This window comes from Pelagimonas sp. (assembly GCF_058892305.1).
In genome coordinates this window covers 55,667-111,380 of the sequence record NZ_JBZXVN010000042.1, presented here as the reverse complement: position 1 = coordinate 111,380, position 55,714 = coordinate 55,667, and the positions used below count along the sequence as shown (strand labels likewise).

55 protein-coding genes and 1 tRNA gene (1 of these 56 only partly in view) are annotated in these 55,714 nt (G+C 57.9%); 25 read left to right on the top strand and 31 right to left on the bottom strand.

Features of this window, described 5'->3' with window-relative positions; all coding sequences use genetic code 11:
* Positions 1 to 134: 134 nt before the first annotated feature.
* From AC5EFR_RS17170 to AC5EFR_RS17120, 11 genes are all read right to left on the bottom strand, one after another.
* Positions 135 to 1,142, bottom strand: coding sequence for a BMP family lipoprotein (locus AC5EFR_RS17170; protein ID WP_493576988.1), 1,008 nt, complete (start codon positions 1,140 to 1,142; stop codon positions 135 to 137).
* Positions 1,143 to 1,267: 125 nt separating this feature from the next.
* Positions 1,268 to 1,678 (bottom strand): GNAT family N-acetyltransferase, encoded by a 411-nt coding sequence (locus tag AC5EFR_RS17165; protein ID WP_493576987.1) that lies wholly within the window; start codon positions 1,676 to 1,678, stop codon positions 1,268 to 1,270.
* 26 nt (positions 1,679 to 1,704) lie between these two features.
* Positions 1,705 to 2,376, bottom strand: coding sequence for a tRNA (adenosine(37)-N6)-threonylcarbamoyltransferase complex dimerization subunit type 1 TsaB (tsaB, locus tag AC5EFR_RS17160; RefSeq protein WP_493576986.1), 672 nt, complete (start codon positions 2,374 to 2,376; stop codon positions 1,705 to 1,707).
* Positions 2,373 to 2,831 (bottom strand): GFA family protein, encoded by a 459-nt coding sequence (locus tag AC5EFR_RS17155; RefSeq protein WP_493576985.1) that lies wholly within the window; start codon positions 2,829 to 2,831, stop codon positions 2,373 to 2,375. The genes tsaB and AC5EFR_RS17155 overlap by 4 nt, the downstream gene beginning before the upstream one ends.
* Positions 2,821 to 3,384, bottom strand: coding sequence for a NifU family protein (locus AC5EFR_RS17150; protein WP_493576984.1), 564 nt, complete (start codon positions 3,382 to 3,384; stop codon positions 2,821 to 2,823). The genes AC5EFR_RS17155 and AC5EFR_RS17150 overlap by 11 nt, the downstream gene beginning before the upstream one ends.
* 79 nt (positions 3,385 to 3,463) lie before the next feature.
* The gene (locus AC5EFR_RS17145) at positions 3,464 to 3,973 is read right to left on the bottom strand and encodes a ClbS/DfsB family four-helix bundle protein (protein ID WP_493576983.1); all 510 of its coding nucleotides are present in this window, start codon (positions 3,971 to 3,973) and stop codon (positions 3,464 to 3,466) included.
* Positions 3,974 to 4,031: 58 nt separating this feature from the next.
* Positions 4,032 to 4,487: a DUF2267 domain-containing protein gene (locus AC5EFR_RS17140; protein ID WP_493576982.1), complete on the bottom strand. Its 456-nt coding sequence runs from the start codon at positions 4,485 to 4,487 to the stop codon at positions 4,032 to 4,034.
* Position 4,488: 1 nt separating this feature from the next.
* Entirely contained in the window at positions 4,489 to 4,944 is a 456-nt protein-coding gene (locus AC5EFR_RS17135; RefSeq protein ID WP_493576981.1) for a universal stress protein, read from the bottom strand.
* A 54-nt stretch (positions 4,945 to 4,998) separates the two neighbouring features.
* Positions 4,999 to 5,454 carry a GNAT family N-acetyltransferase gene (locus AC5EFR_RS17130; protein WP_493576980.1) on the bottom strand — a complete coding sequence of 152 codons (456 nt, stop codon included), beginning with the start codon at positions 5,452 to 5,454 and terminating at the stop codon, positions 4,999 to 5,001.
* Positions 5,451 to 6,311, bottom strand: coding sequence for a branched-chain amino acid aminotransferase (locus tag AC5EFR_RS17125; RefSeq protein ID WP_493576979.1), 861 nt, complete (start codon positions 6,309 to 6,311; stop codon positions 5,451 to 5,453). Before AC5EFR_RS17125 ends, AC5EFR_RS17130 begins: the two co-directional genes overlap by 4 nt.
* Before the next feature lie 74 nt (positions 6,312 to 6,385).
* Positions 6,386 to 6,877, bottom strand: a complete 492-nt coding sequence (locus tag AC5EFR_RS17120; protein WP_493576978.1) for a VOC family protein — start codon at positions 6,875 to 6,877, stop codon at positions 6,386 to 6,388.
* Between the two features lie 234 nt (positions 6,878 to 7,111).
* Between AC5EFR_RS17120 and fdhF the strand changes: the two genes are divergently transcribed.
* Positions 7,112 to 9,886, top strand: a complete 2,775-nt coding sequence (gene fdhF, locus AC5EFR_RS17115; RefSeq protein ID WP_493576977.1) for a formate dehydrogenase subunit alpha — start codon at positions 7,112 to 7,114, stop codon at positions 9,884 to 9,886.
* 289 nt (positions 9,887 to 10,175) lie between these two features.
* Positions 10,176 to 10,364 carry a hypothetical protein gene (locus tag AC5EFR_RS17110; protein ID WP_493576976.1) on the top strand — a complete coding sequence of 63 codons (189 nt, stop codon included), beginning with the start codon at positions 10,176 to 10,178 and terminating at the stop codon, positions 10,362 to 10,364.
* On the opposite strand, the gene AC5EFR_RS17105 is transcribed toward AC5EFR_RS17110, so the two are convergent.
* Together AC5EFR_RS17105 and AC5EFR_RS17100 are read right to left on the bottom strand one after the other, a co-directional pair.
* Complete coding sequence (locus tag AC5EFR_RS17105) at positions 10,361 to 11,059, bottom strand: response regulator transcription factor (RefSeq protein ID WP_493576975.1); 699 nt, start codon at positions 11,057 to 11,059, stop codon at positions 10,361 to 10,363. The genes AC5EFR_RS17110 and AC5EFR_RS17105 overlap by 4 nt on opposite strands.
* Positions 11,056 to 12,942: a hybrid sensor histidine kinase/response regulator gene (locus AC5EFR_RS17100; RefSeq protein WP_493576974.1), complete on the bottom strand. Its 1,887-nt coding sequence runs from the start codon at positions 12,940 to 12,942 to the stop codon at positions 11,056 to 11,058. Before AC5EFR_RS17100 ends, AC5EFR_RS17105 begins: the two co-directional genes overlap by 4 nt.
* A gap of 323 nt (positions 12,943 to 13,265) precedes the next feature.
* Between AC5EFR_RS17100 and AC5EFR_RS17095 the strand changes: the two genes are divergently transcribed.
* The 8 genes from AC5EFR_RS17095 to AC5EFR_RS17060 all read left to right on the top strand — a co-directional run bounded on the left by AC5EFR_RS17095 (position 13,266) and on the right by AC5EFR_RS17060 (position 21,305).
* Positions 13,266 to 15,227 carry an AMP-binding protein gene (locus AC5EFR_RS17095; RefSeq protein WP_493577016.1) on the top strand — a complete coding sequence of 654 codons (1,962 nt, stop codon included), beginning with the start codon at positions 13,266 to 13,268 and terminating at the stop codon, positions 15,225 to 15,227.
* A 79-nt stretch (positions 15,228 to 15,306) separates the two neighbouring features.
* Positions 15,307 to 16,119, top strand: coding sequence for an ABC transporter ATP-binding protein (locus AC5EFR_RS17090; RefSeq protein WP_493576973.1), 813 nt, complete (start codon positions 15,307 to 15,309; stop codon positions 16,117 to 16,119).
* Complete coding sequence (locus tag AC5EFR_RS17085) at positions 16,119 to 16,658, top strand: hypothetical protein (protein WP_493576972.1); 540 nt, start codon at positions 16,119 to 16,121, stop codon at positions 16,656 to 16,658. Before AC5EFR_RS17090 ends, AC5EFR_RS17085 begins: the two co-directional genes overlap by 1 nt.
* Before the next feature lie 5 nt (positions 16,659 to 16,663).
* Positions 16,664 to 17,617: a branched-chain amino acid ABC transporter permease gene (locus AC5EFR_RS17080; protein ID WP_493576971.1), complete on the top strand. Its 954-nt coding sequence runs from the start codon at positions 16,664 to 16,666 to the stop codon at positions 17,615 to 17,617.
* Between the two features lie 109 nt (positions 17,618 to 17,726).
* Complete coding sequence (locus AC5EFR_RS17075; protein ID WP_493576970.1) at positions 17,727 to 17,966, top strand: hypothetical protein; 240 nt, start codon at positions 17,727 to 17,729, stop codon at positions 17,964 to 17,966.
* Positions 17,966 to 19,042 carry a branched-chain amino acid ABC transporter permease gene (locus AC5EFR_RS17070; protein ID WP_493576969.1) on the top strand — a complete coding sequence of 359 codons (1,077 nt, stop codon included), beginning with the start codon at positions 17,966 to 17,968 and terminating at the stop codon, positions 19,040 to 19,042. The genes AC5EFR_RS17075 and AC5EFR_RS17070 overlap by 1 nt, the downstream gene beginning before the upstream one ends.
* A gap of 72 nt (positions 19,043 to 19,114) precedes the next feature.
* Positions 19,115 to 20,407 (top strand): ABC transporter substrate-binding protein, encoded by a 1,293-nt coding sequence (locus AC5EFR_RS17065; RefSeq protein ID WP_493576968.1) that lies wholly within the window; start codon positions 19,115 to 19,117, stop codon positions 20,405 to 20,407.
* 73 nt (positions 20,408 to 20,480) lie between these two features.
* Positions 20,481 to 21,305 (top strand): ABC transporter ATP-binding protein, encoded by an 825-nt coding sequence (locus AC5EFR_RS17060; RefSeq protein WP_493576967.1) that lies wholly within the window; start codon positions 20,481 to 20,483, stop codon positions 21,303 to 21,305.
* Between the two features lie 47 nt (positions 21,306 to 21,352).
* Here AC5EFR_RS17060 and AC5EFR_RS17055 read toward each other — a convergent pair whose 3' ends face one another.
* Positions 21,353 to 22,171 carry a hypothetical protein gene (locus tag AC5EFR_RS17055; RefSeq protein WP_493576966.1) on the bottom strand — a complete coding sequence of 273 codons (819 nt, stop codon included), beginning with the start codon at positions 22,169 to 22,171 and terminating at the stop codon, positions 21,353 to 21,355.
* Between the two features lie 101 nt (positions 22,172 to 22,272).
* Here AC5EFR_RS17055 and AC5EFR_RS17050 point away from each other — a divergent pair, with 101 nt between their 5' ends.
* Positions 22,273 to 23,445 (top strand): phenylacetate--CoA ligase family protein, encoded by a 1,173-nt coding sequence (locus AC5EFR_RS17050; protein ID WP_493576965.1) that lies wholly within the window; start codon positions 22,273 to 22,275, stop codon positions 23,443 to 23,445.
* Between the two features lie 55 nt (positions 23,446 to 23,500).
* On the top strand, positions 23,501 to 25,165 hold the full coding sequence (locus tag AC5EFR_RS17045; protein ID WP_493576964.1) for a peptidoglycan-binding domain-containing protein: 1,665 nt from the start codon (positions 23,501 to 23,503) through the stop codon (positions 25,163 to 25,165).
* 1,513 nt (positions 25,166 to 26,678) lie between these two features.
* Here AC5EFR_RS17045 and ykgO read toward each other — a convergent pair.
* Together ykgO and AC5EFR_RS17035 are read right to left on the bottom strand one after the other, a co-directional pair.
* Positions 26,679 to 26,891 carry a type B 50S ribosomal protein L36 gene (gene ykgO, locus AC5EFR_RS17040; protein ID WP_366944220.1) on the bottom strand — a complete coding sequence of 71 codons (213 nt, stop codon included), beginning with the start codon at positions 26,889 to 26,891 and terminating at the stop codon, positions 26,679 to 26,681.
* Positions 26,891 to 26,965: transfer RNA gene (locus AC5EFR_RS17035), tRNA-Val, on the bottom strand. The genes ykgO and AC5EFR_RS17035 overlap by 1 nt, the downstream gene beginning before the upstream one ends.
* Before the next feature lie 149 nt (positions 26,966 to 27,114).
* Here AC5EFR_RS17035 and AC5EFR_RS17030 point away from each other — a divergent pair.
* Positions 27,115 to 27,969 (top strand): N-formylglutamate amidohydrolase, encoded by an 855-nt coding sequence (locus AC5EFR_RS17030; RefSeq protein WP_493576963.1) that lies wholly within the window; start codon positions 27,115 to 27,117, stop codon positions 27,967 to 27,969.
* A gap of 4 nt (positions 27,970 to 27,973) precedes the next feature.
* On the opposite strand, the gene lpxK is transcribed toward AC5EFR_RS17030, so the two are convergent.
* From lpxK to AC5EFR_RS17015, 3 genes are read right to left on the bottom strand one after another with little or no spacing between them, the layout of a single operon-like run.
* Positions 27,974 to 28,966 (bottom strand): tetraacyldisaccharide 4'-kinase, encoded by a 993-nt coding sequence (lpxK, locus tag AC5EFR_RS17025; protein ID WP_493576962.1) that lies wholly within the window; start codon positions 28,964 to 28,966, stop codon positions 27,974 to 27,976.
* The gene (locus tag AC5EFR_RS17020) at positions 28,966 to 30,168 is read right to left on the bottom strand and encodes a 3-deoxy-D-manno-octulosonic acid transferase (RefSeq protein ID WP_493576961.1); all 1,203 of its coding nucleotides are present in this window, start codon (positions 30,166 to 30,168) and stop codon (positions 28,966 to 28,968) included. The genes lpxK and AC5EFR_RS17020 overlap by 1 nt, the downstream gene beginning before the upstream one ends.
* A gap of 5 nt (positions 30,169 to 30,173) precedes the next feature.
* Positions 30,174 to 30,413 carry a DUF4170 domain-containing protein gene (locus AC5EFR_RS17015; protein WP_099243209.1) on the bottom strand — a complete coding sequence of 80 codons (240 nt, stop codon included), beginning with the start codon at positions 30,411 to 30,413 and terminating at the stop codon, positions 30,174 to 30,176.
* Between the two features lie 206 nt (positions 30,414 to 30,619).
* Between AC5EFR_RS17015 and AC5EFR_RS17010 the strand changes: the two genes are divergently transcribed.
* Positions 30,620 to 31,375, top strand: a complete 756-nt coding sequence (locus AC5EFR_RS17010; RefSeq protein WP_493576960.1) for a hypothetical protein — start codon at positions 30,620 to 30,622, stop codon at positions 31,373 to 31,375.
* A gap of 2 nt (positions 31,376 to 31,377) precedes the next feature.
* Here AC5EFR_RS17010 and nadC read toward each other — a convergent pair whose 3' ends face one another.
* From nadC to rbfA, 7 genes are all read right to left on the bottom strand, one after another.
* Positions 31,378 to 32,226 carry a carboxylating nicotinate-nucleotide diphosphorylase gene (gene nadC, locus AC5EFR_RS17005; protein ID WP_493576959.1) on the bottom strand — a complete coding sequence of 283 codons (849 nt, stop codon included), beginning with the start codon at positions 32,224 to 32,226 and terminating at the stop codon, positions 31,378 to 31,380.
* Positions 32,223 to 33,788, bottom strand: a complete 1,566-nt coding sequence (locus AC5EFR_RS17000; protein WP_493576958.1) for an L-aspartate oxidase — start codon at positions 33,786 to 33,788, stop codon at positions 32,223 to 32,225. The genes nadC and AC5EFR_RS17000 overlap by 4 nt, the downstream gene beginning before the upstream one ends.
* A gap of 7 nt (positions 33,789 to 33,795) precedes the next feature.
* On the bottom strand, positions 33,796 to 34,875 hold the full coding sequence (nadA, locus tag AC5EFR_RS16995; RefSeq protein ID WP_493576957.1) for a quinolinate synthase NadA: 1,080 nt from the start codon (positions 34,873 to 34,875) through the stop codon (positions 33,796 to 33,798).
* 96 nt (positions 34,876 to 34,971) lie between these two features.
* Positions 34,972 to 35,745, bottom strand: coding sequence for a 3'(2'),5'-bisphosphate nucleotidase CysQ (locus tag AC5EFR_RS16990; protein WP_493576956.1), 774 nt, complete (start codon positions 35,743 to 35,745; stop codon positions 34,972 to 34,974).
* Positions 35,732 to 37,078, bottom strand: a complete 1,347-nt coding sequence (locus AC5EFR_RS16985) for a TldD/PmbA family protein (RefSeq protein WP_493576955.1) — start codon at positions 37,076 to 37,078, stop codon at positions 35,732 to 35,734. The genes AC5EFR_RS16990 and AC5EFR_RS16985 overlap by 14 nt, the downstream gene beginning before the upstream one ends.
* A gap of 32 nt (positions 37,079 to 37,110) precedes the next feature.
* Positions 37,111 to 37,863: a phosphodiester glycosidase family protein gene (locus AC5EFR_RS16980; protein ID WP_493576954.1), complete on the bottom strand. Its 753-nt coding sequence runs from the start codon at positions 37,861 to 37,863 to the stop codon at positions 37,111 to 37,113.
* Position 37,864: 1 nt separating this feature from the next.
* A complete protein-coding gene (gene rbfA / locus AC5EFR_RS16975; protein WP_299921217.1) occupies positions 37,865 to 38,260 on the bottom strand; it encodes a 30S ribosome-binding factor RbfA in 396 nt (131 codons plus the stop codon).
* Positions 38,261 to 38,346: 86 nt separating this feature from the next.
* Between rbfA and dapB the strand changes: the two genes are divergently transcribed.
* On the top strand, positions 38,347 to 39,162 hold the full coding sequence (dapB, locus tag AC5EFR_RS16970; protein ID WP_493576953.1) for a 4-hydroxy-tetrahydrodipicolinate reductase: 816 nt from the start codon (positions 38,347 to 38,349) through the stop codon (positions 39,160 to 39,162).
* Between the two features lie 118 nt (positions 39,163 to 39,280).
* On the opposite strand, the gene AC5EFR_RS16965 is transcribed toward dapB, so the two are convergent.
* Positions 39,281 to 39,475 (bottom strand): DUF1674 domain-containing protein, encoded by a 195-nt coding sequence (locus tag AC5EFR_RS16965; protein ID WP_493576952.1) that lies wholly within the window; start codon positions 39,473 to 39,475, stop codon positions 39,281 to 39,283.
* An 88-nt stretch (positions 39,476 to 39,563) separates the two neighbouring features.
* Between AC5EFR_RS16965 and AC5EFR_RS16960 the strand changes: the two genes are divergently transcribed.
* From AC5EFR_RS16960 to AC5EFR_RS16925, 8 genes are all read left to right on the top strand, one after another.
* Positions 39,564 to 40,820, top strand: a complete 1,257-nt coding sequence (locus AC5EFR_RS16960; RefSeq protein ID WP_493576951.1) for an RsmB/NOP family class I SAM-dependent RNA methyltransferase — start codon at positions 39,564 to 39,566, stop codon at positions 40,818 to 40,820.
* A gap of 131 nt (positions 40,821 to 40,951) precedes the next feature.
* Positions 40,952 to 42,697, top strand: coding sequence for a heparinase II/III family protein (locus AC5EFR_RS16955; protein WP_493576950.1), 1,746 nt, complete (start codon positions 40,952 to 40,954; stop codon positions 42,695 to 42,697).
* A 20-nt stretch (positions 42,698 to 42,717) separates the two neighbouring features.
* On the top strand, positions 42,718 to 44,304 hold the full coding sequence (purH, locus tag AC5EFR_RS16950) for a bifunctional phosphoribosylaminoimidazolecarboxamide formyltransferase/IMP cyclohydrolase (protein WP_493576949.1): 1,587 nt from the start codon (positions 42,718 to 42,720) through the stop codon (positions 44,302 to 44,304).
* Between the two features lie 19 nt (positions 44,305 to 44,323).
* Positions 44,324 to 45,493, top strand: a complete 1,170-nt coding sequence (locus AC5EFR_RS16945; protein WP_493576948.1) for a serine hydrolase — start codon at positions 44,324 to 44,326, stop codon at positions 45,491 to 45,493.
* Positions 45,494 to 45,726: 233 nt separating this feature from the next.
* Positions 45,727 to 46,197, top strand: a complete 471-nt coding sequence (gene lspA / locus AC5EFR_RS16940; RefSeq protein WP_493577015.1) for a signal peptidase II — start codon at positions 45,727 to 45,729, stop codon at positions 46,195 to 46,197.
* A gap of 54 nt (positions 46,198 to 46,251) precedes the next feature.
* Complete coding sequence (locus AC5EFR_RS16935; RefSeq protein WP_493576947.1) at positions 46,252 to 46,779, top strand: DUF3035 domain-containing protein; 528 nt, start codon at positions 46,252 to 46,254, stop codon at positions 46,777 to 46,779.
* 95 nt (positions 46,780 to 46,874) lie between these two features.
* Positions 46,875 to 48,242 (top strand): M16 family metallopeptidase, encoded by a 1,368-nt coding sequence (locus AC5EFR_RS16930; RefSeq protein ID WP_493576946.1) that lies wholly within the window; start codon positions 46,875 to 46,877, stop codon positions 48,240 to 48,242.
* On the top strand, positions 48,239 to 49,537 hold the full coding sequence (locus tag AC5EFR_RS16925) for a M16 family metallopeptidase (RefSeq protein ID WP_493576945.1): 1,299 nt from the start codon (positions 48,239 to 48,241) through the stop codon (positions 49,535 to 49,537). The genes AC5EFR_RS16930 and AC5EFR_RS16925 overlap by 4 nt, the downstream gene beginning before the upstream one ends.
* 73 nt (positions 49,538 to 49,610) lie before the next feature.
* On the opposite strand, the gene dapA is transcribed toward AC5EFR_RS16925, so the two are convergent.
* A complete protein-coding gene (gene dapA / locus AC5EFR_RS16920; RefSeq protein ID WP_493576944.1) occupies positions 49,611 to 50,483 on the bottom strand; it encodes a 4-hydroxy-tetrahydrodipicolinate synthase in 873 nt (290 codons plus the stop codon).
* A gap of 140 nt (positions 50,484 to 50,623) precedes the next feature.
* Here dapA and AC5EFR_RS16915 point away from each other — a divergent pair, with 140 nt between their 5' ends.
* Positions 50,624 to 52,588: a lytic transglycosylase domain-containing protein gene (locus AC5EFR_RS16915; protein WP_493576943.1), complete on the top strand. Its 1,965-nt coding sequence runs from the start codon at positions 50,624 to 50,626 to the stop codon at positions 52,586 to 52,588.
* On the opposite strand, the gene AC5EFR_RS16910 is transcribed toward AC5EFR_RS16915, so the two are convergent.
* Positions 52,562 to 53,428 (bottom strand): DMT family transporter, encoded by an 867-nt coding sequence (locus AC5EFR_RS16910; protein ID WP_493576942.1) that lies wholly within the window; start codon positions 53,426 to 53,428, stop codon positions 52,562 to 52,564. The genes AC5EFR_RS16915 and AC5EFR_RS16910 overlap by 27 nt on opposite strands.
* 13 nt (positions 53,429 to 53,441) lie before the next feature.
* On the bottom strand, positions 53,442 to 54,104 hold the full coding sequence (gene mnmC2, locus AC5EFR_RS16905) for a tRNA (5-methylaminomethyl-2-thiouridine)(34)-methyltransferase MnmC2 (RefSeq protein WP_493576941.1): 663 nt from the start codon (positions 54,102 to 54,104) through the stop codon (positions 53,442 to 53,444).
* A gap of 50 nt (positions 54,105 to 54,154) precedes the next feature.
* Between mnmC2 and AC5EFR_RS16900 the strand changes: the two genes are divergently transcribed.
* Entirely contained in the window at positions 54,155 to 55,201 is a 1,047-nt protein-coding gene (locus tag AC5EFR_RS16900; protein WP_493576940.1) for an NAD(P)/FAD-dependent oxidoreductase, read from the top strand.
* Between the two features lie 122 nt (positions 55,202 to 55,323).
* Here AC5EFR_RS16900 and AC5EFR_RS16895 read toward each other — a convergent pair whose 3' ends face one another.
* Positions 55,324 to 55,714, bottom strand: partial view of a MaoC family dehydratase gene (locus AC5EFR_RS16895; RefSeq protein ID WP_493577014.1) — the 3' portion only. The gene runs 53 nt beyond the window's last position; 391 of the gene's 444 nt are visible here — the last part of the coding sequence; its start codon lies beyond the right edge, outside the window; the stop codon is at positions 55,324 to 55,326.

The window sequence follows — 55,714 nt, the reverse complement described above, 5'->3', positions numbered from 1 at the left end:
AAGGCTGGATTTCGTAACGAAATCTTCATGGCTCGCCAGACGGTTGCACAAGCAGGTCACAGAACGGGCCATTTGGAAACAAAAAGGCCGCGCCAAGTCAGGCGCGGCCTAAAGTAAAGCCTAATCCAGTTGGATTAGAATTTCAGAACGGGGCAGCTGTCGTCCGACGAATAGTCGTGCACTTTGAGCTCACCGGCGATGATTTGATCGCGGGCCGCGTCAACGGCGGCTTTCATTTCATCGGTCACCAAGGGGGCGTTGTGCTCGTCAAGAGCGTATCCAACACCTTCTTCGGCCAAACCAAAGACTTTAACGGTGCCGGTTTCGAGATCAGCACCAGCTGTCATCGAATCGAACACAGCCACGTCGACGCGCTTGAGCATCGAGGTCAGAACCTGACCGGGGTGCATGTGGTTTTGGTTGCTGTCAACGCCGACCGATAGGATGTTTTCTTTGGCTGCGGTTTGCAGAACACCGATGCCAGTGCCGCCTGCCGCTGCATAGATCACGTCCGCGCCTTGGCTGATCTGTGCACGCGCCAGCTCAGAGCCTTTTACCGGGTCATTCCATGCGGCAGGGGTGGTGCCGGTCATGTTGGACACAACGGTCGCATCGGGGTTGGCGGCCATAACACCTTGGGCATAGCCACAGGCGAATTTGCGGATCAATGGGATGTCCATACCGCCAATAAAGCCAACAGTTTTCGATTCGGACGCCATGCCGGCCATCATGCCAACAAGGTACGAACCTTCGTGCTCGGAGAACAGGATCGACACAACATTCGGGTGCTTGGCAGGGTCGACCCAGCCGTCAATGGTGACGAACTTGGTGTCTGGATAATCCGCCGCAACCGCGTCGATCGACCCAGCGATGGCAAAGCCGGTGGTGACAACAGGGTTGAAACCCGCTTCGGCGAAACGGCGCAGGGCCTGCTCGCGCTGGGCTTCGGACTGAATTTCGATGTCTTTGTACGACCCGCCGGTTTCCTTGGCCCAACGCTCTGCGCCGCCAAAGGCCGCTTCGTTGAAGGATTTGTCGAACTTACCGCCCAGATCATAGATCAGCGCCGGGTCAGCCAGAGCTGCGCCAGCGGACAGTGCCAGAGCTGCGGCCGAGCCGAGAATTGTTTTCATGAAAGTCATGTGTTGCTCCCAGGTGTGAACGACGGACAGAGTCGCCGTTTCGTTTGTGATAGGCAATAAAGACGCAAGCCACGCGCAGCGGTCAACCGGAATCTTGGAATTCAGGGGGTTTAGGGGCAATTCCGCTAGGTCAGCGCACAGCGCATAACCACCGCGTCCTCGGCCGGGGCATTGATGCGCGTATAATACCCTTTTCGACGGCCAACTTCTTGGAAATCAAAGCTTTTGTAAAGTTTCAGCGCAGCGGTGTTTCCCGAGGCGACCTCAAGGAAAACCGTGTCGATACCAAGTGTCGAAAAATTTGACCAAAGGGTCCGAAAAAGCCCGGATGCGATGCCTTGGCGGCGGTGATCTGGGCTTACGGCAATGGTTAGAACCTCTGCCTCGGGGGCAATGCAGCTGGCAAGGACAAAGCCGTTGTCAGTGATCGCAGACACGACATCGGCCCGGTTCAAAAGCGTTGTAATTTCAGATTCGTCCCAAGGGCGGTCGGGAAAACAGCGCGCATAAAGCGCGGTCATGTCCGCGGGTGCCATGGCCGGGTGTGTTTTGGTGGGGGAGGTCACGCAGGCGGGTCCGCTAAAATAACCGGTGGCGCGTTGCGTGAGGGGGCGGCATCGGCTGGGCGCAAGTAAAGCGGGGCCGGGGGCGTTAGGGTGGTGTTATGCATGTTAAGCATGGCTTGACGCGCAATGGCTTCGGCCATTGGGTATTTCGCGGCCAACACCCGGCCACCGGTGCGCTTGGCGATCTCATCGGACTGTGCGCCAATTACTGCGGCTTCGGCCTTGGGGTTTGGCAGTACAAGTGTATCCATATCACAGAGCGTGGCGGCGCTCCCGCTGGTGTCATTCAACGTTTGTACATAAAGCCGGTCGCGCGGGGCGGCGACGCTACAGACAACCGGGCCGTCGATGCCAAGCGCCATGGCCTGAAACTGTGACACACCGATGGCAGGAATATCCAACGCCAAAGCCAAGCCACGGGCGGCAGATACAGAAATGCGGATGCCGGTGAAATTGCCGGGGCCGATACCAACGCCGATGGCGTTCAGGTCGGACAATTCCATGTCACCAGCGGCCAAAACCTCTTGGATCAGGGGCATGATGCGTTCGGCCTGACCACGGGCCATGTCTTGGGTTTGAGAGGCGACAAGCGTGTCACCGCGCAGCAAAGCGGCAGTGCAATGAGGGCCGGAGGTGTCGAAACCGAGGATCAGAGGCGCATGTGTCATGGCGTGTCTGTGCCGCGAGTGGGTCCAGAAGACAAGCCAGAAGACAAGAGTGTCACCCGCGCCGAGGCGTCGGATTTTGGCAAATCGTCGGTAAGATGCAGCCAATCGAGCCGCGATCCAAAATGCGAATGGTGCTGGGGAGGAAGCGTGTCAGGGTGATCAAACAGGCCGACGGGGATATAGATTTGATCAGGCAGATAGTCGAAACGCGCCGCCAAGGGCGAGCCGCAATCAGGGCAGTTGGCCCGCGTGACGCCCGCGACGCTGGACTTCCAAATCAAATCGGGGGTGAAGCGAACGGCGTTTGGTGACATGGCTGCAAAAGCCGAGAGCGGCGCACCCGACCAACGCCGACAATCGCCACAATGACAATAGGCCACCGTCAAAGGTGGCCCATCGGCGTGCATCAAAGTTTTGCCGCAATAACAGCGGCCTGACAGGGTGTCAGACGGCAACAGGGCGGACCTCGGTCACCTCGGGGATGTAGTGGCGCAGCAGGTTTTCGATCCCCATTTTCAACGTCAAAGTGGACGATGGGCAACCGGCACAAGCCCCTTGCATATGCAGGTAAACAACGCCGCGATCAAAGCCGTGGAAGGTGATATCGCCACCATCCTGAGCCACAGCAGGGCGGACGCGGCTATCGAGCAATTCTTTGATTTGACCAACGATTTCGCCATCTTCACCGTCATGATCGGCGTGGCCACCGGCCTGGGTTGCGCCATCAGACATCACCGGCTGACCGCTTTGGAAATGCTCCATGATCGCACCAAGGATCGACGGTTTCAGATGATCCCAGTCGATGTCGTCGTTTTTGGTCACGGTGACAAAGTCGTTGCCAAAGAAAACACCGGTCACGCCGTCCACCGAAAACAAGCGCTGTGCCAAAGGTGACCCGCTGGCCGCCTCTGAACTTGGAAAATCAGCCGTCCCCATTTCAAGCACGGTCAGGCCGGGCAGGAATTTCAACGTGGCGGGGTTTGGTGTGGATTCGGTCTGGATGAACATCTGGGACACGCCTTTTCTGGTCTGTGCGGAATATGCGCACGCGACGGGCAAAGGTCAAGGTTTAGAATTATTCTAAGGTTTAGGCGGTCGCTGCAAGGGCGCGCAACCGGGCGCGGATGTATTTGGCCGCAGACCGGTAATGTGACGGCCCGGCGGCCTCGGCCCAGCGGCCAGTTGTCCATTTGTTATTACCGCCTTGCATCGGCCCACCATAAAGCGCGTCGTTGTCCAAGGTGTCGATCATCTCCAATAGAGTTTGATGGTGGGCATCGAGACTGGCTTTGGCGTCGTCCCAGCTCAGATCATGTTGCGATGCGCGCAAATCGGCGTTGTAGCGTTTCAACTCACTCCAATTGTAGCCGGGGGCAGGGATCTCGGCCTGTTGTCCAGATTGCCCGGTCTCGTACCAGCATAAAAACAGAGTGATCCAATGGGCACGATGGGCGATGGTGTCTTTGATTGTTGTGCCGTCGGCCTCTGGATCGGGCAACATAGCAACGCTCTCTTCGAGAGGGGTGATTAGCTTTTGCAGTTTCGCAAATTCTTTTTCCGCAATAGCGCGCAATTCGGTTTTAGAGGTAGCGGGCATGTCGGCTTCCTTTCCGGGCTAGGGTACCCGGAACGAGGCAACATCACCTTGATCTGCCTCATCGAAAACGCGGGCCAAGCTCGCTGGGATCAACACCCTCCAACCGCCAATACGCCTCGGCCTCAGGTCCGATTTTGGCAAGGGTCCGGGTGAGGTCAACAGGCGAGACAACCCGGTGCAACGCATAGGACACCGCTTCGATCGCGTTGTCGGGGGCCATATTGTGATGCTTGCGCAAATCGCGTGTTTCGCGAAGATAAACATCAGGCGAGGCCCAAAGGGCGGGCGGTTCCACCTGCCAGTTTTGGACGAAAAGCGCGCGTAGAGTGGTGGGTAGGATTTGGGCGAAATCCAACCCTTGTTGCACCGTCAAGCGTTTGCGAAAACTGCGAAACACCCCTTCTGTGACCGTATAGGTGACGTTGTCCGACGGGGTGCCAAGCCTGTCCTTGGCGTCATCCAAAAACCCACGCCATTCCTTGGCGGCATGGCGATAGCTCCACGGCATCGGCATCTTAGGTGATGGCTTCCAGCCGCTCTTTGGACATGTCGCCCGGCACAACGGTTATCGGGATCGGCAGGCCGGAACTGTTGCGCATCAATTGGGTGATAATCGGGCCAGGTCCCTTTTTGTCGGTTGCCGCCCCAAGGACGAGAACCCCGATTTCGCCGTCCGATGTTACATGGGCGATGATCTCAGGAACCGCATCGCCTTCGCGAATGACAAGTTCGGGATCAACACCTTGTTTGTCGCGCATCCATTTCGCAAAGACTTCGAAATGGGCGTGAATCCGTTCGCGGGCTTCTTCTTTCATTACGGCACCAACGCCGATCCAATGATTGAATTCATCCGGTGGAATCACAGACAGAATCGCAACACCGCCACCGGTATTGGCCGCCCGCATCGCAGCAAACCGCATGGCGTTTAGGCATTCACGGCTGTCATCCAAGACAACAAGAAACTTGCGCATGATACACTCCCTATCGTGGCAATCATGCCTGTGGACACGACAACTGGCAAGCGGTCACAATGCAATCTGCATCAAGGGGAGCATTCGGCCCGCAATGACGGTTGAGGCAACCGACCCAATACGAACCGCCCCCATATGCGCATAAAATGCCTCGGCTCCCGGATCGGAGTCGATGGTCATAGTCTTGACTTTGGCATGGCGCGCCTGAGCAATGGCCCAAAGCAGCAAGGCGCGGCCCGCGCCGCTTCTGATGGCGTCGGGGTCAACGAAAAGCTTGTCGAGCTGCGCGGCCCCTTGATCAATCGTCACGGTGGCGACACCGATAAACCCCGCGCCCTTGCGGATTACGGCGGTTCGGGCCCCAAGATCGGCGTGGGTGACGGTTAGCTCTTCGCGACATGCGTCAAGGAAATCGGCGCCATATCCCCAATAGGCTTTGGAGCGCAGGCAGAGGTCAGACAGCGCGGCAAGCTCTTGATCCGAGGCCGAAAGCAGCCGTTCCGGCGTCATGTCGATGCGGCCCAATCCCAGTACATGTCACGCACACGGCGGGTGATTGGTCCAACTTGATAGCTGTCATCTTCGATGCCGGTCACCGGAGTGACTTTGTTCATGTTGCCGGACAAAAACACCTCATCCGCAGCTTTGAAATCGTCAAAGCCAAGAACCGTTTCATGTACGATGACACCATCGGCGCGCAGGTTGCTCATGTGGCGGGCGCGGGTGATTCCGGCCAAAAACGTGCCATTGGCGACCGGGGTGAACACCTCGCCGTCTTTGACCATAAACACGTTGGCGGTTGCGGTTTCGGCGACATTGCCGAGGGCATCGGCGACCAAGGCATTGCCAAACCCACGGGCGCGAACTTCGGCTAACATGCGGGCATTGTTGGGATAAAGGCATCCGGCCTTGGCATTTACCACCGCGCTTTCCAGAACGGGACGACGGAAACGTGTATAGCCCAGCGTGGTTGACGCGGTTTCCGGGGCCATGGGGATCTCTTCTAGGCTGATGGCAAAACCGGTGTCGTCACCGCTTGGCACAATTGCCGTCGCATCACCGTGAATCCCCCAATACATTGGTCGGATATAGACCGCGGCCCCGGGGGCAAATCCTTTGAGACCTTCTTGGACCAGCGCGACCATGTCCTCTGTTGTCACCGTCGGGGTGAGCATCAAGGCCGTCGCAGACCGGTTTGTCCGCGCGCAATGAGGTTCCAGATCTGGCGTCAACCCATTGACCATACGCGCGCCATCAAACACGGTTGTGCCCAACCATGCGCCATGATCCGCCGCGCGCATAATCATTGCGTCACCGTCGTGCCATTGGCCGTCATAGTAGGTGCGAATTGTCTTGCCGATTGCCATGTCTGGTCCTCCGTTGTTGGCGCACGCTATGACCAGCGCGCGCCAAGGTCCAGTGCTGACCGAGAGGCTTTTGATCAAACTTCGTGATGCTTTGCTTCTGACATGAGTTTCTCGAGATCCAAGGGCGCGTTTGTCATGGTCAATGTGCCCTGTGCATCCCTTGGCCAATCGGATTGCGGGCGATCCCGATAGATTTCGATACCATTGCCATCGGGGTCTTCGAAGTAGATGGCTTCGGACACGCCATGATCTGCGGCCCCAAGGATCGGCACACCGGATGTCACCACCTGCAAAAGCGTTTGCGCCAAGGCCTGCCGGTCAGGGTATAGAAACGCCACATGGTATAATCCGGGGGCGCGTGGGTCCGGTGTCGGACCGTCCTTGCTATGCCAGGTGTTCAGGCCAATGTGATGGTGATAACCACCCGCCGACAAAAACGCGGCTTGGGTGCCGGATTTTTGTGTGACGTCAAAGCCAAGAACGTCGCGATAAAAGCGGATCGATTGGTTGAGGTCGGTGACCTTGAGGTGGACATGGCCGATACGGGTTTCTGGATGGGTTTTCATGCAAAATCTCCTTGTCCAACATGTGATGAATGTGCGTAAAAGTTACCACTCCATAGATTTGCACGGGATTGGTGCGCGAACCTTGGGTGCGCAGGTGTCTGGTGCGCTATGGGCGTCACGCGGGGCGTATAGGAAACGGTTTCGGCGCAAATCACTGCGAAGGTGTCGGGAATGGCTCACTCATTCGGGGGTGAAAATGGTCTAGACTGCGTCCAAGACCAAAGGAAAACGCGCATGTCCAATACGATCCGATTCACCCTTGATGGCACCGAAGTTGAGGCTGAACAAGGAATGACCATTTGGGAAGTGGCCAATGGCCGGGGCCTGAAAATCCCGCATCTGTGCCACAAACCCGCCCCCGGTTATCGCCCCGACGGCAATTGTCGGGCCTGTATGGTTGAGATCGAGGGTGAGCGGACGCTTGCGGCCTCCTGTATTCGCGAACCCAGCGACGGCATGGTTGTGACAACCAACAATGCCCGCGCGGAAAACGCCCGCAAGATGGTGATGGAACTGCTGCTTGCCGATCAGCCTGAGCGCGACGCGGCGCATGACAAGTCCAGCCACCTTTGGGACATGGCCGAGGAGAACGGTGTTGAAGACAGCCGTTTTCCAACCATCGAGCCCGAGCGGATTCCGCTTTTGGATGACAGCCATGTGGCGATGCGGGTCAATCTGGACGCCTGTATTCAATGCGGGTTGTGCGTGCGTGCCTGTCGCGAGGTGCAAGTAAATGACGTGATCGGAATGGCCGGGCGTGGACATGACGCATATCCGACCTTTGACATGGCCGATCCGATGGGGGCGTCAAGCTGTGTGGCCTGTGGGGAATGTGTTCAGGCCTGTCCAACCGGGGCGTTGATGCCATCGACGGTTTTGGATGCGCAAGAAGTCGGCGACAGCAAAGATTTCGATAGCGAAACCGAGAGCGTTTGCCCCTTCTGCGGCGTGGGTTGCAAGGTCTCGCTCAAGGTCAAAGATGGCAAAGTCAAATACGTTGAGGGCATCAATGGTCCGGCGAATGAGGGGCGTCTGTGCGTCAAAGGGCGGTTTGGGTTCGACTATATCCACCATCCGCACCGATTAACCAAACCCTTGATCCGACGTGAAGACGCCCCGGCCAAAGGGTTGAACGTTGATCCCGGCGATCTTTCGACACATTTCCGCGAAGCCAGCTGGGATGAGGCATTGGACTTTGCGGCCAAAGGGTTGACCGGTCTGCGTGAGGCCCATGGTGGCCGCGCAGTGGCGGGTTTTGGCAGCGCCAAATGTACGAATGAAGAAGCCTATCTGTTCCAGAAATTCATCCGTCAGGGGTTCAAACATAACAACGTCGATCACTGTACGCGGTTGTGCCACGCGTCATCGGTCTCGGCGTTGATTGAAAACGTCGGTTCGGGCGCGGTCACCGCGACCTTTAACGAGATCGAAAATGCCGATGTGGCGATTATCATCGGGGCCAACCCGATTGAAAACCATCCGGTCGCCGCGACCTATTTCAAGCAGTTCACCAAACGCGGTGGCAAACTGATCGTGATGGATCCGCGCGGGGTTGGTATGCGTCGCTTTGCCGATGAGATGTTGCAATTCCGGCCCGGTGCCGATGTGTCGATGCTCAACGCGATCATGCATGTGATCGTCGAAGAAGAGCTTTACGATCGCGCTTATATCGAAAAATTCACCGAGAATTGGGAGGCCGAAAAGCAACATCTTGCGCAATTCACCCCCGAAGCGATGTCGGAAATCTGTGGAATTGAGCCAGAGCAGTTGCGCCGGGTAGCGCGGACCTTTGCCGGGGCCAAGGCGGGGCTGATTTTCTGGGGCATGGGGGTGTCACAGCATATTCACGGCACAGATAATTCGCGTTGCTTGATTTCGCTGGCTTTGATGACCGGCAATGTTGGCAAACCGGGTGCGGGGTTGCACCCGCTGCGGGGGCAAAACAACGTGCAAGGCGCGTCAGATGCGGGGCTTATCCCGATGTTCTTGCCGGATTATCAGAGCGTCACAGACGACGGCATTCGCCAAGCGTTCACGGATGTTTGGGACAGCGACGATTTCAGCAATGAAAAAGGTCTGACCGTTACCGAGATCGTCGACGAGGTTTATGCGGGCAATATCAAGGGCATGTATATTCAGGGTGAAAACCCGGCCATGTCCGACCCGGATGTGGAACATGCCCGCGACGCCTTTGCCAAGCTTGAGTGCATGGTCGTGCAGGATATTTTCCTAACCGAAACAGCGAATTATGCGGATGTGATCCTGCCTGCCTCGGCGCTCTATGAGAAGAATGGCACGGTTTCGAATACAAACCGGCAGGTGCAACGGGTTCGCCCGGCGGTGCCGCCCCCCGGAGAGGCGCGTGAAGATTGGGCCGTAACGGTTGAATTGGCACAGCGCTGTGGGTTGAACTGGGCGTATTCGGATGTCAGCGAGGTTTTCGCTGAGATGAAGCTCAATATGGCGTCGCTCGATAATATCACTTGGGAGCGGTTGAAAACTGAGACGATCACCTATCCGTCGTTGCACGAAACAGACCCGGGTCAACCGATTGTCTTTGGGGATGGGTTCCCGCGTACCGATGGCAGGGCACGGTTTACTCCTGCGTCCGTCGTTGCGCCCGACGAGGCCCCGGATGCGGAATTCCCAATGATCATGACCACGGGCCGCCAGTTGGAGCATTGGCATACCGGGTCGATGACGCGCCGGTCCAAGGTCTTGGATGCGGTTGAGCCGGAAGCGAATTGTTCTTTGCATCCCAAGACGCTGCGGGCGCTTGGGGTTGAGGCCGGGGATATGATCAAGCTGACCACGCGGCGTGGGTCGATTGAGATCATGGCGCGGGCGGATCGGGCAATTGCGGAGGATATGGTTTTTGTGCCCTTCGCCTATGTCGAGGCGGCGGCGAATGTGTTGACCAATCCGGCGATTGACCCCTATGGCAAGATCCCGGAGTTCAAGTTTTCGGCCGTGAGAGTTGAAGCGATGACGAAAATCGCTGCGGAATAGGGCGGTCGGGGGTGACGTGCGTGCGATGCACGACACCCCACCCACCATCCCGACGGGCGATGCGTTTAGGTGTGAGATTCGCCGAATGTCTTTGTGGTGCAGATGGTTTTGCACGCCTTGTGTGGTTCCAAGCGTTGTGCGTTCCCAGCTCCTTCGGCCGCGTTGGGACGCCCGCTGAGAAAGCTGCCTGACGCGGCATCCCAACAAACATCCCAGTCATTGCGAAAATATTTTGGGCCTGCGACAAAGTTCGTGGATTTATGCTATCCTAGTCGGAAAGGAGAACAGCATGGATCCGGTCTCATTGGTCTTTTATGCCTGCGTGTGTGGGGTGCTTGGCTTGGCCGGGCCGAAACTTGGTGCGGCTCCTGTTCGGTTAGGGATTGGGGCTTTGGTGGGGATCGTCGCGGTCACTGCTCTTCCACATGTGAAAACGGTGCTAGGCCTGACTGAGGCCTATGCGACACTATCGCCCTAACCCCATTCCACATCCCCCAAAAAGATATATCCAGCCCCGTAGATGGTTTTGATCAGACGTGGGTTTTTGGGATCTTCTTTAAGCTTGGTGCGTAGGCGCGAGATGCGGACATCCATGGCGCGATCAAAGCTTTCGCCCGCTGCACCTCCCAAGGTTTCCTGCATATGCGCGCGAGAAATAAGGCGTTTGGGGCTTTCAAGGAAGAGCCGCAACACTTCGCCTTCGGCATGACTAAACGGGGTTTCATCCCCGTCACTATCGACCAAAGTATAGCGATCAAAATGCGCGGTCCAACCGTTGAACGTGGCGGTGTCCCCTTGGGCCGCCGCGGCTTTGGGGCCGCGCATACGGGCGCGAATGCGGGCGACAACTTCTGCCGGATCAAAGGGTTTGATGATATAGTCATCAGCCCCAAGTTCGAGGCCGGTGATCTTGTCCTGAACCTGAGCGCGGCCGGAAATGATAATGATAATCGCGCCCTGTTCCAACGCCAGCCGATGCACCACCGAGAGCCCATCGCGATCCGGCAATCCAAGATCAACCAAACAGACATCAGGCGTTGTGCGCCGCAAGGCGGCTTCGAATTCGGTGGCACGGGCAAAGGTCAGGGTGCGAAACCCGGCTTCTGTCAAAGCTTCGGACAGCATGTCGCGAATGGCGGGTTCATCGTCCAAAATGGTGACAAGCGCACTCATGTCTCTTCCTTTCCAAAGCCAAGAAATCGGGCCAGATTGGTGGCGTCAAACGGTTTGGCCAACACCGGGGCACGGGTGCGGGCCTTTTCGTGCAAAGGGTGATCTTGCGGCAATGAGGTCATGAGCCGCAGCGGTAGGTTTGGCAGATGGTCGGCCAGTGTGAAACCGGGGTCTTCGCCTTCGAGAGAAATATCCGACAGGATCAGCGCAATGTCAGGCAGACCTTCGGCCAAGGCGCGCGCTTCGGCGACCGAGGCGGCTTCGACCACGTTGAATTCCAGGTCGGTTAGCATTTCGCGCACGGATGCGCGAATATCGGGGCTGTCTTCGACAAGCAGAACAAGACCGGCCTTGGGCAGGTCGATCGCGGGGCGCAGTGGCAGGCGCAGGCGGATTTCGGCCCCGGTTTCGGTGTTAGACAGGCGCATGTCACCCCCGGCGAGTTTGGTCATGTCATAGACCATCGCGAGCCCAAGTCCGGAGCCTTCGCCGCCTTTGGTGGTGAAGAACGGATCAAGCGCATGGGCCAGCGCGTCGTCGGAAAAACCGGTGCCTGTGTCTGTGACACTGATTTGCAGCCAGGTCTTTTTGAACTCGGTTGCTGTCACCCGAATGGTCCCGGCCTGACCACAGGCATCGCGGGCGTTGAGGATCAGGTTTAAGAGTGCGTCTTGCAGAAGACCATGATCAACCATGAGGCGGTTTTGGGTTTCGTCCACCACTTGTAGCGAAATCGCCGAGGGCAGGGACGGGGTGGCAAGAGTTTGAAGTTCCTTGAGAAAAGGACCGATCAAAAGCGCTTCGGGTTGCCAGCGGCGATGGGCGGTGATGTCGGCGATGCGATTAAGCAACCGCCCCCCACGCCGGGCCGCTTGAAGAGTGGCGGCGATCAAGGGTTCGGCATTGCTCCCCAGATACATCCGCTCAAGCTTGGATTGCATGCCAAGGATGATGGTGAGCAAGTTTGAGAAATCATGCGCCAGACCGCTGGTCAGTTGCGCGGCCATTTCACGACGCCGGGTTTGTTGGAGCGCGGCGCGGGTTTGGGTTTCTTCGGTCACGTCTTGGGACAGGATATAGACGCCCGGTTCCAGCGGATCGGGGGTGAAAACCACGCGAATGCGCCGGGATGAGGCCTCGTGGGTGAATTCAAAGGTGTTTTGTTGGCCCTTCATCGCCGCGTCGAGAAAGGGCAGGACCTTGGCATAGGCCTGATCCCCCAAAGCGTCGCGGATATGGGTGCCCAAAATTTTGGTTGGGCGACCGGGCATGACAAGATGAAGGCGTTTGTTGGAAAAGGTATAGCGGCCATTTTCATCGACACGGGCGATATGGGCCGGCATCATTTCAGTGGTGAGGCGGGTGCGCGCTTCCATTTCGGTTAACTCGCGCCGGGCTTCCATCAATGCCTTGTTGGTGGCGGCGAGGGCGCGGTTGGTGGCCGATAGTTCTTCGGAGCGTTTTAGGACTTCTTCGGAGAGTTGTTCGGAATGAGTGCGCAGCAATTGTTCTTGGGCACGGGTTTCGGTGATGTCGGTGTAGACGGTGACCCAGCCACCTTGGGGGAGGGGGGCACCTTCGATGCTGACGATGCGGCCATTGGCGCGGGTGCGTTCGACGTAATGGGATTGAAAGGCCATAGCGGTTTCAACCCGATCTTTGATAAAGGTTTCGGGGTCATCGACTTCTCCATACTCTCCTCGTGAGACGAGATGGCGAATGGTGTCTTCAAAGCTTGCTCCTGGGGTGGTGAGGCGGTCGGGCAGGTTGAACATTTCCACAAAAGGCGCGTTGCACACCGCAAGGCGTAGGTCGCTGTCATAGATCGACAGAGCTTGTTGAATAAGGTTTAGACCGGCCTGGGTGAGCGCTTGATTGATCATAGGGATGTCGGGTCGCTTGTCCTGCGGACGTCGCCCCACCCGCCATCCCGCAACGTATGTTGCTTCTGATAAGGGGCTGGATTGAGAAGGCTGTCCTTTGGTTGTTGAGGCTAGGGTAACGCGCGACAAAGGGTGGGGCCAAGCGGAAAACTTGCGCTGTTACAATTCGTAAGATTCAGGAAATGTTCAGGAAAAAGTTGACCGACAGTTTGGAGCCTGACCAAATAGGCGGCAGAATCGCATAAGCGATCTGGTCCCACATGGGGGCCGCTGATTGGTGTCGGTTGAGGAGCCGGCATTAGGGAGGACACAACGTGGCTAAGTTGGCTGAGGGCGCAGATGGTCTGTGCTCGGTACCTGCATTATTGCAACGAAACGCTGAGACATTCGGCGACCGTCCCGCTTATCGCGAGAAGGAATACGGGATCTGGCAGAGCTGGACCTGGAAAGAGGCATCCAAAGAGATTGAAGCGCTGGCGCTTGGTCTTTTGAACCTTGGGGTGAACAGAGGGGATCATGTGGCGATTATTGGCCGCAACCGTCCCTATCTGTATTGGTCAATGGTCGCGGCGCAGATGGTTGGCGCGGTTCCGGTGCCTTTGTATGCCGATGCAGTGGCGGAAGAGATGGAATATGTGTTGTCGCATTGCGGCGCACGGTTTGTCATCGCGGCGGATCAAGAGCAGGTCGACAAGGTCATCGACATCCAAGAGCATCTGCATCAGTTCGAGCATATGCTTTATGTCGATCCGCGCGGCATGCGGAAATATGACCACCGGCGGTTGCATGAGTTCAGCCATGTGCAGGATCAGGGTCGTGCGGCCTATGATGAGTTCATCGAAGACCTCAAAATCCGCATGGGTGAGCTGACCTATGACAGCACTTGTGTCATGCTGTATACGTCGGGGACGACGGGCAAGCCCAAGGGGGTTGTTCTGTCAAACCGCAATATCATCGAATCCGCCAAGGCGAGTTCTGAGTTCGATGGGCTGACAGAAAAAGAAGAAATTCTTGCTTACCTACCAATGGCTTGGGTTGGCGATTTTATCTTTTCTTTGGGGCAGGCCTATTGGGCGGGTTTCTGTGTGAACTGTCCGGAAAGTGCCGAGACGATGAAGACGGACCTGCGTGAAATTGCACCGTCTTATTACTTTGCACCGCCAGCGGTTTTTGAGGGTCAGCTGACCCAAATCATGATCCGTATGGAAGATGCGGGCAACTTCAAGAAGAAGATGTTCCATCACTACATGGCGCACGCCCGCAAAGTCGGGCCAGACCTTCTTGAAGGTAAGCCGGTTGGGATGATGGACCGTTTGAAATACGCGGTCGGCGAGTTCATGGTCTATGGGCCGCTGAAAAACGCGCTGGGCTTTTCCAATGTGCGGGTTGGCTATACGGCGGGTGAAGCGATCGGGCCGGAGTTGTTCGATTTTTACCGGTCGCTTGGTATCAACCTCAAGCAGCTCTACGGCCAAACCGAAGCAACGGTTTTCATCACACAGCAGCCAGATGGCGAAGTGCGCTCGGATACCGTTGGTGTTCCTAGCCCCGGTGTCGAAATCCGGATCGAAGATAGCGGTGAAGTGTTTTACCGGTCACCAGGCACATTTGTTGAGTATTACAACAACCCAGAATCGACGGCCGACACCAAGGACGCCGAAGGTTGGGTTGCCACCGGGGATGCGGGTTTCTTTGAGAAAAGCAGCGGGCATTTGCGGATTATCGACCGGATCAAAGACGTTGGTAAAATGTCGGATGGCGGCATGTTCGCGCCCAAATATGTTGAGAACAAGCTGAAGTTCTATCCCAACATTCTTGAGGTTGTGGTGTTTGGTGCCGGGCGTGATCGTTGCACAGCTTTTGTGAACATCGACCTGACGGCGGTGGGCAACTGGGCGGAACGCAACAACATCGCTTATGCGTCTTATCAAGAGCTTGCCGGGCATCCTGAGGTTTTGGACACGATCCAGAGCCATATCGAGGAAACCAATATCTCGATTGCTCAGGACGAAATGCTGGCCGGATGTCAAATCCACCGCTTCTTGATTTTGCACAAAGAGCTTGATGCGGACGACGGTGAAATGACCCGGACCCGCAAGGTGCGTCGCAAGATCGTTGGCGAGAAATTCGATGATCTGGTGACGGCGCTCTATGATGGGTCAGACGAGATTTATACCGAAACGGAAGTCACTTATGAGGACGGCCGCAAAGGGAAGATCACTGCAACATTGCAGATCCGTGACACCAAGGTGCAGGCAGTGGCCGCCAAGATGGCGGCGGAATGATGGGGACGACGCTTGTGCGATGCACATCGCCCCGCCCACCATCCCGCAGCCCCCGCGACTTTAGAAAGAAGACACAGGCATGACAGAGACTGAAGGATACGTCACAGCCGATGGTCGCCAGATTGGCGGTCAGTTGATGGAGCTGAAGAACATCACCTTGAAGTTCGGTGGTGTGACCGCGATCAGCGATATTTCGTTCGACATCCACGAAGGTGAAATTCGCGCGATCATCGGTCCGAACGGCGCTGGCAAATCGTCGATGCTCAACATCATTTCGGGGTTCTACACCCCGACCATTGGCGAACTTTGGTACAAAGGCGAAAAACGCCCGGCAATGAAGCCGTTTGAGATCGCCCGCATGGGGGTTGCCCGGACGTTCCAGAACATTGCCTTGTTCGAAGGCATGACCGTTCTCGACAACGTCATGACCGGTCGTTTGACGCATATGAATGCTGGGATCGGCGCGCAGGCTTTGTGGTATGGCAAAGCCCGTGACGAAGAAATCGCCAACCGTGAAGTGGTTGAAAAGGTCATCGACTTCCTTGAAATCCAGAACATCCGCAAAACGCCAGTTGGCCGTTTGCCCTATGGGTTGAAGAAACGGGTTGAGCTGGCACGGGCCTTGGCGGCGGAACCGTCGATCCTTTTGTTGGATGAGCCGATGGCCGGGATGAACGTTGAGGAGAAAGAGGACATGAGCCGCTTTATTCTTGATGTGAATGACGAATTTGGCACCACGATTTGCCTGATCGAACATGACATGGGCGTGGTCATGGACCTATCCGACCGCGTTGTCGTGATGGATTACGGCAAAAAGATCGGGGACGGCCCACCTGATGAGGTACGCAACAACCAAGACGTCATCGACGCTTATCTGGGGGTGCCGCACTGATGGTCGATAACAACAAAATTGTGAGCGGAGAGTTGTCCCCCGACATTGCCGGCGATCTCATTGAGCGCTGCGTCAACGTCCTGCTTGCGCGGGATATTGGGACAGTATTCGTGGGCGAGGATATCTCTCCGCAAAGCGATGAACCGGCGGAGGCTGACACTGAATGGCGGCGGATCTCGGAGCAGGGGGCCTCGTTTGAAGTCAGACACAAGCGTATGAAGCAAGGAACGCCAACCCGGCGCCGGAGAGGGCCTGTCAATGACAGTTGTGCAGTGGCTTGGAGGCAGCTCTCATCGCAAGATGGCACTGCGCTCAGACACGCGCTGAATGACGGATTTCGTGCTGCGGGTTTCGAGGTTTATCAAACGGTTCCGACAGAAAATGACGGGGCGCAGCCGGAGAATATCGTGTTCGAAACACACAAAGATGGTCTGCCGGTCCGAGGTGCCACATACCGGTTTCCCGACAAGGTGGGTGATCTGGTTTTGGCCGAAGTCAACACGGGCACGCAGGCGCTCTTGAGCCGCGAGGGGCAGTGAAAACTATGCTGAACGACATCTTTATCGCACCGTTTGCCGACATGATTGCGGCACCGGACTTCTTGCTTCAGGTGCTATGGGAAGGGCTGGTTTCCGGCATTCTCTACGCTCTGATCGCGCTCGGCTTTGTTCTGATCTTTCGCTCAAGCCGTATCTTTAACTTTGCCCAAGGCATCATGGTGGTGTTCGCCGCTCTGACGCTTGTCGGTCTACATGCGATGGGCATACCGGCTTGGATCTCGGTTGTTCTGACGCTGGGCGTTATGTTCGTTCTTGCGGTGAGCATTGAGCGTATTGTTCTTCGCCCGCTTGTTGGGCAGCCCGATATCATCCTGTTTATGGCCACAATTGGTATCACGCTATTCCTTATTGGTGGCGGCGAGATCATCTTTGGTGGTGAAAACAAGGTGATGATCTCCGAAGAGTTGGGCATCCCGACCGGCGACACGGTTCTGGAACCTTGGGGCGGCCTTTTGATCCTACAACACCTTGATATCACGGTTGTTGTTGTGGCAACGGCGCTTGTTGCGGCCTTGTTGGCCTTCTTGAACTACACGCAAATGGGCCGGGCGATCCGGGCCTTGGGTGACGATCACCAAGCCGCGCTTTCGGTTGGCATCTCGCTGCAAACCGTTTGGGTTTTGGTCTGGTTCATCGCCGGTATCATTGCGCTGGTCACGGGCATCGCCTGGGGTGCACGGGCCGGGGTGAGCTTTGCCCTAGAGGTCATCGCTTACAAAGCTCTGCCGGTTCTGATGCTTGGTGGTTTGGAATCGATCACAGGTGCCATTATCGGCGGCTTGATGATCGGTATCCTTGAAAAACTGTTTGAGATTTATTGGGGCCAACCGTTGTTGGGCGGCAATACCGAAACATGGTTTGCCTTTGTCCTCGCGCTCTTTGTGCTCTTGTTCCGCCCCCAAGGTCTCTTTGGTGAAAAGATTATCGAACGGGTCTAGCGCAGCGCGGGGCGCGCTGCACAAGATCCAAAATCGGGCGGGGCGTGGAGGAGCGCCCCACCCGTCCCAAAGACTGAGACACAAGACACTAGAATTGGACGTGGAAAACATGGCTAAACTGATTGCAATCCTGAACGTCGTGGCATGGTCCGGCTTCTGGTCTTTTGGATACCTCGCGCTAAGCGCAGGCACCGAAAACCCGAACCAAACCACCATCGCGGTCCTGCTCGCAGCAGGCGGGGCGGCGGTTGGACTTTGGGCATGGCTCTGGCTGGTGCGTCATTCCGAGGCAATCGGATACGCCAAACCCGCCAACCGCGTGCGCATCACCAATGAGGAGATGGTCTGATGCTTTACCGTACCGCTGGCCAGTTCAAGACCAGCTACAAATCCGATCAGGCGCTGTTCCCGATCAAACAAGACGCTTTTTTGTTGGGGGTTATCCTGCTCTTCGCGGTGGTGATCTTTCCACTGACGGCAAGCGAATTTACCTTTCAAACCATCCTAATCCCGATCCTGATCTATTCGCTCGCTGCGCTTGGGTTGAATATCTTGACCGGTTTCGCGGGGCAGCTATCGCTTGGAACGGCGGCGTTTATGGGCGTTGGGGCCTATGCCTGCTACAAGATGGTCACCTTGATGCCGTGGATGAACCCGATCGTCGCGATCTTGTTCTCGGGCGTTTTTAGTGCCGGTGTTGGCGTTGCCTTTGGTATCCCATCCTTGCGGATCAAAGGGTTTTACCTCGCGATTGCCACCTTGGCGGCCCAGTTCTTCTTGGTCTGGCTGTTTGAAAAATGGGCTTGGCTTTATAACTACAACGCCTCGGGCGCGATCCAGGTGCCTAACCTGAAAATGTTCGGTGTTTATATCGCCGGTCCTCAGGCAAGCTCGGTTATGCAATATTTTGTGGTGTTGTTCATCGTCAGCCTGCTGACCATGGTCTGTATCAACCTGACCCGTGGCAACCTTGGCCGGACATGGAAAGCGACACGCGATATGGACATCGCGGCGGAATTGATCGGCATCAACCTGATGAAATCAAAACTGACCGCCTTTGCAGTGTCGTCCTATATCGTTGGTGTGGCTGGTGCTCTGTTCGTCTTTATGTGGCGCGGTGCGGCTGAGCCGAACCTGTTCGACATCCCGCTAAGCTTCCGGGTGCTGTTCATCGCGATCATCGGTGGGCTTGGTTCGGTCATGGGCAACTTCCTTGGCGCGATCCTGATTGTTGGCCTTCCGGTTGTTCTCAACCTGCTGCCTGCCGCCTTGGGCATTCCGATTAGTTCGGCCACGGTTGAGCACCTCAATATCATGTGTATCGGCAGCTTGATCATCTTCTTCTTGATCGTTGAGCCACATGGCTTGGCCCAACTCTGGCGCCTGATCCGCGAAAAACTCATTATCTGGCCCTTCCCGCACTAAGCGGGGCGTGCCCACCCGAACCACCTGAATAATTTCAATATTCGACATCAAAAATCCATGGGAGGAGACAAGATGAAGACTTTTGCAAAAATGGCAGCGGCCGCCGTAGTGGCATCCGTTGTAGCCGGAGCGGCGATGGCCGAGGGCCTCTATACGCCGAACCTCAGCTATCGGACCGGCCCTTTTGCGGCGACTGGTATTCCACTGATGAACGGCCAGAAAGACTATATGGCGATGCTGAACGCCCGTGATGGCGGCGTCGGTGGCGTAGCGATCGACTTTGAGGAATGCGAAACCGGCTATTCCACTGAAAAAGGCGTTGAGTGCTACGAGAAAACCAAAGGCAAAGCGATTGTAACACAGCCGTGGTCGACCGGTATCACCTTGCAGGTTCTGCCAAAAACCAACGTTGACATGATCCCCATCCTGGCTCCGGGCTATGGTTTCTCGCCAATGATGGACGGCAAAACCTTCCAGTGGGCGTTTAACATGCCATCGGGTTATTGGGATGGTGCGGACATGATCCTGCAGTATCTGCAATCTCAGGGCGACCTGAAGGGTAAGAAAGTTGCCTTCCTGCACCTTGACCACCCTTATGGAAAAGAGCCTCTTCCGCTGCTGGAAGCCAAAGCAGAGTCAATGGGTTACGAACTTCTTCCGATCCCTGTTGGTCTGAAAGAAATGCAGAACCAGTCGGCTCAGTGGTTGCAAATCCGCCGCGAGCGTCCTGACTATGTCGTCATGTGGGGCTGGGGCGCGATGAACGCTGGTGCCATCACCGAAGCTGTTAAAACCAAGTTCGACATGTCGAAAATGGTTGGCGTTTGGTGGTCTGGTCACGATGCCGATCTGGCAATCGTTGGCGAGAAAGGCAAAGGCTACAAATCAATCAGCTGGTCCTTCCCTGATGCCGCATCCGGCGTTATGGCCGACATCAAGAAGCACGTTGTAGACGCCGGTCTGTCCGAGTCCAACGAAACCGAGATGAACGGCGTGTTCTACGGTCGTGGTCTGGTTATGTCGATGATCTTGGCCGAAGGCATCAAGGTTGCTCAGGACAAGTATGGCGCAGCCGAAATCAACGCAGAACAGCTGCGCTGGGGTCTGGAAAACATCAACATCACCGAAGACCGTCTGGCCGAGCTGGGCATGTCCGGCATGGTTCCTGCCTTCTCCACATCTTGCGCCAACCACACCGGTCACTCCGGTGGTTGGATGCTGGAATGGGACGGTGCGAAGTTTGTCAAAGTGTCCGATCACCTGGCACCTGACACCGCCGCTTATGTCGATATCGCAAACGCCAAGGCCGCTGAATATGCCGAAGCCAATGCGCCTTGGGCTGTAAACGAAGAGTGCGAAGGCTAATCCGCCTTTTCATCTCCAGCGGCGGCATTGTTCGCCGCTGGAACCCGCGATTTTTGCAAGAGAAGATGCCGCTATGCTAGACGCCGCAAAGACCGACGAGACCCTTCTTGAGGTCAACAATATCGAGGTGATCTACAACCATGTGATCCTCGTTCTCAAGGGCGTAAGCCTGAACGTTAAAAAGGGCGGTATCACCGCGCTGCTCGGCGGCAATGGCGCCGGCAAAACCACCACACTCAAGGCGATTTCGAACCTGTTGCATTCCGAACGTGGCGAAGTCACCAAAGGCTCGATCGTCTACAAAGGAGAAGGTGTTCAAGATCTGGACCCAGCGCAGTTGGTGAAACGCGGTGTTATTCAGGTGATGGAAGGCCGTCACTGTTTTGAACACCTGACCGTCGAAGAAAACCTTTTGACCGGGGCCTATACCCGCAAGGCCAGCAAGGGCGAAATCGACGCCGATTTGCAGATGGTCTATGACTATTTCCCACGTCTCAAGGAACGTCGCCGCTCGCAGGCTGGCTATACCTCGGGTGGGGAACAACAGATGGTTGCCATTGGCCGCGCGCTGATGTCACGACCAGACACTGTTTTGCTTGATGAACCGTCGATGGGTCTTGCGCCACAGCTTGTGGAACAGATTTTTGAGATCGTGAAATCGGTAAACGAAAACGAAGGCGTGTCCTTTCTCCTTGCCGAACAGAACACCAATGTGGCCCTGAAATACGCCCACTACGGTTATATTCTGGAAAATGGCCGCGTGGTGATGGATGGGCTGGCCGCTGATCTGCGCGAAAATCCGGACGTCAAAGAATTCTATCTCGGTGTGTCCGATGACGGGCGTAAAAGCTTCCGTGATGTGCGGTCGTACCGCCGTCGCAAGCGGTGGTTGGCATAACGCCACCTGCATTTGCCACTCAACTGACCAAGAAACCCAAAGGGAGATCAAGCGTGTTCCGACGCTCTCAGTTCAGCTATGCGCGCAAGGGCTTCGTCCCGAGAGTTGCGAATGTTAGGGCGAAAGTCCTGACTTTCGGCGCGCATGCGAATGTCGGCTTCGGTCTCGCTTCCGGGGGCGTAGCGCACCGAGCCACGCGAATGGGCATTGTTCAACAGCTTGCCCCGATGGGCAAAACGCACCCATGCACCGGGTTCGATGGTGCAATTCTCGTAGTTGATCAGGAAGAACCACTTGTCCTGACCGCTATCGCCAATCCGGGCTTCGATATGATCGTAAAAGTCGTTGACGTCCCGCGAGTGGTAGAAGGTGAAATTTGCAAAATTCGCCTCCATGATCGAGGTTTCGGGGCTGAAACTAAGTCGTTCGGCCAACTCATCAGAGGTGTAGTTCGACAGGTTCCCCGACCCGCCGCCCCGGCGCGACGGAAGCTTTTTCAGACGCGCGATGGCTTGGTTCCGACAACTAAACAGGTTGGGATCAAAGTGATCGGTTTGGGCGGCATCGGCGATGCGTGCCGCGGTCTCGGACGACGCATCAAAGCGCACCGTTCCCATACTGTGCGCCAAGTTCAACGCCTTGCCCCGCGAGGCATAGGCGGGCCAGGCGACTTGGTCGATCTGCAATCCATGCAGGTTGACCAGAAAAAACCAAAAGCGGTGCCCGGATGCGGCAATGCTATCTTCGATAAAATCGTAGAACCGATTGGTGACGGCGCTGCTGCAAAAATGGAAGTCGGAAAAATCCGCTTCGAGGGTTTGCAGCTCGTCATGAAACCGCAATCGGTTGGCAAATTCTTGGGTCATGCTCAGGTCTTTCTCGCTGCGCAGTTGCGGCACGTTAAACGACAGACGTTAGCAAGACCTTTTCTTTACAATTCTCATCAAAGTGACAGACGGAGGGTGGCATGAGCACCTATTTCGACGCTTTTGAAACCCGCAGCCAGGACGCGCGTGACGCCGACCAGCTGGAAGGTCTGAACGCTCAATTGGCCCGCAACGGGATGGATCCGGTCAACAGCCTTGCCGATCTGGCCGGGCTACCGGTGTTGCGCAAATCCGATCTGGTGGCGCGCCAAAAGGAACAATCCCCCTTTGGGGGCCTGCCGGTCTCCAACCTTGCGCATGTGTTCCAAAGCCCCGGCCCGATCTATGAACCCGGCGGGGTAAGCCACGATTGGTGGCGGATGGGGCGGTTCCTGCATGCTTGTGGCATCGGTCAGGGCGATATCGTCCAAAACTGTTTTGGCTATCATCTCACGCCTGCGGGCATGATTTTTGAAAGCGGCGCGCGCGCGGTGGGGGCCGCTGTGTTGCCAGCGGGAATCGGGCAAACCGAACTGCAGGCCCGCGCCGCCCATGATGTGGGTGTTACGGCTTATGCTGGCACGCCGGACTATCTCAAGATTATTCTTGAGAAGGCGGACGAGCTTGGTCTTGAGCTTAAAATCACCCGCGCAGCCGTTGGCGGTGGCGCTCTCTTCCCATCACTGCGACAGTATTATGCCGATCGCGGCATCGACTGTTTGCAGTGTTATGCCACCGCCGATCTCGGCAATATTGCTTATGAAAGCCCTGCGATGGAGGGGATGATCGTCGATGAAAACGTCATCGTCGAAATCGTCACCCCCGGCACCGGTGACCCTGTTGCCCCCGGTGAGGTGGGAGAAGTGGTTGTCACCACGCTCAACCCGGATTACCCGCTGATCCGCTTTGCCACCGGTGATTTAAGCGCTGTTATGGATGGGCCAAGCCCCTGTGGCCGCACCAATATGCGCATCAAGGGCTGGATGGGGCGCGCCGATCAGACCACCAAGATCAAGGGCATGTTTGTGCGTCCCGAACAGGTCGCCCAGCTTGTTGCCAAACATGATGACATCGCGCGCGCCCGCGTCGTTGCCTCTCGCGAGGGGGAAATGGACGTCATGACCGTGCGAATCGAAACCGCCGGTGATGATGTCGCGGCGTTTGAAACGTCGGTGGCCGAGCTTTTGAAGCTCAAAGGCCGCGTCGAACTGGTTGAAATCGGCGGATTGCCGCGCGATGGGCTGGTGATCGAGGATGCGCGCTCCTACGACTAACATTCTGTCTTGCCCCATGTCTGACCACCGTTAGGCTTGGGGCAGGAGGACTGTTATGCGTAATTCCTTTATTCCATTTTTAACTGCTTTATTGACGACGACCAGTGTGGCACAGGCCGCTGGCGACGCGCTGGTGATTGGCAATAGCCAATATGACACCATTCAAACCCTCTTTGGCGCGGACCGTATGGACGTCGCCGCCGAGGCACTTCGCAACAAGGGCCTTGATGTCACCGAGTTGCAGGATGCGTCATCTGACGAGATGCGGATCGGGTTTGCCGATTTTCTGAAAGAGCTCGATGAAACCGATAGCCCGGTGGTGATACTGCTGGCCGGGGCGATTGTGCATGGGGCTGGCGGGGCGTATTTGCTGCCGGTTGGTGACCAAGATAGCGCGACACCGGCTCAGGTTTTGACACGGGCCTTTCCAATTGACGCGGCGCTGACGGTTCTTAGCCGATATCCGGGACGTGGGTTTTTGGTGATTGGCGAGACACCAGTGGATATTGATCTGGGCTCCTACCTGACGCAGGGGGCAGGGCGACTTGACCTGCCATCTGGTGTGACGGCCCTTCGTGGGTCTGCCTCTGATATTGTCAGCTTTGCCTCCAAAGAGCTAACCAACGCCGATACGCCGATCCTGACGGCGGCCAATGATTACGGGCTTGATGTTTCCGGCTATATTCCGCGCGATCTTGTCTTGCTGCGCGAGACCGAGGTCGTAGCCCCCGTCGCCCCGCCCAAACCCAAGGTTGACCCGGATGCCGATGTCGCCGCTTGGGAAACCGCCCAGCGTCTGGACAATGCCAAGGGTTACCAAGCTTATCTCGATAGCTTTGCCGAGGGGGCCTTTGCCTCGGCGGCGAAACAACGGCTCAAGGCGATAGAAACCGAACCGTTCTACAAACAACGGCGCGCCGAAGAAGCGCTTGGTTTGAACCGTGATGAACGGCGCAAGATTCAGCGGGACCTGACCATTCTTGATTTCAATCCGCGTGGTATCGACGGGATTTTCGGCCCCGGATCGCGCAAGGCGATTGGCCGTTGGCAGGAATCTGTGGGTGAGGCCCCAAGCACCTATATCACCCGCCCGCAAATTGAACGCTTGGCCGGAGCAGCGGGGAAACGCGCCGAAGAGCTTGAGGCAGAGGCCATCAAGCGCCGCGTCACGCAAGACAAGGCCGACCATGCCCTATGGTCCAAGGTCATGGATCAAGGCACCGAAGTCTCGATCCGCCAATATCTAACCAAATACCCCGATGGTCTGCATGCGGTCGAGGCGCGCAAGCTTTTGCGGGTGATCGAAAAACAACGCGGCGGAGGCGCGGCGGCGGCGGATCAACGTGCGTGGAACGATGCACGCGAGGCTGACACGGTGGCGGCGCTTAATAGGTATCTCAAGGATCGCCCCGGCGGTGCCTTTGCCGCCGAGGCCAAGGCCCGGATTAGCGAGCTGCAGCGCAATGCCAAGCTTGAACGCGACCGTCAGGCGGCGTTGTCCGAAGAACAGGCGCTTGGCCTGAATTCCGTGGCGCGCAAACTGGCGGAATCCCGGCTTGCCAACCTGAAAATGAACCCCGGCCCAGTGGATGGGAAATTTGACAAACGCACCCGCGATGCCATCCGCCGTTACCAAAAGGCGCATAGTTTACGGGTTTCAGGATTTCTGGACGAGCAAACGGTGGTTCAGCTTTTGGCCGGAACGCTGCTCGGGCGGTAATGCGAAGCCGTAGCACCACTGTTGCCGATGGCCAAAATGATCCAACCCGCCTGAAACAAGGGCCTTTGCCGCGTGGCAAGGGGCCGCCCTGAGCCAAGAGCAACCAAGTTACGGCCACAGAGCTATCTGGTGTTCGGACAGCTTCAGATCACTGTCTGACCGAACGAACCTGATCGACGTCAACGCTGGATGGCTAACACGATTGTGTTTGATCCTTTCACCACTCAAAAACGGAAGGGAAGATTATTGTTTAAGACTGTCTTATTGTGCATCCCTTCGAAGCTGGTCGTCCCAAACGCGTTTGCTCAGGTCGCCGGTTCAGGCAATTGCCCTGCGGATTTCACAACTTATTCTACCCTGAATCAGAGGCTTTTTTCGAACGGCCGGTCAGTGGCTTAGGGATTTTCAAATGAACGTCGGTTACTCTGGGAATATCAGCTTGGCTCTTGTGGTCACTTTCGTATGTCTGATGGTCCTCAATAAGCGCAACAAACCCAAGCGCCTCCCAATTTTGGGAGCACTGGCTATCCTCATCGGGGTTGCCTACGGCAGCCAATTCATTTTGCCCCCCGTACAAGATGCGCTCCGCGAGGTTTTCTTTTTTCGGCGCATAACCGAAGGCGCGGTCTTCATTGGCCTGTTTTTCTCGTGCGCCGCCCTTTTCATTTTTGAGCGAAAAGACGCGTCGCGACGGGTGCCACTTTGGGCCGGTTTTGGCGTGGGTTTGGTGGCGATGTTTGGTTTGCCACCGCTTTTGGATACAATGACAGGCAAATATCAGGATGCCTCTCTGCGCGCAGATGTAAACGCCTGTACTGACGGTATGACTGGAAACTCAGGGCCGAGAGAGGTGGCCAATACATGTGACTTTCCTCTCGTCGTAGGACTGTGCTTGTCGAATGAGGCCAATCCGGAGACTTGTGCCCGGTCCGTAACGATTGCACCTGGTATGTCGGCTTCGATTGCAGCCACAGGCGAAGAGATTGTTTCGATGCCCGCCAACTTGAACGGGGCAACTATTGTCGCGTGTCGACCACCGCATCGGCCGTCTCGTACCAAGAAAGTTGGAGGCCGAGGATACCGGGGAGTTTGCTTGCCAGAAGGATGATCGTGTCGGAAACGTTCTTAGTACAATCAACCCGATGGGGCACGCGTGCTAACCTAAATCGGCTCTGGTCTCAGTTCTTTTTTGACAGTTTTCCAGAGGTTTGTGGCGCGGCGATACCCAAAAATATTGAGCGGTTTAGACTATTGGCTGCGATAGCAGACATTGCTGTTGCCAGAGGGAACCGCAGCATAGCATCGCCAACTTTGTCCTAAAAGCTGGGCTAGGGGGGGCTCTCAACAGCTCGCAATCAAAACACCACATTACCTGATGAGCGCAGAGGCTCTTGTGGTTGCTGTGCGAGGGGGGGCGATTGGGTTTCAATCCATACAAAAGAAAAACCGCAGACGCGAGCCTGCGGTTTTATCACTGTCCCGAAATCGGGGTGTCCGTCAAACTGACCGGGGCTTAACCCTGGCGAGCTTTAAACCGGCGCTGCGTCTTATTGATGACGTATACGCGGCCCTTGCGGCGCACAACGCGGCAGTCGCGGTGGCGCTTTTTGAGCGAACGGAGCGAGTTTGCGACCTTCATGATGGTCTCTCCTCTATCGCGGCGCGCGAGCGCCAGTGTTGCTGCAACCTTGTGGTCCGCTACGAACCAGAAGGCGGTGAATTCCATGGTGGGCGATACTGGGATCGAACCAGTGACCCCTTCGATGTCAACGAAGTGCTCTACCGCTGAGCTAATCGCCCCTATGGCCTTCGCGAATTTCGTTGCCCCGAAATAAAACGGGGCGCGGATCACCGCGCCGGTTCCGGGTCTATAAAAGGAGTCGGAACTGGGATCAAGGGCTTTTGATAGAGGTTTTTTTCAGGCTATGTTGTTTCCAAAGGAAGACGTGATGCCCAGTACTTCATATCACTTGCATTTACCCGACGCTTTTACCTCATGCGTTGTATTTGCCTCGCCCCATAGTGGCCGTGATTACCCGTGGTCGTTCCTGCGGGGCACGGTTTTGGACGATCATACCATCCGATCTTCCGAAGATGCCTTTGTAGATAGGCTTTTTGACTGTGTTCCCCAGTTTGGTGCGGCATTTTTGCGCGCCGGTGCCCCGCGGGCTTATGTTGATCTCAACCGCGCCTGTGACGAGCTTGATCCGGCCCTGATCGAAGGGGTGAGCAAGCGCAGCCATAATCCGCGCATTGCCTCCGGTCTTGGGGTTGTGCCGCGCGTTGTGTCCAATGGGCGTGCGATTTACCGCGGTAAACTCCCAATGTCCGAGGCCGAGCGCCGAATCACCCGGATCTGGCGCCCCTATCATGCCAAGCTCGCGGACCTGCTGTCGCAATCGCGCGCACAATTTGGCAGTTCGATCCTCATTGATTGCCATTCCATGCCCCACGAAGCGGTGCGCAACAGCAAAAGCAAGCCACCGGAGATTGTGATCGGCGATCGGTTCGGGGCCTCGGCTTCGTCTGACATCGTTGATCAGGTCGAGGCGGCTTTTGAGCGGACGGGGTTGCGGGTGGCGCGCAATGCGCCCTTTGCAGGGGCCTATATTGCCCAGCATTATGGCCGCCCGTCGCAGAACCAACATGCGATCCAGATTGAAATTGATCGCTCGGTCTACATGGATGAACGCGCGGTGCGCCCCAACAACAACTTTCACCAATTTCGCAAACTCTTGCGGGGCGTGGTGGCGGAATTGGCGGCGATCGGTCCGCGCGGCGCGGGTCGGATGGCGGCGGAGTAGCCCGCTAGCTCAACACCCGATCAAGCGCCTGATCCAAGGGGGCCGGGTCGGCAATCTGCAACCGCACCGGAACCACCAAAACCTTGGGGCGAAACTCAGGCGGCAATCGCACCGCGTCTTTTTCGGTGGTGACAAGCTGCGCGCCCAATAGTTTTGCCTCGGTTTCAAGCCGGGTCAGCAAGGCGGGCGAGAGCGGTTGGTGATCGGCCAAGGCTTCGGCGCGTTTTAAATCCGCCCCAAGGCTACGCAATGTCGCAAAGAATTTTTCCGGATGCCCGATCCCGGCAAAGGCCAGCGTCGGCAGATCGGTCCAATCCATCCCAGTTTGCAGCGGTTCAAGCTTGCCGGTCAGATGCGGTACGGTAAGGGCGGGCGCCCAAGTCTTGGCAAAGCGGGACTGGGCCGCATCCGGTCCAATCGACAAAACAAAGTCGGCGCGCGCCAATCCGGCGCTGATCGGTTCGCGCAAGGGGCCGGCAGGCAAACACCGCCCATTGGCAAAGCCAACAACGGCATCCACGGTAACCACGGTCAAACCCTTGGCCACGCTGGGGTTTTGTAGCCCGTCATCCAACACAATCACCTGCGCTCCGGCGTCTTGGGCGGCGCGGGCCCCGGCGGCGCGGTCTTTGGCCACCCATGTCCGGGTAAAGGCCGCGATCAAAAGCGGCTCATCGCCGGTTTGTTCGGCTGTGTGGTTGCGAGGGTCGACTTCGACCGGGCCGCTAAGCGATCCGCCATATCCGCGGGTCACCACATGCACCGAAAGCCCTCGGTCGATCAGCCGTTGGACCAAGGCAATGACGGTTGGGGTTTTGCCGGTGCCACCCGCGTTGATATTGCCGACGCATATCACCGGAATATCGGCCTGAAACTCAGGGGCTTGGGCCACACGACGGGCCGTGGCCCGCGCGGTCAGGGCCGCCAGAGGAGCGAGCAGCCGCGCCCGAAAGGCCGGGGCGTCGGGCGGTGTGAGCCAAAAACGGGGCGGGCGCATTACTGCTCTCCTATGTGATCAAGGTGAGCGCATATCTCAGACAGGACCGCATCGACAAGGGCCGCGCCAGAGGACACCAAATCCCAACCGGCATGGGCCATAACCGCCGCTTGATCCGGCGCAACCAAATGCGACACGGCCGCCGCCAGACTATCGGCATCACGCACAATCCGGGCTGCCCCCGCATCAACAAGCCGCGAATAGGCGTCCACATGCTTGCCGACATTGGGGCCATAGAGGATTGCAGCCCCCAAGGCTGCGGCCAAATACGGGTCTTGCCCGCCATGCCCATTGGCCAAGGACCCGCCCAGAAACACCAAAGGGGCAAGACGATACCAAAGGCCAAGCTCTTCGGGGCCTTCGGCTATCAAAACCTGTGTGTGTTCATCTGGGGTTTCGCCCTGATCCCACTGACAGACTCGCAATTGAAGGGCTTCGGCCTCGGTGATCATCCGCGGGGCGTCGCCTTCATTGGCGGGCACGAGAATGAGCAACAGCCGATGTGCAAGGCGGGATGAGATGCGGTGGGCGCGCAAAACATCGCTTGCCTCGTCCCCGTTTAGGTGAGCCGCGAGCCAGACGGGACGCCCCGACAATAGGCCAGCCAATTCTTCGTGCTGTTGGTCATCACAAGTGGGGGGCGGATCATTGTCGATCAACGGCCCCTTTTTGCGCAGCTGGGAACGGTCAATTCCCAATCGACGCAAGCGTCGGTTCGCGTCGGAGTTCACAGTGTAAAAACTATCAAACAGGGCCAAGGTGGCTGGGCTTGGGTCGGGCATCCAGCGCGGGGCAGGGGTTTGCCACAACCGATCCTGAGCATCGAGCGCAATGAGATGCGCATCGTGTTGTTCCAATGCGTCCAACAAAGCGGGCCTAAGCGTACGCCCGGCCCAAAGCACCACATCGGGCCTTAGCTGTTTGGCAAAGGCGTAACAGTCCGGAGCCGTCTCAGCAGGGAGCGAAACAGGTGCCAAATCGCCCCGCTCGGGCATCCGACCGGACACAAAAACCGTGATCTCAGGCCGAAGGCCACGCAAGCGTGCGCAAAGGCTTGCCAGCGCGCGGCCCTGTTCGTGGGTTTCGGCATAGGCCCAGATAACCGGACCGGAGGGGCGGTCGGGTAGGGGGGGGATCTCTGGGGGCGTGCCGCCGCGCGCATAGGCCAAATAGGCGGCAAGCGATAACGCGCGGCGCGACACAGGGCTTAACCCAGTTCCTCAGTGGAGGACGCAGATTGTTCTTCGTCCCGCAAGCGGTGCAGATGTGCAATGAAATAACGCATATGGGCATTGTCGACCGTGCGCTGAGCGGCGGCTTTCCAGGCGTTAAAGGCCGCCTCGTAATTCGGGAAAATGCCGACGATGTCGATCTCGTCGATGTTGCGGAAAACGGTGGTCGACGGGTCGGTCAATTCGCCGCCAAAAACAAGGTGGAGCCGTTGCATGGAAATCCTTCCGGGCTGTTGGGTCGGTTCCGGTTTCGGGCCGGAGTCTGTGCGGGTGTTCGCGGTTGCAGCAAGCCTAGAGGATGCACCGTCAGGGTCAAGCCGAAGGCGGGTGCGCCCTTATTCGGGTCGCCTCTAGGGGAATGTCCGATTCTGCCTTAAGGTCAGTAAATATTTGCGGGACGTATTTGCATGAGGACCTTTTGATGAGACTGCCTGTCTGGGCTTTGCCGGCGTTGCTGTGCGCCTGTGGCCATGTGGATCAAACCAAAGTTGTTCCCGGTGAGTTTGAGGGGCAGGCGGTGGTTGTCTGGGTCGGATCGGGGGCCAATAGCGGCTATGGCGACGGGAGTTTCATCTATGTGCCCATTCCGGGCGCCGAACTAAGCTTTGTCCGCAACCCCAAAGCCAACCCATCGCCGGGCACCGAAGTCATCACGCCCGAGGCGTTTTATACCGATGGCGGCTCGGTTCCACGCGGGGCGCAAAACCTTCCGGGGTTCAACGCATGGGCCTATGGTCCGGCCTATGTCATCCACGATTGGGCCTTTGTGGCGCGCAAATGCCTAAACGACGAAGGCAGCGTGCCGGACGATTTGATCACCGACGAAATGCGCAACATCCGCAACATGACCTTTGCCGAAAGCGCCTATTTGATGGCGGAAACCATTGAGACGCTGGCGTTGGAACATGGGTCTGATGATGTGTCCAAGCGGGTTGTGCCGTCTTTCACCGCCGGGGCGGTCACCCATGCGCTGTGGCAAAAGAAAGGGGTTTGTAAGGATCAACACCTTAGCCCCGAACACCGTGAGATTGTTGATCAGATTCAGGCCGAGCGCAGCACCATCGCCCCCGAGGCTTTGGTTTTGGCACCGCGCGGACGGGCCTTGCCAACGGTGGCCCCAAGCGTGGCGGCACCATTGCCCTATACGGTGATTAGCGTGATTGCGCCCGGCGGGTAGGCTTAGAAATCTAAACCCAAATCAAGGGTTCTGGCGGAATGGGTCAGCGCGCCAGATGAAATGTAGTCAACGCCGGTTGCAGCGATCGAAGCAATGCGATCAAGGGTGACATTGCCGCTCGCCTCGGTCGTCATGTGGCCACTGACCATGGCCACAGCTTCGCGCAACATATCGTTATCCATGTTGTCCAGCAACACAACCGACGCGCCGCCAACCTCAAGAACCTCGATCAGTTGCTCCAACGTGTCGACCTCGATCTCCACCGCCATCATGTGGCTGGCATGGGATTTGGTGGCCTCAAGAACCGCACGCACGCCCCCGGCGGCGGCAATGTGGTTGTCCTTGATCAGAATCGCATCCGAGAGCGAATAGCGGTGATTGAACCCACCGCCATGCAGCACCGCCAGTTTTTCAACCAAACGCAAACCGGGGGTGGTTTTGCGGGTACAGGTGATGCGGGCATCGGTGCCCGTGGCCCGTTCAACAAACCCGGCGGTTTTGGTGGCAATCCCGGTCAAACGCCCAGCAAAGTTCAACGCCACCCGTTCGCCCGAGAGGATTGAGGCGGCAGAGCCCTTGATTGTCATCAAGGTATCACCCTTGTTGCAAGACTGACCGTCGCCAATATGGGTGACGATCTGCAAATCCGGATCAACCAACCGAAAGGCAATTGCCGCCACTTGCATGCCAGACACAACACCGTCTTCGCGGGCGTTCAAACGGGCATCATAACGCGTGTCCGCCGGGATCACGGCGCGGGTGGTCACGTCGCCATAGCTGCCGAGATCTTCCATAAGGGCATTGCGGATCATCGGTTCTAGAACCAGATCGGGAACGGTGGCAAAGCTCATGTCATGTCCTTTGATACCTGCGCCCGAAGGGCGAGCGCCTGCGATAGATAAACCTGTGACCGTTGGCCCGGTCCCGGTTTTGGCTCGGGAAAATCGTCGCGCTCATGGGCTCCGCGGCTTTCTTCACGGGCAAGCGCACCGGCGGCGATCAAGGTGGCGGTGGCGCACATATTTAAGAACGACGGGCTGTTGCCATGGGCCTTTTCCAGCCTGTCAATGATGCAAAGCGCCTTGCGCAACCCGGTCGCGTTGCGCACCACGCCCACATGCGCGGTCATGGTCTCGCGCAATGTGGTGACGGCGGTGGGGTCGGGGGCGGTACCGTCGTTTTCAAAGGGGATTACAACCGGATCAGCCGGCGTTTGGGCCACCTCATCGGCAATCCCCTCGGCACAGATCCGGGCGTATACCAAAGCCTCGAGCAAGCCGTTTGAGGCCAGTCGGTTCGCGCCGTGCAACCCGGTTGATGACGCTTCGCCACAGACCCAAAGCCCGTCCAACGTCGCGCGGCCCTGCATGTCGGTGGCAATGCCGCCCATGTGGTAATGCGCGGCGGCGGCCACCGGGATCGGCTCAATCGCCGGGTCAATGCCATTGCGGGCGCAGGCCTCGGCCACGGCTGGAAATTGGTCTTTGATCGCTTCGCCAAGCACCTCGCGGGTGTCGAGCATCGGGCGATTGCCCATCTGGCTTTGGGCAAAAATTCCACGCGCCACAACATCGCGTGGGGCCAATTCGGCGTCCGGGTGCAGGGCTTGCATAAACCGCTCGCCGTTTTTGTTGATCAAAACCGCGCCTTCACCGCGCAGGGCTTCGGTCGCCAAGGGGGCCGGGTCTTCGCCGACATCCATCGCCGTAGGGTGGAATTGCACAAACTCCGCGTCCGAAATCAACGCCCCGGCGCGGGCCGCCATGCCAATCACCTGTCCACGAATGCGGGGCGGGTTGGTTGTCACCGCGAATAATCCGCCCGAGCCACCACCGGCAAGCAACACCGCCGCGCCACGAAGCATCACAGGTTTAGATCGCGCCGATGACGCGTCTTGAATGGCAACGCCGGTCACCCGGTCGCCGTCTGTTTCAAGATCCACGGCCATAGTGCCTTCGAGCACTTGGATAGACGGTGTTTTGCGGACCTGGTCGATCAGCGCGGCCATGATCTCGGCCCCGGCCTGATCGCCTTTGACCCGCACCACGCGGGCAAAACTATGCGCCGCCTCGCGCGATAGAACATAGCCGCCGTCCTTGGTGCGATCAAAGGGCGTGCCAAGGGTGGTGAGATCAAGAATGTAGTCGCGCGCCTCGCGGGTCACCAGATCGGCCACCAAAGGGTCAACCGTTCCGGCCCCGGCGTTCACTGTGTCGCGCGCATGGTTGTCGGGGCTGTCCGAGGCATCCATCGCCGCCGCCACGCCACCCTGCGCCCAGGCCGAGCTTGCGCCTTCGCCCAACGTCTCGGGCGAGATCATCACCACCGGGCGCGGGGCGAGTTTCAGCGCCGCATAAAGCGCGCCAAGCCCTGCGCCAATGATGACGATCCGGTCGGTCGAGATGGTTTTCATGACGTGCTTAAAGGCCCAGTTTGCGCGACAAATCAATCATGCGCTGAACGCTGAGCCGGGCTTTGTCGGCCACCTGAGCGTCGACTTCGACCTGATTTTCCATCGTGTGCAGCACCCAAAGCACCTTTTCCAAGGTGATTTTCTTCATATAGGGGCACATGTTGCACGGCCCGACAAAATCCACCTCGGGTAGCTCGTCGGCAATGTTTGACGCCATCGAACATTCGGTGATCAGCATGGCTTTTTCAGGCTTTTCATCATGCACGTATTTCAAAATACCGCTGGTCGAGCCGCTGAAATCGGCCTCGGCCACCACATCGGGCGGGCATTCAGGGTGCGCAATCAGGCGGGTGCCGGGGTTCCATTCGCGGAAATCCCGAAGGTCTTTGGCGGTGTATTGTTCGTGCACAATGCAAGAACCGGGCCAATACACCACGTTCTTAAAGCTCTCGTTCGCGACGTTCTGGGCCAGATATTGGTCCGGCGTCATGATGACCGTGTCGCTTTCCATCGCGTTGACGATCTGGACGGCGTTTGAGCTGGTACAGCAGATGTCAGAGGCGGCTTTGACCTCGGCTGTGGTGTTCACATAGGTCACCACCGGCGCGCCGGGATATTTGGCGCGCATCTCTTCGATGCCCTCGGCGGTGATGCTTTCGGCCAGAGAACAACCTGCCTGCATATCCGGCATCAGCACGGTTTTGGACGGGCTGAGGATTTTCGAGGTCTCGGCCATGAAATGCACACCGGCCTGCACAATCACATCGGCTTCGACGTCCTGGGCCTTCATTGCCAATTGCAGGCTGTCGCCGACAAAATCGGACACGCCGTGAAAGATTTCCGGCGTCATATAGTTGTGGCCCAAGATCACCGCATTGCGCTCTTTTTTGAGCGCATTGATGGCTTTGACATAGGGGGCATAGATGGCCCAGTCGGGGGGGGGCACAACCCGGTCCATACGTGCATAAATGTCCTGCATCGACGCCGCCAATTCGGGCGACGGAGTCAGGTCATAATGCTCTGAAAGGGTGGTGCGAACATGCGTAAGATCTAGCAACGGCTGGTCTCCGAGTGTTGGATTGCGCATCTGTTACAGAGTTATGACAGGAAATCCCACCCCCTGCGCCATGTCGCGGGGAAACTTGGTGCGATATGACGCAAAACCGTGAAAAACCCGCGTTTTTCAGACCAAACGGTCAAGAAATGCCGCGTGCAATGTGGGGTTTGCGCCCAAAACACCGTCGGTTTGCGGCACTGGATTGTTGAATTTCAACGCCGCGCCGCGCCGGTCTGTCACCCGTGCGCCCGCTTCGGACATGATAAGCGCCCCGGCGGCGATGTCCCATTCCCAGCTGGGTCGAAAGGTAAACATGGCGTCAAAACGCCCCTCGGCCACTAGGCTAAGCCGATAGGCCAAAGATGGGCGGTGGTGGCGGGTCAGATCGGGGATGCCGTTTGGCCAAAACCGTGCCTCAAGGCTTGGCTTGGTGGCCAAGACGTTTGACCCATCGGGGGCCTGCGTCTGGCTCACCCCAATCGGGGTGCTGTTGAGCCGCGCGCCTTGACCCAAAGAGGCACTATAGAGCCGCTCAAGCATCGGTAAATAGACCACCGCTGCGACGGGGATGCCATCCTCAACAATGGCCAGTGAATGCGACCATGTGCGTCCGCCTTCGATGAACGAGCGGGTGCCATCAATCGGATCAACAATGATCACCCGCTTTTTGGCCTGACGAGCGCTGTCATCGGGGCTTTCTTCCGAGAGCCAGCCGTAGTCGGGGCGCGCGTTGCGCAAACGATCCTCAAGCAAGCGGTTGACCGCCAAATCGGCATCGGTGACCGGCCCGGCATTGTCTTCTTTGTGCTGAATGTCCAACTCACCGCCGACAAAACTCTGGGCCAGTTCCCCGGCCTCGCGGGCGGTTTCGGTCAATAAGGTTAGGTCACTCGCCGGCAAGGGTCATTCCTTCGACCAAAAGCGATGGCACCACATAGGTAAGCCATGGGCGCGCGTCATTGGCCGGGATGAGTGACCCCAACATGTCGCGCAGGTTGCCCGCGATGGTCACGCCCGACACCGGATAGGCGGGTTCGCCATTCTCGATCCAAATGCCTGCGGCCCCGCGCGAATAATCCCCGGTGTTGGGGTTGATGGTTGACCCGATCATCGACGTCACCAAAAGGCCGGTGCCCATTTGCGCCATCAACTCGGCCTGTGTCGCGCTGCCTTGGGTCAATTCAAGGTTCCAAGACGCCGGTGAAACCCCACCCGACACGCTGCGCGCGGCATTCCCGGTTGAGCTCAGGCCAAGTTTGCGCGCATTGGCCAAATCAAGCGTCCAGCCGGTCAAGGTGCCATCGTCAACGATCTTGCGCACTCGGGTTGGCAGACCTTCGGCATCAAAGGGGCGCGACGCGGTTTTGCGGGGCCGGTGCGGGTTTTCGACAAGGTCGATCCCCTTGGGGAGCACCTGAGTCTCCGCATGTCCAAGCAACCATGACGATCCACGCGCAATGGCGCTGCCGTTGGCGGCCCCCATGAGGTGGCCAACCAAAGACGACGAAATCCGTTCGTCAAACAACACCGGATAGGCCCCGGTTTTGGGCTTTTGTGGGTTCATCCGTGCCAAGGCCCGCGTGGCGGCGGTTAGCCCGATCTCTTCGGGGCTGCGCAATTCCGATTGAAACACCCGGCCATCGCCGTCGTAGTCGCGTTCCATCGTAAGGCCTTCGCCCGCAATCGCGACACAGGACACCGACCGGGATGTGCGCCGATAGGCACCTGCAAACCCGTTTGACGCCGAGATCGCCACATCGGTTGACCCATAACCGGCAGAGGCCGATTGCACCTGCGTGATCCCCGCTTGTGCCGCGGCGGCGGCTTCGGCGCGCTGGGCGTCATCCTGAAGGGCCTCGGGGGCGGGTTCGGCGCTTGGATCGTGCAATTCTAGCGCCTCGGTGTCCCAATCCGTGATCAATTGCGACGGGTCGGCGATCCCGGCATGGGGGTCTTCGGGGGCTTCTTGGGCCATGGCAACGGCGCGTTCCGCCATGGTTTGTAGGGTTTCAGGCCGTGTATCCGAGGCCGAGACGATCGCGCTACGCTGGCCGACAAACACCCGCAATCCGATGTCTTGGCCTTCCGAACGCTCCGCCTGTTCCAGCTTGCCATCGCGCACGTCGATGCTGATCGAAGTGCCACTTAGGGCAATGGCATCGGCGCTATCTGCGCCGGCTTTCTTGGCGGCACCCAGCAAAGCCTGAGTGAGGTCGAGAGGGGAGGCGGGCATCTGGTGATCCTCGTTCAAAAAGGGGCTGTTTGTTAATTGGTGGCGGGTACCGACACGCCGACAATCGGCCCCATCCGTCGCCCGGTATCGGACCGGCCAAGCTGGGGCGCATAGAGGCGCGAGACATTGCCATCCAGAAACAGCGCATTGGGTGTTTTGAGTTTGTCGCGGAAAAGCTCTGCGAATTCGTAAAAAGTGACGGCATTGTCCGAAATGACAAAAACCGCGCGTGTGCCCTTGTCCGCCGTGCCAACCCCGTTGCGGATATAGCGCGAGGTGCTGGTTTTCAAAAACCTTGGATGTATCTCGCCGTCAATGACCAACATCGGCCCCGATTGCGTGGCGTGTTGGCAGCCCGGTTTGCGGGTAAGATAGGCGCGGGTTTCGATCACATCGGCGCGCCCCGAACGCAGGCACAAAATCCCGTTCGGCAAGAGACCAAAGTTGCCCGGACTAGCCCCGGACAACACCCGCATCTCTTGGTCGCCGTTTTCAAGGTAGTGGCCAACCGGGCTGCGATCTTCGTGATACATGCCTGCGTTCATCGCAAAGACCAATTGCCGCCCCAGCCCGCGCAGCTTGAGTTGGACGTTTTCAAACGACCCAAGCGGGTTGCCGTCATTGTCGTTCAAAAACAGCCGTAAGGATTCGGTGTCGGGTGACACGGTGCACACCGTGTAGCGGTTGCCCTGATGCTCCATGCGTTCGCACTCCACCGCCGCCGCCGACGTGGCAGAGGTTAGGGCAAGCGCAAGGCCCGCAAGGAAGGAACGCAAGGCGACCATGTTATTTATCCAGATCGCGGCGGACGTCTTCGTTTTCGAACAGACGCCGGGTTTCATCCATCTGATCAAAGGTATCGTCGAGACGAAAGCGCAGCTCGGGCGCGAATTTCAAGCTAAGGCCATGGGTGACGGCACGACGCAGCTCGCCTTTGTTGCGGCGTAGGATGGCGTTCATCTCATCGCCACCTTTGCCGCCAAGCGGGACCACGTAAACCGTTGCAACACGCAGGTCAGGGGACACGCGGACATCCCCAACGGTCAGGTTGAGCCTGTTGAGGTCGGGATCATGGATTTCCCCGCGCAGCAGGGTTTCGGAGAGTTTACGCCGGATCAGTTCCGCAACGCGCAGTTGGCGTTGACGGGGGCCGGTTTGTTCTTTGGATCTGTTTTTTGCCATGTGGTCAGACTTAAGCCCATCGGCCCCCTTTGCCAAGCGGGCCAAGGCAGGTATGCAGGCGAATAACAGCGAATGGAGAAAATACGATGACGCAAGCCCCGGGCGTAGTGGTGACAGGCGTATCTGGCCGGATGGGCCAGATGTTGGTGCGTGAAATTCTGGCGCATGACAAATTGCGGCTGGCAGGCGCGCTTGAGCGCAAGGGGCATGACTGGGTTGGTCGTGACCTTGGCACGGCGATGGGCGGTGCGGAATTGGGCATCGCGGTAAGCGATGATGCGCTAGACACCTTTGCCAAAGCGCAGGCGGTGATTGATTTTACCGCACCCGCGGCAACGGTTGAATTTGCAGCATTGGCGGCACAGGCGCGGGCGGTGCATGTGATCGGCACCACCGGATTGTCTGAGGAGGATCTGAAAAAGATCCATGTGGCGGGGCGTCATGCGGTGATTGTGCGCGCGGGCAATATGAGCCTTGGGGTCAATCTATTGACGCAAGTGACCAAGCAGGTCGCTGCGGCCTTGGACGTCGATTGGGACATTGAAATTGTCGAAGCCCATCACAATCGCAAGGTTGATGCGCCCTCTGGCACGGCCTTGATGCTGGGCGTGGCGGCGGCCGAAGGGCGCGGCGTTGATCTTGACGCGGTGTCGGACCGTGGGCGCGATGGTATAACCGGGGCACGCAAACAGGGTGATATCGGGTTTCACGCCATTCGTGGCGGCGACGTGATTGGCGAACATGAAGTGATTTTTGCCACTGGGGGCGAACGCATCACCCTCAAACACATGGCGTCTGATCGCTCGCTCTTTGCGCGCGGGGCGTTAAAAGCCGCGCTTTGGGGGCAAGACAAAGCGCCGGGCGAATATGATATGCTGGATGTGCTTGGCCTCAAGGGCTGACACAGCTCCTGCGCTCCGAAAGAAGCACAGCCCACCCGCCCACCCCTGCGCTTCGTTCAGAGCGCAGGAGCTGTGGGTGGCGTTGCGATCAAAAGTCGATCGCTCAAAAATCGATCGCTCAAAAATCTATCGCAATGCCCTTTTTTTCCCAATCACCATAGCGGGCCGGGTCAAGCCCATCACGCCCCCCCAATTCCTTGGGGGTGGCGTTTTCCTTGGCCTCTTGCTTGGCACGCCGCTCGGCGGCTTCGGCAAGTGCGCGTTGCGCGGCGGGTGGGAGATCATGCGGGAGATCATTGGGCGTATCGGACATGGTGCTTTCCTCGGCTTTGTGGCCTTGATATACGGCGCTTCAGCGCAGGGGCAAGGTGACCCTGCCGCGCAGCCACTTAGGAATGCCCATGCCGCAACAGCCCAGCCCAGCCCGCAAAGCCGCCGTCGATCTTTTGGATCAGGTTTTGGACGACGGGCGGCCGTTGTCCGAAAATATCGCGATTATGGAAAGGTTGAGCCCGGCCGATCGCGCCGCCGCGCAACGTTTGGCCACCGAGGTCATGCGCGGGATGGAGCGGGCGGATCGTTTGCTGCAACACCATCTGCGCAAGAAACCAACAACCCGCGTGATGAACATCCTGCGCCTTGGCACCTATGAGCTATGTCACGGTGGCGCGGCCCATGGCGTGGTGAGCGATTGCGTCAATGTCGCCGCCGTCGGCCAGCACACCCAAGGGGCCAAGGGATTGGTCAATGCGGTCTTGCGCAAAATGACCGTCGATGGCGAAGAGGCTTGGAACAAATTGCGGGTGCCGCGCTTGCCCAAGTGGCTTCGAGGGCCATTGGTTGAAGCTTGGGGAAGCGAAACCGTTACCGCGATGGAGGCCGCGCATTTCAAAGGGGCGCCGTTAGATTTGACCGCCAAAGGCGATGCCGAGGCGCTCGCCAAACAAGTGGATGGCACATTGTTGCCCACCGGATCGGTGCGTTTGCATGAGGTTGGGCAGGTTTCGGCGTTGCCCGGATATGAGACCGGCGATTGGTGGGTGCAGGATGCCGCCGCTGCGCTTCCGGCGAAACTTTTGGGTGATGTGGCGGGTAAAAGCGTGTTGGATATGTGCGCCGCGCCGGGTGGGAAAACCATGCAACTGGCCGCTGCCGGGGCGGATGTCACCGCGCTCGACCTCTCGGCGCAACGTTTGAAACGGGTGCGCGAGAACCTCAAACGCACCGATCTGAGTGCCGATATGGTGCCCGGCGACGCGCTTGACCACGAGGGCAGCTATGACGCGATTTTGCTCGACGCGCCCTGTTCGGCGACTGGCACAATCCGGCGTCACCCTGATTTGCCGCACTCCCATGTCGGAGAGCGAATCGCCGAACTGATCGGCTTGCAAGAAGCGATGCTTGATCACGCGTGGTCCTTGCTCAAACCCGGCGGTCGGCTGGTTTTTGCCACCTGTAGCCTGATCCCGGACGAGGGCGAGTGCCAGATCGAAGAGGCGCTAAGCCGACACGACGACATGAGCGTTCTGAAACCTGAGATCGACGGGATCGAAGAGAGCTGGTTGTCCGAAGAAGGCGGTTTGCGTCTACGTCCCGATTTTTGGCCTGAAATTGGCGGTCTCGACGGCTTCTACATGGCGCTTTTGCAAAAGAAATAAGCCGCATCGGCCGCCGTCGCGTGGTCATGTCATTGCGCTGATGACTTTGCCAATAGGCTGCGATATGCTGGCTCTCAAAGAATGGCCCGAAAACGGGTGGCCCTAATATAGGGTGACGAGAGGCAGTGCAGATGGCCAAACGGCAAAGTTGGCGAACCGCGCGGGCGCGCGTGATGAACCGTGTGCATGCGCGCATGGCGGGTCGAACGCGTGCGGCGACCGCCTTTGTGTCCAATCCTGAACCTAGAACCGTTGGCTTTTTCGCCCGTGGCCGCCAGATGATGGCCGGAAATTTGATGTTTGCGGGGCATCTGATCGAGGCCAAGGATCAGATGATTTGGGACATAGCACCGCCCGATCATGCGTTTTCCGATGAAATTCAGGGCTTTGCTTGGCTTGATGATTTGGCCGCGGTTGGCGATCTTAAGGCGCGGGAACTGGCGCAATCTTGGCTTTGGGGCTGGATCGAACACTATGGCACCGGGCAGGGGCCGGGCTGGACCCCGGAACTCACCGGGCGGCGGTTGATCCGATGGGTGCACCATGCCTTGTTCTTGCTGCGCGGCAAATCCGTTGATTCCGAAAGTTATTTTCACGCCTTGGCCGTACAAGCGCGGTTTTTGGGGCGTCGTTGGCACACCGCCACCCCCGGTTTGCCGCGATTTGAGGCGCTGACCGGGCTTTTGTACGCGGGTCTGTCGCTTGAGGGGATGGAGCATCATGTCGAACCGGCGCGGGTGGCGCTGGGCGAAGAATGCACCCGACAAATTGACGATCAAGGCGGTATCCCAACACGTAACCCCGAGGAATTGCTCGAGGTTTTCACCCTGTTGACCTGGGCGCAATTGGCGCTTGATGAGGCGGGCAAACACCCGACGGAGGCCCATCTTGAGGCCATCGCCCAAATTGCCCCAACCCTGCGCACCCTGCGCCATGCCGATGGCGGTTTGGCCCGGTTTCATGGGGGGGGCAGGGGGCTTGAAGGCCGTCTCGATCAGGCCTTGGCCGCGTCTGGGAACAAGAAACGCCAAGCCGAAGGTTTGGCCATGGGGTTTGCGCGCCTGTCTGGCGGGCGCACCTCGGTGATCATCGACGCCGCGCCACCGCCATCGGGAAGCGCCTCGGCCCATGGTCATGCCTCAACCCTCGCGTTTGAGCTAACTTCCGGGCGTCGGCCGATGATCGTCAGCTGTGGCTCTGGTGGGGGATTTGGCGAAGATTGGCGGCGCGCCGGGCGCGCAACACTGTCGCATTCCACCCTGTCGTTGCAGGGATACTCCAGCGCCCGTTTGGCGGCTCCGCGTTGGATTGGGGCGGCCAAGCGCGAGTTGCTCGAAGATTTGCCAAACCATGTGCCGGTCCAAATGACCCACCTGCCGGAAAGCTATCGGTTTGAAGGCGGCATGGATGGCTATGTTGCTATTCACGGGCTTACCCACGCCCGCAGTCTTGAGCTGACCTTGGACGGGCGGACGCTCAAGGGAGAAGATTACCTTGTTGCACTTGATTCGCCCTCCAAGAAGCGGTTCGACAAATCCATGGACCAATCGCGCCTTGCCGGTGTTCCTTTTGACGTGCGTTTCCATTTACACCCCGAGGTCGACGTGGCCCTCGATTTGAACGGTCAAGCGGTGTCTATGGCGCTAAGGTCCGGTGAAATATGGGTTTTTCGACCCGAAGGTGACTATGATCTTGAATTGGAGCCGTCGGTTTACCTTGAAAAAGGTCGCTTACAGCCGCGCGCGACGAAACAGATCGTTTTATCCGGCCGCGCAATGGAGTATGCGACGCGCGTCCGCTGGTCTTTTGCCAAGGCGCAGGAAACTGCCGTTGCCCTTCGCGACCTTGCGATTGATGAGGCGGACATCGAGACATAATAGCTCTGGGGACCGCCTGAATGACCGATCAACCCATCCGCCGCGCGCTGATTTCTGTATCTGACAAGACCGGTCTTATCGACCTGGCCAAAGCCTTGGATGCGCGCGGGGTCGAGATTTTGTCGACCGGCGGCTCTGCCAAAGCGATGCGTGACGCGGGTGTTGCCGTCAAAGACGTGGCCGACATCACCGGCTTTCCCGAAATGATGGATGGCCGGGTGAAAACCCTGCATCCGATGGTGCATGGCGGTTTGCTGGCCCTGCGTGACAACGACACCCATGTTGCCGCGATGGAGGAACATGGCATTGGTGCGATCGACCTTTTGGTTGTCAATCTCTACCCGTTCGAAGAGACCGTCGCAAAAGGCGCGGAATGGGACGAGTGCATTGAAAACATTGACATCGGTGGCCCGGCGATGATCCGCGCGGCCTCGAAAAACCACGCCTTTGTGTCGGTGGTTGTTGATGTCGAAGACTATGACACGCTGCTTGGCGATATGGATCAGCATAACGGCGCGACTTGCCCGAAGTTCCGCCGCAAGCTGTCGCAAAAGGCCTATGCCCGCACCGCCGCCTATGATGCCGCAGTCAGCAACTGGATGGCCGATGCCATTGATCTGGATGCGCCGTATCGCCGTGCCAAAGCTGGCACCTTGGCCCAGACATTGCGCTATGGCGAGAACCCGCACCAAAAGGCCGCGTTTTACACCGATGGCACCAATCGCCCCGGCGTCGCCACCGCGGCTCAGCATCAGGGCAAAGAGCTGTCATATAACAACATCAACGACACCGATGCGGCGTTTGAACTGGTGGCGGAATTTGACCCGGCTGACACCGCCGCCTGTGCGATCATCAAACACGCCAACCCCTGCGGCGTGGCCCGTGGCACAACCTTGACCGAAGCCTATAAGGCGGCGTTCAACTGCGACAGCACCTCGGCCTTTGGCGGCATTGTTGCGTTGAACCAAACACTTGACGCCGACACCGCTCGCGAAATCACCGGCATCTTTACCGAAGTGGTCATCGCGCCGGATGCCACGGATGAGGCCAAAGAGGTCTTTGCCGCCAAGAAAAACCTGCGTTTGCTGACAACTGGTGGCCTGCCAGATGTGCGCGCCGGTGGCCAAACCCTGCGCCAAGTCGCGGGTGGTTTTCTGATGCAGGACAAGGATGTTGGCTTTATCGGTCTTGATGACCTCAAGGTTGTGACCAAAGTCGCGCCGACGGATGAGCAGATGCAAGACCTGCTCTTTGCTTGGAAAGTCGCCAAGCATGTGAAATCCAACGCGATTGTCTATGTCAAAGACGGGGCCACCGTGGGTGTTGGCGCCGGTCAGATGAGCCGCGTCGACAGCGCCTTGATCGCCGCCAAAAAGGCCGAGCGTATGGCCGAGACTTTGGGATTGCCTGAGCCGCTGACCAAGGGCTCGGCTGTGGCATCGGATGCGTTCTTTCCCTTCCCAGACGGATTGATGGAAGCCGCCGCCGCCGGGGCGACTTGTGTGATCCAGCCGGGTGGCTCGATGCGTGACAACGAAGTCATCGCCGCCGCCGATGAGGCCGGTCTTGCGATGGTCTTCACCGGAATTCGCCACTTCCGTCACTAAAGCCAAAGGGGGCAAGAGCTTGAATTCATTGAAACTTGTTCTTGCCCTTTTGATCCTGATCTGGCCCGCATCCCTGCGGGCCGATTCCGCGACCCCTCCTAGGGCTGAGGCCTTGTTGCATGAGCTGCTCGAAACCGGCCCTCGGTCCGAGATGTTCACGTCTGCCTTTCTTGATGCCATCCCCTTGACCCAAGTCCAAGACATCAGCCGCGAGATGCGCGCTGATATTGGGCCACTGACCCATGTTCATGTGGATGGGGATCGGTTTGAGATTGAAACCGCCTCCCATGTTGTGACCGGTTTGATTGGCTTGGATGGCATGGGGCGGATCGAAGGCCTTCGTATTCTTGGGTCAATGCCACGGGTCGCCACCCTTGAAGAAGCATTGCAAGGCTTTGCGAATCTCGGCACCGATGTCGCATGGCTTGTGCTGAAAAACGGCGAGGTTCTGGCCGAGCGCCGCGCCGATCAACCGCTTGCTGTCGGGTCCGCCTTCAAAATCGCCGTTCTCAAGGTTCTGAGCGAAGATATTGCCAAGGGTGTGCTGCGCTGGGACGACGTGGTCCCCCTTGATAACACCTTGAAATCCCTGCCAAGCGGTATGCTACAGGACTATCCTGATGGCGCGCCGATCACGGTGCAAACCTTGGCGTCCTTGATGATCTCGATCAGCGATAACACCGCCACTGATCATCTCATGCATCTGCTTGGCCGCCCCCGGATCGCTGCTGCTTTGGGGATGGATTTTGCGCCAAGCACGCGCGAATTCTTTGCCCTGAAGTTCGACGGCGATGCGCGCCAAACCTATTTGGACCAACCCGCCAATCGTGCCGAAATCGCCGCCCAAGCCGCTCAAACGCTCCAAAAATCCGCCAGCTTGCCCGCCTATCAGCCGGGGGTGGAGTGGTATGTCGGATTGGATCGGCTTTGCGCCCTGTTGATCGAAACCGCCGATTTGCCGCCCTATCGGATTAGCTCCGGCCCGGCGTCAGACAAGGACTGGCAGCAAATCGCCTATAAAGGCGGGTCGGAAATTGGCGTTCTCAACATGACAACGGTTGTGCAAGATCGTCACGGCACCCCCCTTTGCGCCGCCGTGACCCTCAATAATGGCACCGCCCTTGACGAAAAGACGGCTTTTTCCAACTATCGCGCCTTGCTCAACCTGTTGAGAACCGAACCAGAATAATATTTTGGGGGACGTCTCTACGACTTTTTCCCTCCCGTCGGAGCTTTGCCTTCGATCGCGCTTGAGTTAAATCGAGCCAACTAGATTTTCATCATCGGCCAAATTGAGCGCAAAGGTATAGGGTAGGTCACTTAGTGATCCACTCCTTGGACCGGGGCTGATAAACCGAAGGCCTAAATGAGGGGCAGTAAAAGAACATGGAACGCGTGGAGAAACAGCGTCAAAGCGGGATGTTGCGTTTGGTCTGGACCGTGGCAGGCGTTATCTTTGTCATTGATCAGCTGACAAAAATCTGGGTCGTCCATGTTATGGATCTGGCCACGCGTTTGAGTATAGAAGTCTGGCCACCGCTGCTGAATTTCCGGATGGCGTGGAATTACGGTATCAATTTTGGCCTCTTAGCAGGGGAGGCTCCTGCGACGCGCTGGATTTTGATCTCCGTTGCTATTGGGATCGTTTTGTTCGTTCTGGTCTGGATGCGTCGTGATCCGCCGGGGCGATATGGGCTGATTTCCGCCGGTATGTTGATTGGTGGCGCGCTGGGAAATGTCATTGATCGCATCGCTTATGGCGCGGTTGCGGACTTTTTGAACATGTCGTGCTGCGGATTTGACAACCCATTTGCCTTTAACGTCGCCGATGTGGCGATATTTGCCGGGGCTTTGGGGCTTGTGCTCTTCCCAGGTGGCAAAAAGGCCTCGTGACCTTGGTCGCGGGATGCGCTAAAGCTGTTTCAGAATGAAAACCGGAGGGTGGCGATGCGGATCACGCATCTTGTGGCATTGGTAGCACTTGTGGGTCTTACGGCCTGCAGCAGTGGGCGTGAACGGGACATCACCCTTCACAACCTCAAATCCTATAGTGGCCAGCCCGAGGAATTCTCGATTGCGCCGGTCAAGCCTTTGGTTCAACCGGAAAACTACTCCGATCTGCCAACCCCGACACCCGGCGCTGGCAACCGAACCGACCAAAACCCCAAAGCTGATGCTGTGGCGGCGCTGGGGGGCAATCCGGCCCGTTTGGAGACAAGCGGCGGCGTGCCGTCCTCGGACACGGCAATCATTTCGCGGGCAAGCCGATATGGCCGCGATGGCAATGTGCGTCAGACTTTGGCGTCAGAGGATTTGGACTATCGCAAGCGCAAATCCCTGTTTACGTGGTCAATTGTCCCCGAAGACAAGTACAACCGGGCGTATAAACGGCAGTCTTTGGACCCCTACAGCTGGCTGTTCCGGTATCGCAAGGCCGGTGCCCGCACGCCCTCTGCCCCACCGCCGAGCCAATAATTCGCGTCTCATCGGTCACAGAGCCGTCATGACAGGTTGAAGTTAACCAATGGTAGCGTAGGTTCCTTCTGATACAATCAGAAAGAGGAGCCCCCATGCCGAGACTGCCTTTCCTTTCCACTCTGGCAATATGTGCCATGGCCTTGGTGCCGCGTTTGGCCTTGGCCGATCAAGATACCAATCAGGATCAGGTCACAACCTTTTCGCTTGAGAACGGCATGGATGTTGTGGTGATCGAAGATCATCGGAGCTCGGCTGTGGTTCATATGCTCTGGTACAAGGCGGGGTCGGCGGATGAACCGCGCGGACGTTCGGGCGTGGCGCATTTTCTGGAACACCTGTTGTTCAAGGCCACCGACAAGCTTGAATCAGGCGAGTTTTCCAAGATCGTCGCCGCCAATGGCGGCAGTGACAATGCCTTTACCAGCTTTGATTACACTGGCTATTTCCAACGTGTGGCGGCGGATCGTTTGCCGTTGATGATGGAAATGGAGGCGGATCGCATGATGAACATCCGTCTGACCGAAGAGAACATCGCCACCGAACGTGAAGTCATCATCGAAGAGCGTAACCAACGCGTCGAAAATGACCCCGGATCGTTGTTCCGCGAACAGCGGCGCGCGGCCCTGTATCTCAACCACCCCTATGGCACCCCGATTATTGGCTGGCGTCATGAGATGGAGCAACTCGACCGCGAGGCGGCGCTCAACTTCTACACACGCTTTTACGCCCCCAACAACACCATCCTGATTGTGGCCGGAGATGTGGAGCCAGAAGAGGTTTTGGAGCTGGCCAAGGAGCACTATGGCCCGTTGCCTGCCAATCCCGAATTGAGTGACCGTGTGCGCCCCTCCGAGCCGCGCCATTTGGCGGCCCGTCGCATGACTTTTCGCGATCCGCGCGTGGCGCAACCCTATGTCATGCGGTCCTATCTGGCCCCGGAACGTGATAGCGGCGCTCAGGAAAAAGCCGCCGCGCTGACCATTCTGGCTGAACTGTTGGCCGGAGGTCAGACAAGCGTTCTAACCCGCAAGTTGCAGTTCGAAACCCAAAAAGCGGTGTACAGCAGCGCGTTTTATAGCGGCGTGTCCTATGACGACAGCACCTTTGGCCTAATCATTGTGCCCGCGCGCGGCGTCAGCCTTCAAGAGGGCGAGGCGGCTTTGGATGCTGCGGTTGCCGAATTCCTCAAAGAGGGCGTCGACCCAGAGCAACTGGAGCGCATTAAGTTCCAGCTCAAGGCCCAATCCATCTATTCGCGTGATGACGCCAATGGATTGGCCCGTCGCTATGGCGCGGCGCTGACCTCGGGATTAACGGTTCAGGATGTGCAGGATTGGCCCGAGATTTTGCAAGCCGTCACCGCCGAAGATGTGATTGCCGCCGCGCAAGAGGTGTTTGACCTCAAACATTCGGTGACCGGCTATCTGACCAACGAACCCGCACAGGAGGCAGCGCAATGAAGCGTTTGATTTTGGCCATGGGCCTGATGTTCACTGCCGCGATTGCGCAGGCCAGTACCGACATCCAAGAAGTCGAAAGCCCCGGTGGTTTCAAAGCGTGGCTGGTCGAAGAACCCTCGATCCCCTTTGTAGCGCTTGAATTGCGCTTCAAGGGCGGCGCATCGCTTGATGCGGCGGGCAAACGCGGCGCGGCGAATTTGATGGTGGCCCTCTTGGAAGAGGGGGCCGCCGACATGGATGCCCATGCCTTTGCCCAAGCCGGTGAAAGCATCGCGGCGCAATTTAGCTATGATATTGGCGATGATGCCGTGCGCATTTCCGCCAAGTTCCTGACCGAAACCCGCGATGAAGCGGTCGATTTGCTCAAACAATCGCTGCTGGCCCCGCGGTTTGATCAAGACGCCATTGATCGGGTTCGCCGCCAAGTGATTGCCGGTATCCAATCCGACATCAAAGACCCCGACAGCATCGCCAATGTCAGCTGGGACAAGATGGTGTTTGGCGATCATCCCTATGGCTCTGACTACAATGGCACCGAAGACAGCGTCGCGGCGTTAACTCGTGATGATCTCATGGCGGCGCATCAATCTATCCTGACGCGGGATCGGGTCTATGTGGCGGCGGCGGGCGATATTTCAGCCGACGAATTGGGCGCGTTGATGGATACGCTTTTGTCTGATCTTCCCGCCACCGGTGCACCATTGCCTGCGGATGTCGATGTTCAGACCAAGGCTGGTGTCACCGTGATTCCCTTTGATACGCCGCAATCCGTGGCGATTTTTGGCCACAAAGGGATGAAACGGCACGACCCCGATTTCTTTACCGCCTATGTGTTGAACGTCATCCTTGGTGGTGGCGGGTTTGAGGCGCGTCTAATGCAAGAGGTGCGCGAAAAGCGTGGCCTGACCTATGGCGTCTACTCTTATCTCGTCCCCAAAGAACATGCCGAGCTTTATCTTGGGCGCGTGGCCTCGGCCAATGATCGCATCGCCGAAGCGGTATCGGTTATTTCCGATGAGTGGGCCAAAATGGCGGCAAATGGGGTCACCGAAGAAGAACTCGCCCGTGCCAAAACCTATCTGACCGGGTCCTATCCGCTGCGTTTCGATGGCAATGGCCCAATCGCGCGGATTTTGGTTGGCATGCAGATGGAGGGGTTAACCCCCGATTACATCACCACCCGAAATGATCAGATCGAGGCCGTCACGCTCGACGATGTGAAACGGGTCGCGGCCGAGCTGTTGCACCCCGACGCCTTGCATTTTGTTGTTGTCGGTCAGCCCGAGGGGCTTTGACCCATCCAACGGCGCAAAGAAAAAGGGCGGGGTCGTTAAACCCCGCCCTTTCTATATTCTGGCGATCTATTCTTTAGATAAGACCGGCATGGGCCAAAGCGGCATCAATCTGGGCGCGCGTTGCGTCCGAAAGCGGAAGCAGCGGCAGGCGCACTTCTTCACTGCACAGACCTAGTTTCGACATGGCGTATTTCGCACCACACAGACCCGGTTCAACAAAGATCGCCTGATGCAGCGGCATCACCTTGTCTTGAATCTCAAGCGCCTTGGCGTAATCACCCGCCAAACAGGCCTCTTGCATTTGCGCCAGCAACGCCGGGGCCGCATTGGCCGTCACTGAGATACAGCCGACGCCACCTTGGGCATTGAACCCATGGGCCGTGGCATCTTCGCCGGAAATCTGTGCGAAATCGGTGCCGCATGTGATCCGCTGCTGGCAAACCCGCGCCAAATCACCGGTGGCATCTTTGACGCCGACGATGTTTTTCAGCTTGGCAAGCTCACCCATGGTTTCAGGCGACATATCAACAACCGAACGACCCGGAATATTGTAGATCACAATTGGCAAATCGGCGCTGTCATGGGCGGCTTTGAAATGCGCAATCAGACCGGCTTGGGTCGGTTTGTTGTAATACGGCGTCACGATCAACGCGCCCTGCGCACCCACTTTGGCGGCATGTTGGACGAATCGGATCGTCTCGGCGGTGTTGTTTGACCCGGCTCCGGCGATCACCGGCACGCGACGGGCGGCTTGGGCGACCACTGTTTCGATCACAGCTTCGTGTTCTTCGTGGGTCAGGGTGGGGCTTTCGCCCGTTGTTCCGACCGGCACCAAACCGTGGCTACCTTGATCGATTTGCCAATCGACCAAGCGTTTGAGCGTGTCGAAATCCACTGCGCCGTCTTTCAACGGCGTGACCAGGGCTGGCATTGATCCCTTGAACATCTCACGCTCCTATTGTCTGTTCATCATCAGGTTCAGGAGAAAATCCGCCACCAAACAGGATTGTCAGTTGAAGGCCCGCAAGCTGGCTATATCTTCCTCCGTAAGCGTCTATTCCTTTTCAAGCCGGAAAATGCAAGCCGATGTCGCGTGTTCTTGTCTCAGGTTTCCTGACACTGTTTCTTTTCGCCACCAGCTCGGCTGTGTGGGCACAGGACGCTGGCCAATCCATGGCACGCGCGATGGAGGCTATGCGCCAAGGCAATTGGGCCGCCGCGCGAATCGAAGCGCGCGGTGACGGGCAGGCGGCATTGGACGTCATTTTGTGGCACGCCTTGCGCGCCGGGCGTGGCGACGCGGTCGAGGTTCAGGATTTTCTCGCCCGAAATGGCGATTGGCCGGGCCTCTCTTATCTGAAAGAAAAATCCGAAGCGGCGATGTCATCGGCCACTTACAAGGATATTCGCAGTTTTTACGACGGGCACACGCCGCAAACCGGCACTGGCGCGCTGTCATTGGCGCGCGCCTGGCTTGACCTTGGCGAAGAGGGGGCCGCGCAGGCCGAAATCGTTTTGGCGTGGCGGACCTTGTCCATGTCCGGCGACGAACGCCGCGCGTTTTTGGAAAACTGGGGTGAGGTCCTTGCCGATCATCATGTGGCCCGACTCGATTTCGCTTTGTGGAAGGGCTGGAGCCGAAATGCCGGGGCGATGGTTCCTTTTGTTGACGAAGGGTGGCAAGCACTTGCCGAAGCCCGGCTGGCCCTGCGCAACAAGGGCGGCGGTGTTGATACGTTGATTGAAAAAGTGCCGGCGGCGCTTCAAAATCACCCCGGATTGGCCTTTGAACGCTTTATGTGGCGGGTGAGCAAACGCCGCGATGCCGAGGCGATTGAACTCTTGCTGGATCGCTCCGAAAGCGCCGAGAAACTGGGCGAACCATGGGCTTGGGCACGGGCGCGCCGGGATCTGGCCCGCAAACGCATGCGCGCCGGTGCGGTGACCGAAGCCTATAACATTGCCTCCTCGCACCATCTTGTTGACGGGTCTTCCTTTGCCGATCTGGAATGGTTGTCCGGCTATCTGGCTTTACGGTTCCTTGATAAACCCGATCTCGCCCTGCAACATTTCACCAATTTCCGCGCCGGTGTCTGGACCCCGATCTCGCTTGGTCGGGCCGGGTATTGGATCGGTCGTGCCCACGAGGCGCTTGGTGATACGGCCGCCGCGCAAGAGGCCTATGCGCTTGGGGCGCAATATCAGACGTCATTCTATGGGCTTTTGGCGGCGGAACGCGGCGGCATCGGCTTTGATGGCAAGCTTGATGGCTCTGAAACCTTTCCCGATTGGCGCAGTGCCGAGTTCACCAAAGGCTCGGTGTTCAATGCCGGGGTGGTACTGCTTGCAGCGGGCGAGATCAGCTTGGCGGAACGTTTCCTGACCCATCTCGCCGAATCCCAAGACCGGATGGGCATGGGCCAGATCGGTCACATGCTGCGCGACATGCGCCGCCCGCATATCCAAGTCATGCTTGGCAAACGCGCTGCCAAATTCGGGTTCGAACTGGCCGCGCCTTATTATGCGGTGCCGGATCAGATCGCCAAAGCCTCTTTCCCGGTTCCCAAGGAACTGGTCCTTGCCATTTCTCGGCGCGAATCCGAATTTGACCCCGGTGTGATTTCCGGGGCTGGGGCGCGCGGTTATATGCAATTGATGCCCGGCACCGCCAAAGAGGTCTCGGATCAACTGGGGCTCGAGTACAGCAAAGACAAATTGCTAAGCGATCCCGCCTATAACGCCACGCTCGGCTCGACCTATTTGGCGACCCTGTCCAAACGGTTTGGGGCCAATGCGGTGATGATGTCGGCGGGCTACAACGCCGGTCCCTCGCGTCCGATCCGGTGGATGGAGCTTTATGGCGATCCGCGCAAGGGTGAGGTTGATGTGATTGATTTCATTGAGTTCATCCCCTTTGACGAGACGCGCAATTACGTCATGCGGGTCTCTGAGAGCCTGCCGGTTTATCGCGCCCGCCTTGGGCAAAACCCGCACCCGGTTCCGTTCTCAAAAGAACTCATTGGTTCAACCCTGCCGGCGCTCTCGCCATAGGGTAAAGAGGCCCGCGCCGATGATGATCGTCGCCCCAAGAACCACATTCGGGCGGACAATTTCCGAAAAGAACACAACGCCAAAGGCACTGGCAAAGGCCAGCTGGAAGTAGGAAAAGGGCTGTAGGGCGCTGGCTTCTGAGATTTCATAGCATTTGATCAACATAAAATGCGCGAGGGTGGCAAAGACGCTCAGCGCCACCATCCAACCCCAGTCCAAGGCGCTCATCGGCTCCCAAAAGGCGATGCCAGCCACCGTTGCCGTTATCGCGCCAACAGCGCCGGTGTAAAAGAACGAGGTCATGGCGCTGTCATCGCGGGACACATAGCGGGTTAAAAGGCCATAAAGCGCAAACATCAGCGCGCCGACCAAGGGGATGATTGCATAGGGGGAGAACACCCCGCCCGAGGGTTGCAAAACGATCACCACGCCGAAAAAACCAATGCCGATCGCCACCCAGCGTCGCCAGCCGACATGTTCACCCAGAATCGGGCCGGACAGTGCGGCGATGATCAGGGGGTAGCAGATGAAAATCGCGTGGCTTTCGACCAGCCCCAGATAGACAAAAGACAAAACAGTCACACAGATTTCCATCACCAAAAGGACACTGCGAAACACCTGCAACCAAGGGCGTTTGCTTTGCGCGGCCCGGCGTAATCCACCCGGTTGGCGGGCGCAAAAGGCGATGACAAACGCGGCGAAAAACCAAAACCGAATCATCACCACCATCATGACGTTATAGGTTTCGGCCAAATGGCGCGACATGCCGTCCTGAACGGCAAAGATGAACATGGTGGCGATCATCAACCAGATGCCAAGGGCCTGATTTTGCTGAGTCATTGGCGGCCCTTCACTATGCGGGCTTGATCGCCCGTGTCATATGTCGCTTGCGTCCATAGCCGGGTAGACGCGTCACTTCGAGCCCAGCAGCGACAAGGCCACGTCGCACATGACCCGCGGCGGTATATGTCGCGGCGGATGCACCGGGGGTCATATGCGTGCCGACTTCGGCCATCAATTCGGGCGACCAAAGCTCGGGGTTTTTGGCCGGAGAAAACCCATCAAGAAACCACGCATTGGCCTTGTCTTGCCACCTAGGAAGCGTCGCGCGCGCGTCGCCTTCGACCATCTCAAAACGCAAGTCGGCGATCTCAAATTTGGTTTTGCCCCACTGCGGGGCAAGCTCGCTGGCGATCTCGGCCAGATCGCCAAAGGCCGCCTGTGCGCGGATCATTTCCGGTGCACTCAGCGGGAAGGCCTCGAACGTGGTAAAGCGCAACTGGCCCGCGATACCGGATTGGCGCCAAAGCTGAAGCGCCGCCAAAAGGTTCAACCCGGTGCCAAAGCCCAATTCGGCAATCTGAAACCCATCGCAAAAGCGATCGGGCAAGTCGTTGCCCTGCAAAAACACATGTCGCGTTTCGTCCAATCCATTTTCAAGCGAAAAATACGGGTCATCAAACCGGGTGGACACGGGCGTTTCGCCGCGCCAATCAAGGCTGTGGTGGTCTGCCATGGGCTTTGTCCTTAGAAGAGCGTGGATATGGAATACAGCGAGGTCCGGCAATGGCAAGTGTGGATGTAACCGTGCGCGGTGCAGGTATCTTTGGGTTGTCGGTGGCCTGGGCCTGTGTGTTGCGCGGGGCACGTGTTCGGGTGGTTGACCCAAACGGTCCCGGTGCCGGGTCTTCGGGCGGATTGGTCGGGGCATTGGCCCCGCATGTGCCGGAAAACTGGAATGAAAAGAAGGCCTTTCAACTCGATAGTCTGTTGATGGCCGAAGCCTTTTGGGCCGAGGTCGAAGAGGCGGGGGGCGTGACGGCGGGGTATGGGCGCACGGGGCGCTTGCAACCTGTGGCGGACGAGGCGGCGCTTGAGCTGGCCCGCGCGCGCGGGCGCGGGGCCGAGGCGCTATGGCAAGGCCGTGCGGTTTGGGATTTGGTCCACGTCAAAGACGCCGGGGATTTTGCCCCTTCAAGCCCAAGCGGATGGTTGATTCATGACACATTGACGGCGCGCATGGCCCCGCGACGGGCCGGGGCAGCATTGGTTGCGGCGCTTGTGGCGCGCGGTGTCGAGATTGTCGAAACCGCCCCGGATGAGGGCGGGGTGATCTGGGCGACGGGTTGGCGCGGATTGCTGGATTTGAACGAGTCGATGGGCCGCAAGGTCGGCGATGGCGTCAAAGGCCAGTCGGTGCATCTACGATATGCGGCCCCAACGGCGGCGCAGGTGTTTGTCGGAGGGTTGCATATCATTCCGCACGCGGATGGCACGGTTGCGATTGGCTCGACGTCGGAGCGGGATTTCGACAATCCGACATCGGTGGATGAGCAATGCGATGATCTGATTGCCCGCGCTTATGCGGCCTTGCCGGTGCTAAAAGAGGCCGAGGTGATTGGCCGCTGGGCCGGGGTGCGGCCTCGGGCACGGTCTCGGGCCCCTTTGTTGGGGGCGTGGCCCGGCCGGGATGGGCATTTTGTTGCCAATGGCGGTTTTAAAATCGGTTTTGGCATGGCCCCAAAAGTCGCCGAAGTGATGGCCGATTTGATGTTGGATGGACGCGATACCATTCCTGAGGGCTTTGGATTTCAGGCTTGTTTCAAGCGGTGATGGGGGTGACGCTGGGCTTTGCCCTCGCCCCACCCACCATCCCGCAAAGGCACAAAAAAACCGGCGCGCAACTCGCACCGGTTTTGTGAGGTTTGTAGGGTGGGGTTTCACCCCACCAATGGTTAGTCGAACTTGCGCGACGGGGCCAAAACCTTGGCCTCACCGATCAGCACTTTTTTCCCATCAACCGAGCAATGGCAATCGAGCGTTACACGGCGTTTGCCATGGTCGATATCGACCACTTTGACCTCGGCATAGACCATGTCGCCGGGGCGCACGGGGGCAAGGAACTTGAGCGTTTGACCCATGTAAACCGTGCCGTGGCCGGGCAGTTGTTCGCCGATTACCGCAGAGATCAGGCCCGCGGTTAGCATGCCATGGGCAATGCGCCCTTCAAAAATCGTGTCATTGGCATACTCATCATCAAGATGCACCGGATTGCGGTCGGTCGAAACCTCGGCAAACATTTCGATGTCCTGATCGGTGACCTGTTTGCGCAGGTACCGGGACATG

Excerpts from the sequence above, each read along its gene's own strand:
- AC5EFR_RS17145 (WP_493576983.1), bottom strand. The coding sequence starts at position 3,973 with ATGCCCGCTACCTCTAAAACCGAATTGCGCGCTATTGCGGAAAAAGAA.
- purH (WP_493576949.1), top strand. The coding sequence starts at position 42,718 with ATGACCGATCAACCCATCCGCCGCGCGCTGATTTCTGTATCTGACAAG.
- AC5EFR_RS16925 (WP_493576945.1), top strand. The coding sequence starts at position 48,239 with ATGAAGCGTTTGATTTTGGCCATGGGCCTGATGTTCACTGCCGCGATT.
- rbfA (WP_299921217.1), bottom strand. The coding sequence starts at position 38,260 with ATGGCAAAAAACAGATCCAAAGAACAAACCGGCCCCCGTCAACGCCAA.
- AC5EFR_RS17150 (WP_493576984.1), bottom strand. The coding sequence starts at position 3,384 with ATGTTCATCCAGACCGAATCCACACCAAACCCCGCCACGTTGAAATTC.
- AC5EFR_RS17105 (WP_493576975.1), bottom strand. The coding sequence starts at position 11,059 with ATGAGTGCGCTTGTCACCATTTTGGACGATGAACCCGCCATTCGCGAC.
- AC5EFR_RS17010 (WP_493576960.1), top strand. The coding sequence starts at position 30,620 with ATGAGACTGCCTGTCTGGGCTTTGCCGGCGTTGCTGTGCGCCTGTGGC.
- dapA (WP_493576944.1), bottom strand. The coding sequence starts at position 50,483 with ATGTTCAAGGGATCAATGCCAGCCCTGGTCACGCCGTTGAAAGACGGC.
- AC5EFR_RS17135 (WP_493576981.1), bottom strand. The coding sequence starts at position 4,944 with ATGCGCAAGTTTCTTGTTGTCTTGGATGACAGCCGTGAATGCCTAAAC.
- AC5EFR_RS17130 (WP_493576980.1), bottom strand. The coding sequence starts at position 5,454 with ATGACGCCGGAACGGCTGCTTTCGGCCTCGGATCAAGAGCTTGCCGCG.
- AC5EFR_RS16900 (WP_493576940.1), top strand. The coding sequence starts at position 54,155 with ATGGCAAGTGTGGATGTAACCGTGCGCGGTGCAGGTATCTTTGGGTTG.
- AC5EFR_RS17060 (WP_493576967.1), top strand. The coding sequence starts at position 20,481 with ATGCTAGACGCCGCAAAGACCGACGAGACCCTTCTTGAGGTCAACAAT.
- AC5EFR_RS17030 (WP_493576963.1), top strand. The coding sequence starts at position 27,115 with ATGCCCAGTACTTCATATCACTTGCATTTACCCGACGCTTTTACCTCA.
- AC5EFR_RS16935 (WP_493576947.1), top strand. The coding sequence starts at position 46,252 with ATGCGGATCACGCATCTTGTGGCATTGGTAGCACTTGTGGGTCTTACG.
- AC5EFR_RS17140 (WP_493576982.1), bottom strand. The coding sequence starts at position 4,487 with ATGCCGATGCCGTGGAGCTATCGCCATGCCGCCAAGGAATGGCGTGGG.
- AC5EFR_RS17075 (WP_493576970.1), top strand. The coding sequence starts at position 17,727 with ATGGCTAAACTGATTGCAATCCTGAACGTCGTGGCATGGTCCGGCTTC.
- AC5EFR_RS16955 (WP_493576950.1), top strand. The coding sequence starts at position 40,952 with ATGGCCAAACGGCAAAGTTGGCGAACCGCGCGGGCGCGCGTGATGAAC.
- AC5EFR_RS16960 (WP_493576951.1), top strand. The coding sequence starts at position 39,564 with ATGCCGCAACAGCCCAGCCCAGCCCGCAAAGCCGCCGTCGATCTTTTG.
- AC5EFR_RS17090 (WP_493576973.1), top strand. The coding sequence starts at position 15,307 with ATGACAGAGACTGAAGGATACGTCACAGCCGATGGTCGCCAGATTGGC.
- AC5EFR_RS16980 (WP_493576954.1), bottom strand. The coding sequence starts at position 37,863 with ATGGTCGCCTTGCGTTCCTTCCTTGCGGGCCTTGCGCTTGCCCTAACC.
- AC5EFR_RS16965 (WP_493576952.1), bottom strand. The coding sequence starts at position 39,475 with ATGTCCGATACGCCCAATGATCTCCCGCATGATCTCCCACCCGCCGCG.
- AC5EFR_RS17165 (WP_493576987.1), bottom strand. The coding sequence starts at position 1,678 with ATGGCACCCGCGGACATGACCGCGCTTTATGCGCGCTGTTTTCCCGAC.
- lpxK (WP_493576962.1), bottom strand. The coding sequence starts at position 28,966 with ATGCGCCCGCCCCGTTTTTGGCTCACACCGCCCGACGCCCCGGCCTTT.
- AC5EFR_RS17055 (WP_493576966.1), bottom strand. The coding sequence starts at position 22,171 with ATGACCCAAGAATTTGCCAACCGATTGCGGTTTCATGACGAGCTGCAA.
- AC5EFR_RS17085 (WP_493576972.1), top strand. The coding sequence starts at position 16,119 with ATGGTCGATAACAACAAAATTGTGAGCGGAGAGTTGTCCCCCGACATT.
- AC5EFR_RS17065 (WP_493576968.1), top strand. The coding sequence starts at position 19,115 with ATGAAGACTTTTGCAAAAATGGCAGCGGCCGCCGTAGTGGCATCCGTT.
- AC5EFR_RS16910 (WP_493576942.1), bottom strand. The coding sequence starts at position 53,428 with ATGACTCAGCAAAATCAGGCCCTTGGCATCTGGTTGATGATCGCCACC.
- AC5EFR_RS17100 (WP_493576974.1), bottom strand. The coding sequence starts at position 12,942 with ATGATCAATCAAGCGCTCACCCAGGCCGGTCTAAACCTTATTCAACAA.
- AC5EFR_RS16930 (WP_493576946.1), top strand. The coding sequence starts at position 46,875 with ATGCCGAGACTGCCTTTCCTTTCCACTCTGGCAATATGTGCCATGGCC.
- AC5EFR_RS17125 (WP_493576979.1), bottom strand. The coding sequence starts at position 6,311 with ATGGCAATCGGCAAGACAATTCGCACCTACTATGACGGCCAATGGCAC.
- nadC (WP_493576959.1), bottom strand. The coding sequence starts at position 32,226 with ATGAGCTTTGCCACCGTTCCCGATCTGGTTCTAGAACCGATGATCCGC.
- AC5EFR_RS17045 (WP_493576964.1), top strand. The coding sequence starts at position 23,501 with ATGCGTAATTCCTTTATTCCATTTTTAACTGCTTTATTGACGACGACC.
- AC5EFR_RS17050 (WP_493576965.1), top strand. The coding sequence starts at position 22,273 with ATGAGCACCTATTTCGACGCTTTTGAAACCCGCAGCCAGGACGCGCGT.
- AC5EFR_RS17170 (WP_493576988.1), bottom strand. The coding sequence starts at position 1,142 with ATGACTTTCATGAAAACAATTCTCGGCTCGGCCGCAGCTCTGGCACTG.
- AC5EFR_RS17110 (WP_493576976.1), top strand. The coding sequence starts at position 10,176 with ATGGATCCGGTCTCATTGGTCTTTTATGCCTGCGTGTGTGGGGTGCTT.
- AC5EFR_RS16985 (WP_493576955.1), bottom strand. The coding sequence starts at position 37,078 with ATGCCCGCCTCCCCTCTCGACCTCACTCAGGCTTTGCTGGGTGCCGCC.
- AC5EFR_RS17080 (WP_493576971.1), top strand. The coding sequence starts at position 16,664 with ATGCTGAACGACATCTTTATCGCACCGTTTGCCGACATGATTGCGGCA.
- AC5EFR_RS16915 (WP_493576943.1), top strand. The coding sequence starts at position 50,624 with ATGTCGCGTGTTCTTGTCTCAGGTTTCCTGACACTGTTTCTTTTCGCC.
- mnmC2 (WP_493576941.1), bottom strand. The coding sequence starts at position 54,104 with ATGGCAGACCACCACAGCCTTGATTGGCGCGGCGAAACGCCCGTGTCC.
- dapB (WP_493576953.1), top strand. The coding sequence starts at position 38,347 with ATGACGCAAGCCCCGGGCGTAGTGGTGACAGGCGTATCTGGCCGGATG.
- AC5EFR_RS17015 (WP_099243209.1), bottom strand. The coding sequence starts at position 30,413 with ATGCAACGGCTCCACCTTGTTTTTGGCGGCGAATTGACCGACCCGTCG.
- AC5EFR_RS17000 (WP_493576958.1), bottom strand. The coding sequence starts at position 33,788 with ATGAAAACCATCTCGACCGACCGGATCGTCATCATTGGCGCAGGGCTT.
- AC5EFR_RS17070 (WP_493576969.1), top strand. The coding sequence starts at position 17,966 with ATGCTTTACCGTACCGCTGGCCAGTTCAAGACCAGCTACAAATCCGAT.
- fdhF (WP_493576977.1), top strand. The coding sequence starts at position 7,112 with ATGTCCAATACGATCCGATTCACCCTTGATGGCACCGAAGTTGAGGCT.
- AC5EFR_RS17120 (WP_493576978.1), bottom strand. The coding sequence starts at position 6,877 with ATGAAAACCCATCCAGAAACCCGTATCGGCCATGTCCACCTCAAGGTC.
- tsaB (WP_493576986.1), bottom strand. The coding sequence starts at position 2,376 with ATGACACATGCGCCTCTGATCCTCGGTTTCGACACCTCCGGCCCTCAT.
- ykgO (WP_366944220.1), bottom strand. The coding sequence starts at position 26,891 with ATGGAATTCACCGCCTTCTGGTTCGTAGCGGACCACAAGGTTGCAGCA.
- nadA (WP_493576957.1), bottom strand. The coding sequence starts at position 34,875 with ATGCGCAATCCAACACTCGGAGACCAGCCGTTGCTAGATCTTACGCAT.